The 51,298-nt window shown below is 69.8% G+C and carries 48 protein-coding genes; 18 read left to right on the forward strand and 30 right to left on the reverse strand.

Annotated features, from left to right (window positions below; translation table 11 throughout):
* Window positions 1-16: 16 nt before the first annotated feature.
* A complete protein-coding gene (locus MJ797_RS07295; RefSeq protein ID WP_239333056.1) occupies window positions 17-1,594 on the reverse strand; it encodes an ATP-binding protein in 1,578 nt (525 codons plus the stop codon).
* Between the two features lie 406 nt (window positions 1,595-2,000).
* Here MJ797_RS07295 and MJ797_RS07300 point away from each other — a divergent pair, with 406 nt between their 5' ends.
* Window positions 2,001-3,449 (forward strand): hypothetical protein, encoded by a 1,449-nt coding sequence (locus MJ797_RS07300; protein ID WP_239333058.1) that lies wholly within the window; start codon window positions 2,001-2,003, stop codon window positions 3,447-3,449.
* Between the two features lie 78 nt (window positions 3,450-3,527).
* Here the strand turns inward: MJ797_RS07300 and MJ797_RS07305 are convergent, their stop codons facing one another.
* A complete protein-coding gene (locus MJ797_RS07305; RefSeq protein ID WP_239333060.1) occupies window positions 3,528-5,144 on the reverse strand; it encodes a glycosyltransferase 87 family protein in 1,617 nt (538 codons plus the stop codon).
* Between the two features lie 112 nt (window positions 5,145-5,256).
* Here MJ797_RS07305 and MJ797_RS07310 point away from each other — a divergent pair, with 112 nt between their 5' ends.
* A complete protein-coding gene (locus MJ797_RS07310) occupies window positions 5,257-6,468 on the forward strand; it encodes a molybdopterin-dependent oxidoreductase (RefSeq protein WP_239333190.1) in 1,212 nt (403 codons plus the stop codon).
* Entirely contained in the window at window positions 6,465-6,992 is a 528-nt protein-coding gene (locus MJ797_RS07315) for a hypothetical protein (RefSeq protein WP_239333062.1), read from the forward strand. Before MJ797_RS07310 ends, MJ797_RS07315 begins: the two co-directional genes overlap by 4 nt.
* Window positions 6,993-7,094: 102 nt before the next feature.
* On the opposite strand, the gene MJ797_RS07320 is transcribed toward MJ797_RS07315, so the two are convergent.
* The 3 genes from MJ797_RS07320 to MJ797_RS07330 are packed head-to-tail and all read right to left on the reverse strand — an operon-like array spanning window position 7,095 to window position 9,099.
* Complete coding sequence (locus MJ797_RS07320) at window positions 7,095-7,721, reverse strand: methyltransferase domain-containing protein (protein WP_239333064.1); 627 nt, start codon at window positions 7,719-7,721, stop codon at window positions 7,095-7,097.
* Window positions 7,722-7,765: 44 nt separating this feature from the next.
* Window positions 7,766-8,407, reverse strand: a complete 642-nt coding sequence (locus tag MJ797_RS07325; protein WP_239333192.1) for a DUF2064 domain-containing protein — start codon at window positions 8,405-8,407, stop codon at window positions 7,766-7,768.
* 11 nt (window positions 8,408-8,418) lie between these two features.
* The gene (locus MJ797_RS07330) at window positions 8,419-9,099 is read right to left on the reverse strand and encodes a glycosyltransferase family 2 protein (RefSeq protein ID WP_374581658.1); all 681 of its coding nucleotides are present in this window, start codon (window positions 9,097-9,099) and stop codon (window positions 8,419-8,421) included.
* Between the two features lie 154 nt (window positions 9,100-9,253).
* Between MJ797_RS07330 and MJ797_RS07335 the strand changes: the two genes are divergently transcribed.
* The 3 genes from MJ797_RS07335 (at window position 9,254) to MJ797_RS07345 (ending at window position 12,241) form a co-directional block, all read left to right on the forward strand.
* Window positions 9,254-9,964 (forward strand): response regulator transcription factor, encoded by a 711-nt coding sequence (locus MJ797_RS07335; protein WP_239310237.1) that lies wholly within the window; start codon window positions 9,254-9,256, stop codon window positions 9,962-9,964.
* The gene (locus MJ797_RS07340) at window positions 9,961-11,100 is read left to right on the forward strand and encodes a sensor histidine kinase KdpD (RefSeq protein WP_239333068.1); all 1,140 of its coding nucleotides are present in this window, start codon (window positions 9,961-9,963) and stop codon (window positions 11,098-11,100) included. Before MJ797_RS07335 ends, MJ797_RS07340 begins: the two co-directional genes overlap by 4 nt.
* Before the next feature lie 97 nt (window positions 11,101-11,197).
* Window positions 11,198-12,241, forward strand: coding sequence for an NAD-dependent epimerase/dehydratase family protein (locus MJ797_RS07345; protein WP_239333070.1), 1,044 nt, complete (start codon window positions 11,198-11,200; stop codon window positions 12,239-12,241).
* A gap of 19 nt (window positions 12,242-12,260) precedes the next feature.
* On the opposite strand, the gene MJ797_RS07350 is transcribed toward MJ797_RS07345, so the two are convergent.
* The 6 genes from MJ797_RS07350 to MJ797_RS07375 all read right to left on the reverse strand — a co-directional run bounded on the left by MJ797_RS07350 (window position 12,261) and on the right by MJ797_RS07375 (window position 16,924).
* Window positions 12,261-12,422: a hypothetical protein gene (locus MJ797_RS07350; protein WP_239333072.1), complete on the reverse strand. Its 162-nt coding sequence runs from the start codon at window positions 12,420-12,422 to the stop codon at window positions 12,261-12,263.
* 131 nt (window positions 12,423-12,553) lie between these two features.
* Window positions 12,554-13,351 carry an enoyl-CoA hydratase/isomerase family protein gene (locus tag MJ797_RS07355; protein WP_239333074.1) on the reverse strand — a complete coding sequence of 266 codons (798 nt, stop codon included), beginning with the start codon at window positions 13,349-13,351 and terminating at the stop codon, window positions 12,554-12,556.
* Window positions 13,348-14,523, reverse strand: a complete 1,176-nt coding sequence (locus MJ797_RS07360) for an acyl-CoA dehydrogenase family protein (protein ID WP_239333076.1) — start codon at window positions 14,521-14,523, stop codon at window positions 13,348-13,350. The genes MJ797_RS07355 and MJ797_RS07360 overlap by 4 nt, the downstream gene beginning before the upstream one ends.
* A gap of 78 nt (window positions 14,524-14,601) precedes the next feature.
* The gene (locus MJ797_RS07365) at window positions 14,602-15,309 is read right to left on the reverse strand and encodes a TetR/AcrR family transcriptional regulator (protein ID WP_239333078.1); all 708 of its coding nucleotides are present in this window, start codon (window positions 15,307-15,309) and stop codon (window positions 14,602-14,604) included.
* Between the two features lie 3 nt (window positions 15,310-15,312).
* On the reverse strand, window positions 15,313-15,873 hold the full coding sequence (locus tag MJ797_RS07370; RefSeq protein WP_239333080.1) for a pyridoxamine 5'-phosphate oxidase family protein: 561 nt from the start codon (window positions 15,871-15,873) through the stop codon (window positions 15,313-15,315).
* 16 nt (window positions 15,874-15,889) lie between these two features.
* The gene (locus tag MJ797_RS07375) at window positions 15,890-16,924 is read right to left on the reverse strand and encodes an acyl-CoA dehydrogenase family protein (protein WP_239333082.1); all 1,035 of its coding nucleotides are present in this window, start codon (window positions 16,922-16,924) and stop codon (window positions 15,890-15,892) included.
* A gap of 135 nt (window positions 16,925-17,059) precedes the next feature.
* Between MJ797_RS07375 and MJ797_RS07380 the strand changes: the two genes are divergently transcribed.
* The 5 genes from MJ797_RS07380 (at window position 17,060) to MJ797_RS07400 (ending at window position 23,019) form a co-directional block, all read left to right on the forward strand.
* Window positions 17,060-18,532: a class I adenylate-forming enzyme family protein gene (locus MJ797_RS07380; protein ID WP_239333084.1), complete on the forward strand. Its 1,473-nt coding sequence runs from the start codon at window positions 17,060-17,062 to the stop codon at window positions 18,530-18,532.
* 70 nt (window positions 18,533-18,602) lie between these two features.
* Entirely contained in the window at window positions 18,603-19,736 is a 1,134-nt protein-coding gene (locus tag MJ797_RS07385; RefSeq protein ID WP_239333086.1) for an acyl-CoA dehydrogenase family protein, read from the forward strand.
* An 8-nt stretch (window positions 19,737-19,744) separates the two neighbouring features.
* Window positions 19,745-22,126, forward strand: coding sequence for a CaiB/BaiF CoA-transferase family protein (locus MJ797_RS07390; protein WP_239333088.1), 2,382 nt, complete (start codon window positions 19,745-19,747; stop codon window positions 22,124-22,126).
* A 336-nt stretch (window positions 22,127-22,462) separates the two neighbouring features.
* On the forward strand, window positions 22,463-22,747 hold the full coding sequence (locus tag MJ797_RS07395) for a type II toxin-antitoxin system Phd/YefM family antitoxin (protein ID WP_239333090.1): 285 nt from the start codon (window positions 22,463-22,465) through the stop codon (window positions 22,745-22,747).
* The gene (locus MJ797_RS07400) at window positions 22,744-23,019 is read left to right on the forward strand and encodes a type II toxin-antitoxin system RelE/ParE family toxin (RefSeq protein WP_239333092.1); all 276 of its coding nucleotides are present in this window, start codon (window positions 22,744-22,746) and stop codon (window positions 23,017-23,019) included. The genes MJ797_RS07395 and MJ797_RS07400 overlap by 4 nt, the downstream gene beginning before the upstream one ends.
* Before the next feature lie 157 nt (window positions 23,020-23,176).
* Here MJ797_RS07400 and MJ797_RS07405 read toward each other — a convergent pair whose 3' ends face one another.
* Complete coding sequence (locus MJ797_RS07405) at window positions 23,177-23,992, reverse strand: class I SAM-dependent methyltransferase (RefSeq protein WP_239333094.1); 816 nt, start codon at window positions 23,990-23,992, stop codon at window positions 23,177-23,179.
* A gap of 429 nt (window positions 23,993-24,421) precedes the next feature.
* Between MJ797_RS07405 and MJ797_RS07410 the strand changes: the two genes are divergently transcribed.
* The 3 genes from MJ797_RS07410 to MJ797_RS07420 all read left to right on the forward strand — a co-directional run bounded on the left by MJ797_RS07410 (window position 24,422) and on the right by MJ797_RS07420 (window position 26,007).
* Window positions 24,422-25,243 (forward strand): alpha/beta fold hydrolase, encoded by an 822-nt coding sequence (locus MJ797_RS07410; RefSeq protein ID WP_239333096.1) that lies wholly within the window; start codon window positions 24,422-24,424, stop codon window positions 25,241-25,243.
* 270 nt (window positions 25,244-25,513) lie between these two features.
* Window positions 25,514-25,753 carry a hypothetical protein gene (locus MJ797_RS07415; protein WP_239333098.1) on the forward strand — a complete coding sequence of 80 codons (240 nt, stop codon included), beginning with the start codon at window positions 25,514-25,516 and terminating at the stop codon, window positions 25,751-25,753.
* The gene (locus MJ797_RS07420; protein WP_239333100.1) at window positions 25,750-26,007 is read left to right on the forward strand and encodes a hypothetical protein; all 258 of its coding nucleotides are present in this window, start codon (window positions 25,750-25,752) and stop codon (window positions 26,005-26,007) included. Before MJ797_RS07415 ends, MJ797_RS07420 begins: the two co-directional genes overlap by 4 nt.
* Before the next feature lie 27 nt (window positions 26,008-26,034).
* Here MJ797_RS07420 and MJ797_RS07425 read toward each other — a convergent pair whose 3' ends face one another.
* From MJ797_RS07425 to MJ797_RS07440, 4 genes are all read right to left on the reverse strand, one after another.
* A complete protein-coding gene (locus MJ797_RS07425; protein WP_239333102.1) occupies window positions 26,035-26,262 on the reverse strand; it encodes a hypothetical protein in 228 nt (75 codons plus the stop codon).
* A gap of 51 nt (window positions 26,263-26,313) precedes the next feature.
* Complete coding sequence (locus MJ797_RS07430; protein WP_239333104.1) at window positions 26,314-26,673, reverse strand: type II toxin-antitoxin system PemK/MazF family toxin; 360 nt, start codon at window positions 26,671-26,673, stop codon at window positions 26,314-26,316.
* The gene (locus MJ797_RS07435) at window positions 26,670-26,939 is read right to left on the reverse strand and encodes a hypothetical protein (RefSeq protein WP_239333106.1); all 270 of its coding nucleotides are present in this window, start codon (window positions 26,937-26,939) and stop codon (window positions 26,670-26,672) included. Before MJ797_RS07435 ends, MJ797_RS07430 begins: the two co-directional genes overlap by 4 nt.
* A 426-nt stretch (window positions 26,940-27,365) precedes the next feature.
* Window positions 27,366-27,821: a hypothetical protein gene (locus tag MJ797_RS07440; protein ID WP_239333108.1), complete on the reverse strand. Its 456-nt coding sequence runs from the start codon at window positions 27,819-27,821 to the stop codon at window positions 27,366-27,368.
* A gap of 859 nt (window positions 27,822-28,680) precedes the next feature.
* On the opposite strand from MJ797_RS07440, the gene MJ797_RS07445 reads away from it, so the two are divergent.
* From MJ797_RS07445 to MJ797_RS07460, 4 genes are all read left to right on the forward strand, one after another.
* Window positions 28,681-29,673 (forward strand): tyrosine-type recombinase/integrase, encoded by a 993-nt coding sequence (locus MJ797_RS07445; RefSeq protein ID WP_239333110.1) that lies wholly within the window; start codon window positions 28,681-28,683, stop codon window positions 29,671-29,673.
* Between the two features lie 236 nt (window positions 29,674-29,909).
* Complete coding sequence (locus MJ797_RS26965) at window positions 29,910-30,704, forward strand: NlpC/P60 family protein (RefSeq protein WP_255738515.1); 795 nt, start codon at window positions 29,910-29,912, stop codon at window positions 30,702-30,704.
* Between the two features lie 586 nt (window positions 30,705-31,290).
* Window positions 31,291-31,659: a WhiB family transcriptional regulator gene (locus MJ797_RS07455; RefSeq protein ID WP_239333112.1), complete on the forward strand. Its 369-nt coding sequence runs from the start codon at window positions 31,291-31,293 to the stop codon at window positions 31,657-31,659.
* 281 nt (window positions 31,660-31,940) lie between these two features.
* Window positions 31,941-32,468, forward strand: a complete 528-nt coding sequence (locus MJ797_RS07460; protein WP_239333113.1) for a histidine phosphatase family protein — start codon at window positions 31,941-31,943, stop codon at window positions 32,466-32,468.
* 117 nt (window positions 32,469-32,585) lie between these two features.
* Here the strand turns inward: MJ797_RS07460 and MJ797_RS07465 are convergent, their stop codons facing one another.
* The 14 genes from MJ797_RS07465 to acnA all read right to left on the reverse strand — a co-directional run bounded on the left by MJ797_RS07465 (window position 32,586) and on the right by acnA (window position 51,095).
* On the reverse strand, window positions 32,586-32,780 hold the full coding sequence (locus MJ797_RS07465) for a solute carrier family 23 protein (protein WP_239333114.1): 195 nt from the start codon (window positions 32,778-32,780) through the stop codon (window positions 32,586-32,588).
* Between the two features lie 98 nt (window positions 32,781-32,878).
* Window positions 32,879-34,384: a trehalose-6-phosphate synthase gene (locus MJ797_RS07470; RefSeq protein WP_239333194.1), complete on the reverse strand. Its 1,506-nt coding sequence runs from the start codon at window positions 34,382-34,384 to the stop codon at window positions 32,879-32,881.
* 504 nt (window positions 34,385-34,888) lie between these two features.
* Window positions 34,889-35,152, reverse strand: a complete 264-nt coding sequence (locus MJ797_RS07475; RefSeq protein ID WP_239309475.1) for a hypothetical protein — start codon at window positions 35,150-35,152, stop codon at window positions 34,889-34,891.
* Window positions 35,153-35,210: 58 nt separating this feature from the next.
* Window positions 35,211-36,251, reverse strand: coding sequence for a hypothetical protein (locus MJ797_RS07480; protein WP_239333116.1), 1,041 nt, complete (start codon window positions 36,249-36,251; stop codon window positions 35,211-35,213).
* Window positions 36,248-39,370 (reverse strand): FtsK/SpoIIIE domain-containing protein, encoded by a 3,123-nt coding sequence (locus MJ797_RS07485; RefSeq protein WP_239333118.1) that lies wholly within the window; start codon window positions 39,368-39,370, stop codon window positions 36,248-36,250. The genes MJ797_RS07480 and MJ797_RS07485 overlap by 4 nt, the downstream gene beginning before the upstream one ends.
* Before the next feature lie 266 nt (window positions 39,371-39,636).
* Complete coding sequence (locus MJ797_RS07490; RefSeq protein WP_239333120.1) at window positions 39,637-40,203, reverse strand: MerR family transcriptional regulator; 567 nt, start codon at window positions 40,201-40,203, stop codon at window positions 39,637-39,639.
* 319 nt (window positions 40,204-40,522) lie between these two features.
* Window positions 40,523-41,008, reverse strand: coding sequence for a bifunctional nuclease family protein (locus MJ797_RS07495; RefSeq protein ID WP_239309468.1), 486 nt, complete (start codon window positions 41,006-41,008; stop codon window positions 40,523-40,525).
* A gap of 220 nt (window positions 41,009-41,228) precedes the next feature.
* Window positions 41,229-41,996: a MerR family transcriptional regulator gene (locus tag MJ797_RS07500; RefSeq protein WP_239333122.1), complete on the reverse strand. Its 768-nt coding sequence runs from the start codon at window positions 41,994-41,996 to the stop codon at window positions 41,229-41,231.
* Between the two features lie 16 nt (window positions 41,997-42,012).
* Window positions 42,013-42,564, reverse strand: coding sequence for an FHA domain-containing protein (locus tag MJ797_RS07505; protein WP_305039691.1), 552 nt, complete (start codon window positions 42,562-42,564; stop codon window positions 42,013-42,015).
* A gap of 302 nt (window positions 42,565-42,866) precedes the next feature.
* On the reverse strand, window positions 42,867-43,247 hold the full coding sequence (gene gcvH / locus MJ797_RS07510; protein WP_239309463.1) for a glycine cleavage system protein GcvH: 381 nt from the start codon (window positions 43,245-43,247) through the stop codon (window positions 42,867-42,869).
* A 180-nt stretch (window positions 43,248-43,427) separates the two neighbouring features.
* Complete coding sequence (locus MJ797_RS07515; protein WP_239333198.1) at window positions 43,428-45,962, reverse strand: mannose-1-phosphate guanyltransferase; 2,535 nt, start codon at window positions 45,960-45,962, stop codon at window positions 43,428-43,430.
* An 11-nt stretch (window positions 45,963-45,973) separates the two neighbouring features.
* Window positions 45,974-46,627: a CDP-alcohol phosphatidyltransferase family protein gene (locus MJ797_RS07520; protein WP_239333124.1), complete on the reverse strand. Its 654-nt coding sequence runs from the start codon at window positions 46,625-46,627 to the stop codon at window positions 45,974-45,976.
* 145 nt (window positions 46,628-46,772) lie between these two features.
* Window positions 46,773-47,897, reverse strand: a complete 1,125-nt coding sequence (locus tag MJ797_RS07525; protein WP_239333200.1) for a C40 family peptidase — start codon at window positions 47,895-47,897, stop codon at window positions 46,773-46,775.
* Between the two features lie 507 nt (window positions 47,898-48,404).
* Window positions 48,405-51,095, reverse strand: a complete 2,691-nt coding sequence (gene acnA, locus MJ797_RS07530; protein ID WP_239333126.1) for an aconitate hydratase AcnA — start codon at window positions 51,093-51,095, stop codon at window positions 48,405-48,407.
* Window positions 51,096-51,298 lie beyond the last annotated feature (203 nt).

A 51,298-nucleotide genomic window follows, 5' to 3' on the forward strand; every position in this document is an offset into this window, starting at 1 on the left:
GTCCCGCGCGTGTTTCTCAGCCGGTGAGGAGGGTGATGGTGCGGCCGGTAGGGCTGGTAGCGGTGGTAAGGGCGGTGCGTTTGTCGATGTCAGGGGCGTCGGGGCGCTGGTCAAAGATGAGCAGGGTGCCGCTGCCCAGGCCGAGGCGGTCGAGATAGCGGTCGAGTTGTTTCAGGCCCTGGTTGAGCGGGTTGGGCCTGCCCTCGCGCCAGACCTTGAGTTCGGCGGCCTCGCGCTGCACGTGGCGGGTGCCGCCGGGGGTGGTGTGGGGCCAGCGGATGTTCAGGTCGATACGGCCGGAGCCGACGGCGTATTCACGTTCCACGTAGCCGCCACCGTTCACGACGCGCTGCAGGTAGCCCATGAAGATCAGCTGTGGGGATGCTTCGTCGTAGTAGCCGCGGCGGGTGAGGAACTCGCCGTGTTCGATCCACCAGTCGGCGAACTCGGTGAGCATCTTCGGGAGGTCGAAGGTGCCGTCCGGGCGGACGAAGGATCGCGGATCGGCGGTGACGCTTTCCTGGATCCGGCTGGCCAGGACTCGGACGATCACCTCGCGGTAGATCGGGTTCGCGATGCGGACTGGCGCGTCCGGCGCGATGAGGCCGAGGTCCCGGACGTAGCTGACGTCGTCGTCATAGGGTTCCAGGTCGAGGATGTCGCCCGCCAGCACCGGGCCGAGGACCTTCTGGACGCGCGGCTCGGCGAGTTTGGCCGCGAGCGAGTCCAGGTGGGTCGCCCGGGTGAGGATGAGCCGTTCCTTGGCCGTCTCCAGGTGCTCGACCGTGATCGGCTGTGTCACGGGAACGGCGAGTTTTTCGATGACCTCGCGGGCGAGGGCGTTGACGAGCCATGGTTGGCCAGCGGTCAGCTCGTAGGCGTGGTCGACGGCTCCGGGGGCGAAAAGCTGGCCGGTGTCGGCGGTGTGCTGGCTGTACAGCTCGGCGACCTCGACCGGGGTGAAGTCGCCGAGCCGCAGCGACTCAATCTTGATGGTGAACGGGCTGGATGTTCCCAGCCGGGACGGGTCGCCCCCGGCGGCGGTCTGGTAGTCGCGGACGTCGCGTAGGCCGCAGAGCGCAACTGACCACGGGAACGGTGCGGGGCGGCTGTTGTAGCCGTCGCGGAGCTGGCTCAGGACGCTGAGGAGTGACTGGCCGCGCAGCGCGTCGATCTCGTCGAAGAACAGCACCAGCGGCCGAGGGCACGCGTGCGCCCACGCACGCAACGCGTCGACGATCAGTGTGCCGTCCGGCACCTCCGGCCAGGGTGGTGGATGCACCGGGGCTGGCAGCGAGTCCTGCGCGCCTGCCCGGATCCGGCTGAGGATGGTGCGGGACGCGGAGCCGTAGTCGTCGTCGGCTGCCCGGGCCGCCTCACAGGAGAAGTGCAGCGCGGCGTAGCGGCCCTGAGCGGTCAGCTCACGCGCGAGCGCGTGTAGTGCCGTCGTTTTGCCCGTCTGGCGCGGCGCGTGCACGACGAAGTAAGCTTTCAGATCGACCAGGCCGGGGGCCTCCGGCAGCCGGGACAGCGCTGGGATCATGTAATGTTCGGCCGGCAGGCACGGGCCGGCCGTGTTGAACCGACGCACCATCGGCTCTCCCTCTTTATAGCGTGTCTGGTCGCTGCCTGCTCCGCGTACCACCCTATGCGTGATCGATGACCAGCCGGACCCGGCTCTGGGCGAGTTCAAACGGTCGCAGCGACACTCCGATAGGATGATCGCTCCCGACGTGGTTTTCGCCGTTCTGCTGGCATCTCTCCCTCAAGGCCCTCAGCGGCACGTGACCGAGCGGGCTCGGGTACCGCTCGCATAACCCGATCAGCGCGCGACGGCGCACCCGTACCACCACCGCACACCATGACCGGATACCGGGCGGGAATTGATCGACAACCTGACCGGCAACCCGGCACCGGGCACCGGGCACCCGGGAGGCGCCCCGCCTGAGAACCGGATTCCACCGGACGCATGCGGGCCCCGGCCGGAATACGTTCCCCGCGTGTCCCCGACCGCGCCCCGAATACCTGTGATCGTCGGCGCCGCGGACCTCCGCGGCGACGGCAGCGAGCCCTGCGAGCTCATCGCTCAGGCTGCCCACAATGCCGTCCCCGCCGCACTGTTGAGCGCGCTGGACGCGATCCTCATCGTCGGTGTCCTGTCGTGGAGCTATGACGACCTGCCCGCCGAGGTCGCGCGGCTCGTCGGTGCGGCGCCTGGCCATACCCTGCACAGCGAAGTCGGCGGCAACCAGCCGCTCGCCCTCATCGAGACCGCGGCCCGCCTCATCGCCGCGGGACAGATCGACGCCGCGCTCGTCGGCGGTGCCGAATCAGCCGCGTCCCTGGCGCGGGCCAACAAGTCCGGCAATCCGCCGGCGTGGTCCGACCGACCAGGCGGGCCCGTACGGCTGCCCAGCTCCGTCCGCGGCACCGCGGAGATGCTCCGCTACGGCATCGACAGACCACTGCGTAACTACCCGCTCTTCGAGAACGCTCTACGTGCCGAACTCGGGCAGAGCTTCGAGGAGGCCCAGCGCTGGTCGGGGGAGATCCTCGCCGCGATGAGCGAGGTCGCCGTCCGCAATCCCGCGGCCTGGAAGCCACGTCGCCTCGCCCCTGCGGAGGTCTACGAGGCCACCGACGGCAACCGGATGACCTGTTGGCCCTACACCGTGTGGATGACCGCCAACCCCAAGGTCGACCAGGGTGCCGCCGTCGTGCTCTGCGACCTCACGACGGCTCGCGAGCACGGCATCCCCGACGAGCGGATCTCCCACATCTGGGCCTCGGCCGGTGCCGCCGACTCGACCGACCTCCTGCGGCGCGCCACCTTCGCTCGTTCCCCCGGCCTGTCCGCCACCCTCGACGCCTGCCTGGACCAGGCGCGGTGCACGGCACAGGACCTTGAGCACATCGACCTGTACTCGTGCTTCCCGATCGTCCCCAAGCTGGCGGCGCTGCACCTGGGGCTCGGCGAGGAACGCCCGCTCACGGTCACGGGCGGCCTGGCATCCTTCGGCGGACCGGCGAACGACTACTCCCTGCACGCGATCGTCGCCGCGCATCGCCTGCGTGGCCGGGCGCTGGTCTACGCCAACGGTGAGTACCTCACCAAACACCATGCGATGGTCATCGCACCGACGATGCCGCCGCGGCCCTGGGCTGAGCCGGCACACGTCCCGTCGGAGGCCGCGCCGGTCCCCGGGTACGTCTCGGCCGTCACCGGCCGCGGGCGGATCGAGACCTTCACCGTCGAACACGACCGGGACGGCACACCCGCCCGCGGCTGGATCATCGGCCGTGACGACGGCGCGCGGCGGTTCGCATCCGTCGTCACCGACCCGCGGAGCCTGCACGCGCTGGCCGACCCGGACCGCCAGCCCATCGGGGCGATATGCGACGTGACAGGCGCCGACGGGCTCAACACCAGCACGGTCCCCACGACGTAGGAATCCAGATGACGATCGACCACGATGCCTGCTGGATCGGCGCCGACGGCCCGAGCTCTGGAACGCCTCGTTCAGCGCCTACCTCACCTGGGACAGCGTCACCTCCGTCACCGACGCCGTCGAGCAGGGCCGCCGGCATGCTCCCGGGTGACGCGATCGCGTTCTTCCCCGTCGCCGGAGGACGGCCGCGGTGACCACGACGAGCCCGGCGACCGCGTAGGAGGACACCTGCAGCGTCCGGGCGTCGCCCGGTGGACCGGTGAAAAGGGAGACGTACACGGGGTGAACGGCGGCGGCGACGGCCAGCCATTCCAGCCGTCCCGCGACCACGGCGAGGGTCGCCAGCAGGATGCCGTACCAGGGCTGAACGGGGGTGGCGACCAGGAAAGCCGCCCCGACAAGCCACAACCCCGCCCGTTCCACGGGGATCCGGCGCGGATCGGAGCGCAGCACCACCACGGCGACCACGGCCAGCAGCGACACCGCAACGGCTTTGGCCGCGGCACCGTGAATACCGAACATCGACAGGAGCAGGAACCGGCCCCCCTGGGCATATCCCTCGACCTTCAGGTACTGCGGCAGGAAACCGAGGGCTCCAGTTCCGACGGCGAGGACGTGAGGCAGGTAGGAGAGTCCCATGACCGTGACGGCGGTACCGACCAGAGCGATCGGGCGGCGCCGGGCGGCCGCCGGGAGGAGCAGCGCCGGGTACAGCTTGACCGCCACCGCCGCGCCGAGCAGCGCTCCGGCGAGCGACGCACGGCGGCGGGTGGGTTCCGTGGCCACACCGGATTCTCCGGCCACACCTGTTCGTCCGGCCGCGGCGGATCCGGCGTGCCGCCGCGATCTGAGAGCCGCGATGCCGCTGAGCGCGAGCAGCGCGGCCAGGACGTCGACGTGCGCGTCGGAGCCGGTTTCGAGCCCGGCGAGCGGCGAGAGCGCGTAGAAAGCGGCGTAGCGGGGGTCCCGGCCCTGCGCCGCCAGCACCCTCATCATCAGAACGACCAGCCCGAGCGACGCGAGGGACGCGTAGAGCTGCATCCGGTGTTCGCGCGGCGGGCCGGGCAGGACATGCACGGCGGTGAAGTACGCCTGCGCCACCGGTGGGTAGATGGTGTGCGCGTCGGGGTAGTTCAGCCGGATACAGTGCGGGCCCCGGTGGATGGCGGCGCACCCGGCCGGGTCCGGGAACAACCAGTCGTCGCGCAGGTGGGCGAGTTCGGGGGCGAGAGGACCGTAGCGGTAGGGATCGATGCCGGCGGCCTGCACGCGACCGTCCCAGATGTAGCGGTAGAGATCGTCGGACAGCTGGGGGCCGTGGGTGAGCGCCACGGTGTGGATCGCGACGGTGCCGGCGAGCAGCAGGCCGACGGCGAGCCGGCGGGGAGCGGCCCGGATCAGCCACGCCGCGCAGGCTGTCCCGATCACCCACCAGAGCATGGTCAGGTAGAGCACGGTCATCCGGCCGGGCAGGTAGCCGGGTTGGAGCAGGATCGCCGCCTGCGTGGCGAGGATGCCGCTCAGCCCGACGACCGCTGCGACCAGGGCCCACCGGCCGCCATCCCCAGGCGTCGGGAGGCTCCGCCCGTCACGCCGACGACGTCGGGCGATGGCCGCCACGGCCCGCGCACGGCGGATCCCGTACGCATGGACGGTCCCGGCGAGCGGTTCGGCGACAGGGACGGGGGCGGGCATGGGGCGAGCCTGACAGACATGCCGGCCGGCCCCGGCGTACCGCGGTGGAGCTTCTCCGTTCCGTAAGGCTTCACCAGCGGCGGAGGCGGTGACGGCGACCTACCGTGCGTACATGCGACCGTTCATCCGGCTGTTCACCGGACGGCTTCGGGAACCGCCGACGGTCCTGCGCCGCGGGCCGTTGCGCACGGACGCGTTTTCCAGTCGCCTGCACGACCCCCGGGTGGCCTCGTTGCTGGGGATGTGGCTCGGGGTCGCTTTCGGGGTGTGTTTCCTGACCGGCCTGGTGTCACACGCCATGCAGCATCCGCCGTCGTGGCTGGTCTGGCCGTCCCGCCCGGTGTCGCTGTATCGGTTGACGCAGGGCCTGCACGTGACGACCGGGCTGGCATGCGTCCCGCTGCTGCTGGCGAAACTGTGGACGGTGTACCCGCGGCTGTGGGAGTGGCCGCCGGTCCGTTCGGTCGCGCATGCACTGGAGCGGCTCTCGATCGTGCCGCTGGTCGCCGGGGCCGTGTTCCAGCTGGCCACCGGAATCGCGAACATCGCGCAGTGGTACCGGTTCCGGTTCTTCTTCACGGTGACCCACTACTGGGTCGCCTGGATCACAATCGGCGCGCTGGGAGTGCACATCGCCGCGAAACTCGCGGTCGTGCGGGCGAACGTCGGCCGCCGCAGAGGCGAACGGTCGCGGCTGACCGACCGGGTGAGCGCTCCCGAACAGCCGGGCGGCGGCCTGTCCCGCCGTGGCCTCGCCGTCGCCGTCGCCAGCGCCGCCGGGCTGATCGTGACGACAACCGTCGGCCAGTGGGTGCCTGGCCTGTCCGGGCTCGACCTGCTCGCGCCGCGCCGGCCAGACATCGGCCCGCAGCGGCTGCCGGTCAACAGAACCGCGGCCGCCGCCCGGGTGACCGCGGCCGCCCGGGCGGCGGGCTACCGGTTGGAGGTGGTCGGCCCGCGCCCGTTCGCCCTCACCCTCGCCGGGCTGCGGGGGTTCCCCCAGCACACGTCGAGACTGCCGATCACCTGTGTGGAGGGCTGGGCCGCGGACGCCACCTGGCACGGCCCACGGCTGCGGGACCTGCTGGACGCCGCCGGCATCCCCGCGGAGGCGACGGTGCGTGTGGAGTCCCTGGAGACGGGCGGCACCTACCGGACCAGCGAGGTGAACCCGGCGCACGCCCGGGACCCGCTGACCCTGCTGGCCACCGGCCTGAACGGGGCCGACCTGGACATCGACCACGGATACCCGGCCCGGCTCATCGCACCGAACCGGCCGGGCGTGCTGCAGACCAAATGGGTACACCGGGTGGTGATGCTGTGAACGGGCAGGCACAGGCTGATCAGGCTGACCGGCGGGATCACAACGGCCGCCGCCGCGCGGACGGCGCGGCGGCGGCCGTCCTGCGTGGCGGTCTGGCCGCGGCCGGTCTGGCCGCGATCGGCTACGGCATCCACGGGCTGGTCGGGATGCGGTCGGCTACGAACCCGCCGAACGCGGCGCAGTGGCTGGTCGGTGGGATCGTGGTCCACGACCTGCTGGTCGTCCCGGTGACGATGGCGGTGGGTCTTGTGCTCACCCGGCTGGTCCCGGCGCCTTTCCGGGCGGTGCTGCAGGGTGCGTTGCTGATCAGCGGGGCGGTGGCACTGGCGTCGTTGCCACTGTGGCGTGGCTACGGCGGCCCGGCGGACAACCCGTCGGTGAACCCGCTGCCGTACGGACGGAACCTCGCGATCGTCCTCGGCCTGCTGTGGGCCTGCGCCACAGCTGTCATCGTGGTCCGCGCGGTCCGCGTCCGGCGGGCGCGGCGCAGTCACGCAAGCGCATGCGGTCCACCGGCCGGATGACAACGTCCATCAGCTCCGACTGCGACCCGCGCTTCGCCCCTCGCCTCGACCCGCGGTCAGCTCGCCGGGCAGGCGCGGTACGCAGTGGTTCTACAGACAGGTTCACCGACATCTGCCCAGGGCAGCGAAGTGCCGCCCCGGGTCGTACCACATTTCCGTAATGTGCAGGCCGGCGGTCGCGGCGAGGCCGGCGATCCCCTCGGTACCCACCAGCGACCAGGGAAACGGCCTCGACATCCGCCCGTCCGGCCCTTCCAGGCGGATCAGCGAGGGGCCGGTGGGCGTCCCGGGCGGCCCGAGCTCGATGAGCACCCGGCCGGCTGGGGCGAGCAGCCCTGCGACGCGGGCCAGCAGCCGGACCGGGTCGCCGCCGATCCCGATGTTGCCATCGGCGAGGAGCAGCGCGGACCACCGTCCCTCACCGGGTACCCTGCCGAAGACGTCGCGGCACAGCGCCGCCGCACCGGCACGACGGGCGAGGCGCACCGCGAACGGGGCCACATCGATGCCAAGCACGGGAACCCCGCGGGTGGTGAGCGCCACGGTGAGCCGACCAGGGCCGCAACCGACGTCGAGGGCCGGCCCGTCGCAACGGCGAAGCAGGGACGCGTCGCCCGGAATGAGCCCACCACGCCACTGGTCCACCGGAACCGGTTCACGACGTCCGTCCGGATGGCGTACCCACAGCGGTCCGTCGACGGACCGCAGCGCCGCCTCGTAGACGGCCATGGGGCACCAGCGGTGGATGGCTGCCGTCGTCGACCGACCGCCGGTCACCGGACCGCCGTCGGACTACTCCGGGGTGTCACGGTCTGCCGTACCACTGCGGCGAACCGTCCGTCCGGTGCGAGCCGCGCGACCGCTTGGGCGTCGGCCGCGGTGTCGACGTCCCGCAGCACCGGCAGGGTGGTGACCCGAAGGCCGGCCCGGGACAGGCGGGCACGCTGCCGCGCACCGGTGTCCGGGCGTGACGTCGGGATGCCACGCAGCAACGTGCCGTCGGGACGTCGTAGGCCGAGCGCCCACCAGCCGCCGTCGGCGGCGGGGCCAAACACCGCGTCGGCGTGGCGCAGCGCGTGGCACGCGTCGGCCAGCAGGGCCGGTGTCACCTGCGGGGTGTCCATCCCGATCAGCAGTGTCGGGCCCGCGCTGTCGTCGAAGGCCGCCGCGAGCCGGGCGTCGAACGGTCCGGACACCTGCGGCACCACCGCGATCGATGTCCGCAGCCACGGGCCGACGGTGCCCTCGAGGACGAGGACGGGCCGCAGCCAGCCGAAGCCGGGACTGCGGCTCAGCGCGCCGACCGCGGCCAGCGTGTCCGCGATCGCGGCCTCGGCCACGGCCGCCGCCTGTGCCGGGCGCAACGGTGGCGTCAGCCGGGTCTTGACCCGACCGGGCACGGGCTCCTTCGCCACCACGAGCAGTCTCACCGCAGGCTCGCGAGCAGTGCGGACATGTCGCGTACGGCGCGGACGGTGCCGAGCGGCGAACCGGTGACCTTGGATCTGCCGATCCGGGGGTGGTAGTCGACATCGGTCTCGATGATCCGCCAGTCGGCCTGTGCGGCCCGGAGCAGGAGCTCCAGCGGGTAGCCGAACCGGCGGTCGGCGATGGGCAGGCGGAGCAGATCAGCGCGGCGGGCGGCTCGCATCGGACCCAGGTCACGGACCGGGATGCCGCGTCGGCGCAGCCGCCCGGCGACGACCGCATTGCCGAGGCGGGCATGTGGCGGCCACGCCCGCGCCGAGGTGGGACGCCGCCGGCCGAGTACCAGTTCGGCCCGCCCGGCCAGCAGTTCGGTAACGAGGCGGGGCAGGTGCGCCGGGTCGAGCGAGGCGTCGGCGTCACATACGCAGACCACCTCGGCGTCCGCGGCCCGCAGCCCGGCGTGCACCGCCGCGCCGTAGCCCCGTTCCGGCACCACGACGACGACCGCACCGTGGTCCCGCGCGATCCGGGGTGATCCGTCGTGGGAGCCGTTGTCCGCGACGATCGCCCGGTATCCGGGTGGCATCCGCTCCAGGACCCAGGGCAGCGCGCGGGCCTCGTTCAGGCAGGGCAGGACCACGTCCACCGAGGCCCCACCACTGTCACATTGCGTAAGCATGATCGGGACTGTAATCGGGCGGGGATGTGATCGACCCTTATCGACCCTTACGGAACGAGGAAGAGCGCGGCGGTTCGACGCCGGAAGATTACGGAACGGGGAAATCCGTCGCCCGGGCGGGTCCGGTTGGCTGGCCGGCTCTTATCGTTACCGGGTGGCCCGTGTTCTCGTGGTCGACGACGACGCCACCGTGGCGGAGGTCGTCGACCGGTACCTGCGTAACGCCGGTTTCGACGTCGACCGCGCCGCGGACGGGCCCGCGGCGTTGCGGGTGGCCGGGACCGCCATCCCGGACCTTGTCGTGCTCGACCTCATGCTTCCCGGCCTCGACGGCATCGAGGTCTGTCGCCAGCTGCGAGAAAGTCGACCGGTTCCAGTGATCATGCTGACGGCGCTGGGTGAGGAGGCGGACCGTATCGCCGGCCTCGAATGCGGCGCCGACGACTATGTCACCAAGCCGTTCTCGCCACGCGAGCTGACGCTGCGGGTGCAGTCCGTGCTGCGGCGGGCAAACGAACTGTCGCCACCGGAGTCCGGCATGCTGCGCGCCGGCACCCTCGTCGTGGACGCGGCCGCCCGCACCGCCACCCGGTACGGGGTGATCCTCGGCCTCACGGTGCGTGAGTTCGATCTGCTGGTGTTCCTGCTGCGCCATCCCGGCCGTGCCTTCACCCGCGTCGAGCTGATGGAACAGGTGTGGGGGTGGAGCTACGGGGACCCCTCGACCGTCACCGTCCACATCCGCCGGCTGCGAGAGAAGATCGAGGATAATCCGACCGCCCCCCGGATGCTCGTCACCGTGTGGGGCGTCGGCTACCGCTACGATCCGACGCCACCGGTGCCGGCGGACGAGACGCCGTCGTGAGCGCCGAACTGCAGGTCGCCGGGATCGCGCTCGCCTGCTCGGCTGCGGCTGCGTTGACGGGGGTGCCACTGCTGCGCCTGTTACGGGGGCGGCCGCTGTGGGCCACGACGGCGGCGCTGTCGGTCGTACCGGTGGTCGCGGTGGCGGTGGGCGTTGCCGGCACCGCACGGGCCATGTTCCTGTCCGACCACGATCTGCGGGTCGTGCTGATCGTGGTCGCGGTCTCGGCAGTGGTCGCCACCGCCGCTGCGGTATGGCTGGGGCGGCCGGTTGTCGCCGCCACCGGAACACTCACCCGAGCAGCCGCCACCCTCGGTGAGCTGGAATATCATGATGCGGGCCGGGTCCCAACGGCCGAGCTCGCCGCATTGGCCCGCACCCTGGACGCCACGCATGTGCGCCTCGTGGCGGCGCGGGACCGCGAGCGCGCGTTGGAAGCCAGCCGGCGTGAGCTGGTGGCCTGGATCAGCCATGACCTGCGTACCCCGCTGGCGGGAATCCGGGCGACGGCGGAGGCCCTGCAGGACGGCCTTGTGACGGACGCCGAGACGACGGCCCGTTACCACCGGCTGATGCTCGCCGACGCCGAGCGGCTGACCGGCATGGTCGATGACCTGTTCGAACTGGCCCGGCTGCAGGCCGGCGCGTTCCAGCTGACGCTGGAGAAGGTGTGTCTCGCCGACGTCGTGTCGGACGCGATCGCCGCCACCGACCCGATGGCACGCGCCAGAGGGGTGACCGTCACCGGCAGCGCCGACCACGCCGTATACGTCGACGCCGACGTGACCGAGGTGGGGCGGATGCTCACCAACCTCCTCGTCAACGCCATCCGGCACACCCCCGACGACGGGACGGTGGAGGTCACCGCCGGAGCGGACGCCGACCGGGCGGTACTCGCGGTCGCCGACCGGTGCGGCGGGATCCCCGCCGCCGACCTGCCCCGCCTGTTCGACTTCGGCTTCCGTGGGGAGACCGCGCGTACCCCCGGCGGTGGCGACCACCCCCACCAGCCTCGGGTACGGTCCGGCATCGGGCTGGCGATCGTCCGGGGCATTGTCGAAGCCCACGGCGGCGACGTCACCGTCCACAACCGCCAGGGCGGCTGCCGCTTCGTCGTCGCGCTTCCCGCCGCCTGAACAGGTTCCCTGAGCGGGCCTGGATAGTCCTTGTGCCCGGAAGCTGTTCCTCGGCTCGTAAGATCCGGGTCGCTCCGGAACCGTTAACGTCACGGACATGCGAGTCCTGGTCACCGGCGGCGCCGGCTTCATCGGTTCCCACATAGTCGACGCGCTGGTCGGAGCGGGTGATGAGGTCACGGTGCTGGACGCCGTGCTGCCCGCGGTGCATCGCACGAAACCCGAGGTGAACGACGGTGCCGAGCTGATCGTCGCGGACGTGACCGACCCGGTCCGGGTCGAGGCGGCGCTCGACGGGGTGGACGCGGTGTGCCACCAGGCGGCCATGGTCGGCCTGGGGGTCAACCTCGACGACCTGCCCGCCTACGCCACCAACAATGACCTCGGTACCGCGGTACTGCTGTCCGCCATGGCCCGCCGGGGGGTGCGGCGTCTGGTGCTGGCCAGCTCGATGGTGGTCTACGGGGAGGGCTGCTACCGCTGCCCGGCCGACGGGCTGGTGCGCCCCGGCCCACGGCGGCCGGCCGATCTCGACGCCGGCCGGTTCGAAGCACCGTGCCCGTGCTGCGGCAACCCGCTTCAGCCGATGCCCGTCACCGAGGACGCCCCCCTGAACCCCAGGAATGTCTACGCGGCCACAAAGGCCGCCCAGGAGCATCTCGCCGCCGTGTGGGCAATCGCGACCGGCGGCAGCGTCCTGGCGCTGCGCTACCACAACGTCTACGGCCCGCGGATGCCCCGCGACACCCCGTATGCCGGCGTCGCCTCGATCTTCCGCAGCGCGCTGGAGCGGGGGGATGCGCCACGGGTCTTCGAGGACGGCGGCCAGCTCCGCGACTTCGTCCACGTCCACGACGTCGCCCGGGCCAACCTGCAGGCGCTGCGGCACACGGCCCCAGCCGGCCGGCTCCTCCCGCTCAACATCGGCTCCGGCGATCCGCACACCGTCGGCGACATGGCGCACGCGCTGGCCCGGGCCTTCGGCGGGCCCGGGCCCGTCATCACCGGCGCCTGTCGGGCCGGCGACGTCCGGCACATCGCCGCCTCGTCCGCCCGCGCCCGCGATCTCCTCGGATACCGGCCGCAGATCGCCTTCAGTGACGGGATGGCCGGGTTCGCCCGTGACCCGCTGCGCGGATGAACCGGACCGGTCCCGGCGGTCAGCTCACGGCCAGGCCGGCAACGGTCTGCGGAACACCCTCGAAGGCGCCGACCGGGGTGAGCCGGCCGTCGGACTCCACAACCTCGTTCCTGGCGGCATCGTTGGTCTGGGCGTACACGGCGGCGCCCTTCACCCTCTGACCGTTCATACGTTCAGTCATCGCTCTTCCTTTCCGCCGAGCCCACACCTACCCACGCCTGGTGAGACGACAAACCCGCAGACCGGCACGCCCCCTCGAACCTGCACCTCCGCGGAGAATCATCTGGTGGCCGAGGGCGCATCAGCGTCCGGTCAGCGTCCCGTGAACTCGGGCCTGCGGCGCTGACCGAAGGCGGCGATGCCCTCCTTGAAGTCGCTGCTGCGCACCGTGAGCTCGACGGCCACCAGCTCGCACTCGAGGGCGGCGGCAAGGCCGGTGGACAGGCCGCGGCGCAGCAGTCCCTTGGTGGCTGACAGCGCGAGCGTCGGCCCCGCCGCCAGGTCGGCCGCGATCCGGACCGCCTGCGCCGCGAGATCGGCATCGGCGACCACCTCGTCGACAACACCCAGCTCGTGGCCGCGCCGCGCGTCCAGGGGCTTGCCCCGCAGGAGCACCTGAGTGGCCGGGCCGATCCCCACCCGCCGGGTCAGCAGCCAGGTGCCGCCGCTGTCCACGGCGAAGCCCAGCCCCGCGAACGGCTCCACGAACGAGGCGCCCTCCGCGGCCACGATCACATCGGCGGTGAGCGCGAGATGCGCGCCCAGGCCCATCGCCCGGCCCTGCAGCGCGACGACGACGGGCAGCGGGCAGTCCCACAACGTCTGGATCATGCGGTTCGCACCGGCACGGACCGCCCGGATCAGTCCACCGGTGACGGGACGCTCGGCACCGGGCGCATTCACCGAAACGATGTCCGCGCCCGCGCTGAAGTGCGGCCCGACCGATCGGATGAGGATCGCCCGGGTGGCTCCGCCGTCGACCGCGTCGGTGACGGCGGCGGTGATCCGGTGCATGTCGACGGCGCGCAGCGCGTTGCGGGCCGGCGCCCGGTCCAGGACGATCCTGAGCAGGCCGCCGTCGGCGCCGACGACAACTCCGTCGGTGCTCATGCGGCCGGCTCTCGCGGGAGGCCGAGCACCTGTTCGGCGATGGTGTTGCGCTGGATCTCCGCGGTCCCCGCCCCGATCGTGCTGGCGCGGGTGGCGAGCAGGCCCGCCGACCACCGCCCACCCTCGACCGGATGGGCCCGGCCCGGCGCGAGCACCGCCGCCCGTCCGGTGATCTCGACCGCGAGAGCGTGCAGCCGCTGCTCGAACTCCGTGAAGACGAGGCGTCCCAACGACGCCGCCGGACCGGGCTCACGTCCCCGCAGGAGCTCGCCGAGGACCCGCAGCCCGCCGAGACGCACGACCTGCAGGTCGGTCTCCGCCCTGGCCAGCGCTTGGCGGACAACCGGGTCACCGGCGCGGTCGAGGCGCACGGCCAGCCCGACGAGCTCGTCGAGGACGCGGCGGTACTTCGATGCCTGAGCGATGAAGGCCGTCGAGCGTTCGTGACCGAGGCTCGTGCGGGCGATCCGCCAGCCCCCGCCCTCCTCGCCGACGCGATCGGAGATCGGCACGCGGACCTCGTCGAGCGTGACCTCGCAGAACGACGTGTTGCCCGTCATGTCCGCCAGGGGAACGACGGTGACACCCGGAGCATGCATGTCGATCAGGAGGTAGCTGATGCCGGCCTGGCGCTGCTCCTGCGTACCCGTGCGCACCAGGGCGAACATGCGATCGGCGGCACGGGCGTTGGTAATCCAGATCTTGCGCCCGGTGACGACGTACTGATCGCCGTCGCGGCGGGCGCGGGTGCGCAGGCTCGGGAGGTCCGAGCCGGCGTCCGGCTCGGAAAACCCCTGGCACCAGATCTCGTCCCCGCGCAGCGCCGGCCGCAGGTAACGCTCACGCTGCTCGGGCGTACCGTGCACGATCAACGTCGGGCCGACGACGAAGGTGCCCCCGCTCGGGTGCGGCGGCAGCCGGCGCCGGGAGAGCTCCTCGGTGTAGGCGACCTGATGCGCGAGGGAGAGGTCCATGCCGCCCCACGCGCGGGGCCAGCCCGGGGCCGCGAAGCCCGCCTCGACGAGCATGGCGGCCCAGGACCGCTGCCACGCCAGGCGCTCACCGGCGTGCCTGGGCGCGGGTCCAGGGTCGTGGGTGTCGAGGAACTCGGCGAACCGGGCGCGCAACTGCGCGGGCGTCTCAGCGGGCGTCTCAGCGGGCGTCTCATCCATGGCGTCTCCAGCCAACTGCGCGCCGCGCCGGCCGGGCAAGGGCCTACGCGGGAAAGCGGCTTCTCAGCCGTCCTCGAGTCAGCCGCCTTCCGGCCGCCACGCATGACGGCTGGCCGGGGGAAGCGTGACGCCGAGGATGCGGTCCACCAGGGGCAGGATCTGAGCCTCGGTCGTCGCGCGGTCAGGCGACCCACCGCGGGAGATGACGTCGGCGGCGGGGCCGGACACGATGTGGAACAGCCCCAGGGCATCGGACTCGGCGTCGACGCGGGGGTCGGCCGCGCCGGAGGAGACCAGCTCTGCCAGGGCGCGGACCAGCGGGGCGGTCAGGGCCGCGCGGCAGGCCTCGACCTGCTCCGGGAAGATGCCGAGCAGGTGACGCCAGTGCGTCGCGAAGAGCGCGGTCGGCTTCGCCACCCGAGGCACGTACGCCATGTCCAGCACGCCGTCGAACCACGCCCGGACCCGCACCAACGGCTCCGGGTCGGCGCAGACCCGCTCGAGGCGCCTGCCCGCTCGCGCGACATCCTCTTCCAGCAGATGGAGCAGCAGGTGGTCCTTGGTCTCGAAATGACGATAGAAGCAGCGCGTCGACAGGCCGGCGGTACGCAGCACACTCTCGATCTTGAAGCCCCACCAGCCGCCACGCGCCAGCGCGGCTCGAGCCGCCGCGGTGAGCCGGGCCACCTCGTCCCCTGGGCTCGCCACTGGATCGGTCGCATGCGCCCGGGGGCTGGCTAACCCTGCCTCGTTCACGGCATCGACGGTAATCGCGAGCGTGAGCACTGTCTATCGACCGGTTGCGAGACGGATGCGGCTGTTATCCCAGGTCACCGGCGGGCCGACCGGTCTGAGCCGGAGGGTGGCCAGGCCCGGCCCGTAGCGCGCGGCCGTCGCCGCGGGCAGCCCCTCGGTGGGCAACGAGAAGCCCGCGTACTTCGCGGCGCTGAGCTCCGCGACGCGGACCACCTGTTCCCGGTCGAGCTGGTGGTCCAGGATTGTTGCCCGGCACGACAGCTGAACCGCGGTGAGCTCCACCCAGGCCTTCCCCGATTCGACCAGGAACGAGGCGCGGGGGTCACGGCTGATACGCAGCACCTTCTTGCTCCTCGCCGGGGTGCGCAGGTAGATGTCTGGACCGTCGACCACGAACCAGCTCGGCAGGGCGACCGGCCAGCCGTCGGCCTTCAGCGTCGTCACGATCGCGGTGTGGGCGGCGCGGATGCGCTCCCACGCCTCCCGCTCGCTCAGTCTGATACCCAGTGTCCCTGGTTCGCTCCCTCGCTCGCGCCCTCCGCGGCCGGGCTCCTCCGTCGCCCGGCCACTCCGCTTGCTCGCTCCTCCGCTCACAGCACCTCCGGTTCGCTCAGCGGGCCGCGAGCGCGTCGAGCGCCGCGGCATGGAGTGGGTCGCGGGGACCGTTGAGGCGCCGGGCCGCCTCCGCCCGGCGCACCGTGAAGTGGATGCCGGTCTCCCAGGCGTAGCCCATGCCGCCGTGCAGATGCAGGCAGCGCTCGCCGGTGAAGGCGACAGCGTCGACCGCGGCCAGGCTGGCCGCCGCGGCCAGCGCATCCGCGTCGCGGTCCCACGAGTCCCACGCGGCGGCCGCGGCCCGCGCGCAGGCGCGGGCGGCCTGAAGCCTGGACCAGGCGGCCGCGAGCTGGTGCTGGACCGCTTGGAATGCCCCGACCGGCCGGCCGAACTGCTCGCGCTCGCGCAGGTAGACCGTGGTCATGGCGATCGCGGCATCGCCCGTCCCGACCAGCTCCGCTGCCCGCAGTATCCGGCCGAGCGCCGACGCCCGGCCGAGGAGGACCGGACCGGCGATCTCGATCTCGTCGACCACCGGGAGATCGCGAAGCCGACGACTCACCCGCGGACGGGTGGGGTCCATGTCGTCGACGTCCGCCGGATCACCGAGGACAGCGTGGACCCGCAGCGAGCGCCGGTCCGGGGCCGGTGCCAGCAGAAGGTCCGGCGGCAGCGGCTCGGCCACGACCGCGAGGTCCGACGGAGCGGGGTCGAATGCCGCGACCACGTCACCGGCGAGGATGCGCTCCGCCAGGGCCGTGCCGGCGTTCCCCGCGGCGCCGGGCGTGTCGTCGGCGAGCAGGGCCGCGGTCAGGGCAACCGCCTCCAGCACCGGCTCGGCCAGCAGGACACGCCCCACCTCCTCGGCGACGAGGGTCGCGTCGACACAGGACAGGCCGAGCCCGTGGGGATCGGGGGCGAGAACCGCGGGAATACCCAGCTCCGCCAGCTTCACCATGCGTTCACGCCGAGCGCCCGTGACGCTTACGCCCGCCTCGCGGCGCACCGTCGCCGCGAGGCCCTCGCGCTCGAGAACGTCACGTGTCGCTCGCGCAAGAGCCCAACCGTCGGTACTGGGAAGAAGGTTCATAAGAAGCTCCGGCAGTAGGGCGTTCGATCAGTACGAGTCGACTCGCCCACGGCGACGGACGCAAGCATCCAGTCGAGAACGGTGGTTTCGGGCAGGCCTGGGTACCGGCGCCATATATGCCCGGAGACTGTCCCTGTGAGCACTCCATCCTGGCGGGCGCCCCTGCGCGAACTGCTCGTGAGCACCGCCGCGCGCCACCCGCTGTCGCTCGCCGTCAGGACACCGACGGGGACCTCGGCGACGTTCGGCCAGCTCGCCACGGCAAGTGAGGAGCTCAGCCGCCGGCTTGAGCCAGGTACCCGGACCGGCGTCCGGCTGGGCAACGACCTCGCGTCCCTCGTCGCCGTTCATGCCGTGTGGCGGGCCGGCGGGAGCGTCGTCTCACTCAGCCGCCTGCTGCCCGACGCCGCGGTGACACACCGGGCGCGTGACGCCGGCTGCGCCACAATCGTCGAGCCGGACCCCGACGGCCTCGGCGCACGTCTTGTCCACGCGGACGCCGCGGCAGCAGCCCGTAACCCGCTTCCCGACGAGGCCCTCATCATCTTCACCTCGGGGACGACCGGCCGGCCCAAGGGCGCCGCGATCGCCTTCTCGGCCCTCGAAGCGAGCATCCGCGGCATTGCCGCCGGCAGCGGACTGCCGCCGCAGGGCCGGCCGGTGCGGACACCGGCCCGCGAGCCGCAGCCGGTGTTCGTCCCCGTCGCGCACATGGGTGGGTTCCTGACCTCGCTCACGTCCTGGTGGCTGGGCAAGCCGGTGTTGCTGTGCCACAAGTTCTCCGTTGAGCTGGTCGCGCGGATCGCGGCCGAATACAGGATCGGAGTGCTGCGCCTGACCCCGTCGATGGTCTACGAGCTGGTCCATGCGGATACGTCGGTCACGCTCCCCGAGGTCAGCAGCGTGACCGTCGGCACCGCGCCGCTGCCCGAGGCCACCCGCGTCGCCTTCGAGGCCCGCTACGGCGTGCCCGTGCTGCGCAACTACGGCCAGACGGAGTTCGCCGGCGCCATCGCCTTCGAGCGGCCCGACGATGTCGCGGCCGGACGGCGGCCCGCCGGCAGCGTCGGGCGCGCCGCTCCGGGCGTGGCGGTGCGGATCGTCGACACCGACGGGGCGGAGCTGCCGCGGGGGCGCATCGGGGAGATCCAGGCCCGCGCCTCCTCGGCGATGTCCGGCTACCTCGACGACGACGGCCGGGTGCGGGGCTCCACGACGGGCGGCTGGATCGCGACCGGTGACCTCGGCACCGTCGACGCCGACGGGTTCGTCAGCGTCGTCGGCCGGGTCAGGGATCTGATCCTCTGCGGGGGTTTCAACGTCTACCCCACCCAGGTCGAGAACGCGCTCAACCGGATCGACGGCGTGCGCGACAGCGCGGTGGCCGCAGTCGCCGACGACCGCCTCGGGGAAGTCCCGTCCGCCGTCGTCGTCGGCGCACCGGCGCTCACCGAGGAGGCCCTCCGCCGGGCCCTGCGAGCCGAGCTGGCACCCTACGAGCTTCCCCGCAGGATCCGGTTCGTCGGCTCCATCCCCCGCCTGGACACCGGCAAGGTCGACCGGGCAGCCGTCGTCGCGCTGCTGACGACTGAGGAGGCCGCCTCGTGACCCATCGCCCCGGCCCCGTCCGCCGCTCCGCTCCTCGCTTCGCTGCGATGCTCGCTTTGGACGCTGCCTCGTGACCACGGTCACCCCGACCGCGATCGAGGGCGACAGCCTCAGCTCCTTCCGCGCCGAGCTCCGGCGCTTCCTCCGCGACCACACTCCCCCGGCACCGCACGCCGGCTCGGCGATCGCCGCCGACCTCACCCCCGCGGACGTCGCGCGCCAACGGGCCTGGCAACGTCAGCTGCACGACGGTGGCTGGGCGGGCGTGGCATGGCCGAAGAGCCACGGTGGCCGTGGCGCGGGTGCCAGCCAGCAGCTCGCGTTCCACGAGGAGATCGCGCTCGCCGGTGGGGACACGATGGCGGGCCTGTTCCTCGTCGCCCTCTCCCACGCGGGGCCGACTGTCATCGCGCGGGGCACTCCCGAGCAGCAGCGGCGGTGGCTGCCCGGCATCCTGCGCGGCGAGATCATCGCGGCCCAGTGCTTCTCCGAGCCTGGCGCCGGGTCAGACCTCGCCGCGATCGCCACCAGGGCCGTCGTCGACGGGGACGCCCTGGTGGTCACCGGCGAGAAGCGATGGAGCACCTTCGCGCAGCACGCCGACATCGCGGAGCTGCTCGTGCGCACGGATCCGTCCAGCCGGCATGGTGGCCTGACCTACGCCATCGTCGACCTGGACTCTCCCGGCATCACCATCCGGCCGCTGCGTACGATCGGCGGGCCGAGCGAGTTCTGCGAGGTCCGCTTCGACGAGGTGCGCGTCCCGCTCGCCAACGTGATCGGAGCGGTGGGCGAGGGCTGGCAGGTGGCGACGACGACCCTGCTCTTCGAGCGCAGCACCATCACCGCCCCCATGGTGCTCGGCGCCCTGCACGCGCTGCGCCGGCTCAGCCCGCTCGTGGCCGACGATCCCCTCGCGGCCGCGGAGGTCGCCGAACTCACCGTCCGCGCCCTCGCCGTGCGCGCCCTGCTCGAGCAGTCCGTCGCCGAGCAGGAGGCCGGCATCGAAGGAGCCGGGCCGTCGGCGTTGAAGCTCCTCGCGACCGAGCTGAACTACGAGGTCCGGCACCTGCACGCCCGCCACGACCAGTCCGCGTCGCAGCCGTGGTTCACGTCCTTCGGCCTGCGCATCGGCGGCGGCACGTCGGAGATCCAACAGACGATCATCGCCGAACGCGTGCTCGGCCTGCCCAGGCATCGATAGGAGAACCCGTGCCCGCACCCCTGGACGGCTTCCGTGTCCTCGACCTCTCGATCGGCGTCGCCGGCGGCTACGCCACCAAGCTGCTCGCCGACGCCGGAGCTGAGGTCGTCATGTGCGAGGACGCCGTCGGCGGCCCCCTGCGCCGCTGGTCAGCGAGTGGCGCGGCCATCGCCGCGGACGACGACAGCGCCCTGTTCAAGGTTCTCGCCGCGTCCAAGCAGTCCGTCGTGCCCACCCTCGAGGAGGCAGCGGAGCTCGTCCGCTGGGCGGACGCGGTCATCTGGTCACCCGGGTCCGCACTCGCCGCCGGCATGCGCCCGGCCAGGCTGCGGGAGCTCAACCCGGCCGCCCTGGTGTTGTCGATCACGCCTTTCGGCCTGGCGGGCCCGTGGGCCGACCGGCCGGCCACCGAATTCACGCTCCAGGCCATCTCGGGCGGGGTGTTCGGGCGAGGCACCCCGAGCCGGCCACCGGTCTGCGTCGGCGGGCGGACCGGTGAGTGGCTGTCGGGCATGATCGGCGCGGTCGGCCTCCTCGCGTCCTACCGCCGACGCCTACGCACCGCCCAGGGTGAGCTCCTCGACCTGTCGATGCTCGAGTCGATCGTGCTGACCCACACCATGTACGAGGTCAACTACCGCAGCGTCGCCGGTGTCCCGCCGTACACCCGCCGCATGCTCAACTTCCCTGGCATCGAGCGCACCAAGGACGGCTGGGTGGCGTTCATGGTCGTGACCGGCCAGCAGTGGCTCGACTTCTGCGTGCTGGTCGAGCGGGCGGACTGGCTGGACGACGAGAGCCTCATCCGCCTCGAACAGCGGATCAGCCGGCGGGAGACGCTGGCGCCCGTGATCGCCGACTGGATGACGGCGCACACCACCGACGAGATCATCGAGATCGCCGAGGCGCTGCGCGTGCCAGTCGCCCCTGTCGGCAACGGTGCGCTCACCCCGGCGTTCGACCACGTGGCGGCGGGCGGGCTGATGACGACGAACCCCCGCGGCGGCTTCGTCCAGCCCGACCATCCCTACCGCTTCCCGCGCAGCAGCCTCGCGCTGCGCGACTTCGCGCCCGCGCCCACGCTCGGCGAGCACACCGCAAAGCTCCTGGCCACCTGCACCCCGCGAGAGCCGGCCACCGGGACCGAACCGGCGGCGCTCCCCTTTGCGGACCTGCGGGTCTGCGACCTCACCGCGTTCTGGGCAGGACCCATCGTCGGCTACGTGCTCGCCCTGCTCGGCGCCGACGTCATCAAGGTCGAGTCCGTGTCCCGGCCGGACGGCATGAGGATGCGCGGCGCCCGGTCGTTCCACGAGGACCTCTGGTGGGAGACAGGCCCGAGCTACCACGGCGGCAACGCGGGCAAGCGGGGCATCACCCTCGACCTGGGCAGCAAGGAGGGCAGGGAGCTGCTCCTCGAGCTCGTCTCCCGCTCGGACATCCTCGTGGAGAACTTCACGCCCCGCGTCATGGCCTCGTGGGGGCTGACCTACGACATCCTGAGGGCCGCGCGGCCCGACCTCATCTACGCGCGGCTGCCGGCGTTCGGTTCCGACGGCCCGTGGCGGGACCGGTCCGGCTATGCACAGACCATTGAGGCGGTCTCCGGCATCGCCTGGATGACGGGCTACCCCGACGCGCCGCCGCAGTTCGCCAATTCCGTCGGCGATCCACTCGCAGGTTCACACGCGACGATCGCGATCTCCCTGGCCCTCGAGCACCGCCGGCGCACCGGCGAGGGCTCACTCATCGAGGCTCCGATGCTCGGCGGAGCGCTGAACATCTGCGCCGAGCAGTACGCCGAGTTCAGCGCCTACGGGGCGCTCCTGGAGCGGGACGGCAACCGGGGCCCCACGGCGGCACCGCAGGGGCTGTACCGCTGCGCGGACTCCGGCGGTGACACCTGGGCCGCGGTCTCGGTCGAGACCGAGCCGCAGTGGCACGGGCTGCGCGAGGCTCTCGGCGAGCCGTCGGGATGGGATCGCCTGAACAGCCGTGACCAGCGCCGGGCCCGGCACGACGCCATCGACGAGACCATCAACGCCTGGACGTCCGAACGCCGGGCGGCCGAGGCCGAGGCCATCCTTGTCGGCCACGGAGTGCCAGCCGCGGTCGTCGGCAACGGCGCTCTGCTGGATGCCAACCCCCAGCTGCGGGCCCGCGGCTTCTTCGAGGAGCTCGCCGGCCACAGGGTCATCGGTTCGGCGACCCACTCCGGGTACCCCATCCTGTTCTCCGGCGGGCCTCACCCGCCCGTGCACCGGCGGACCCCTCCGCTGCTGGGCGAGCACAACCACGAGGTCCTCGGCGGCCTGCTCGGGCACTCCGATGCCCAACTCGCCGCCTGGGAGGCCGCGGGCGTGATCGGAACGAGGCCGAAGCCCGGCTGAGCCACCCGCCATCGACGGTGATGTCCCCACACCAGCGCGTGTCGGGTGCCTGGGCGGTGAAGTCGCGGCCGAACAGGTCGGGTGCCGGCACGGGCCGGTCGCCGCCGATCGTGGTGCGCCTCCACGCCTTCGGATGACGTTCCTCTCGTCCCGTGCTTTCTTCAACCACTTTCCCAACGTCATCTCGTGGCCGCCGACGTTCCGGGCGACCTCGGCGGCCGAGTAGCCGCCATCGATGACCGATGCCTGCCTGGTAGCGATCCGAGGCTTGCCGGTAGGTCCGCCCGGCCAGCGGTGACCCCGCCGGAACGGCCAGTCTTGGCTATAGTTGTGGCTATGTCGATCGTTGAGCAGATGCCGCTGGCGGATGTGAAAAACCGCCTTTCGGAGGTTGTGGACAGCGTCGAACGAGAGCACGGCCGCGTCGTGATCACACGGCACGGCAGACCAGCAGCGATCGTCATCAGTGTCGACGACCTGGAGTCACTTGAGGAGACCCTTGCCGTCATGGGCAGCACTCAGCTCATGGCCGACGTCCGGGAGGCGCTCGACGACCTCGACGAGGCGGGGACGACCGTCCTGACCAAGGACGAAGCGCTGCGTCTCGCCACCGGCCGATGACCGACGCCTACGAGATCGCCTTCACCGCGCCCGCTCGACGCGCCCTTCGCCGACTGCCCGAGAAGGTCGCCACCGCCGTCGTCGAGTTCCTTTACGGATCTCTCGCGGCCAGCCCCCACCGCGTCGGCAAGCCACTCCAGCTCCAACTCGCCGGACTCCACAGCGCGCGACGAGGCGACTACCGCGTCATTTACCGCGTTGACACCGACAACCACCGAGTCGACGTCGTCGCGATCGAGCACCGCGCGGACGTCTACCGACCCCGTGGGTAGAAGCGGGTAGAAGTCGAGCACGGTGACCTCCTGGGCGGCCAGGCACCGTTCGACGCGGGCGAGCCGGCGCGGCGGCACCGACAGCACGAGCCATCCGCCGTCCGCCAGCGACCGCTAGGGTGCGGCCGCGACCCGCGCATCGACGGTCGTGTACGCGTCAGCGGCGCGGTTCACGGGCGACGATCACTGCCATCGACGGTGCCCACCAGTAGTGACAGTCCGGTGGCGGCCGCAGGCCGTCGACGATCCGCACGGAGAAGGACCGGAAGTGTTCCAGCAATGCCCGCTGATGACGCCGGGACATCGAGTCGATCTCATTGGAGTAGTAGGTGAACGCACCGCCCTCAGCAAGGTGCGCGGCGGCGTGCGGGAAAAAATGCTCGGCGAATGTCGCGTCGCGCATGACGTACTCGTCGAACTCGCCTTCGTCCAACGGGTAGGTGTCGAACAGGATCCCGTCGAACCGGCCGAGGGCCGGCAGCACGTCCTGCCACCTGCCATGGACCAGTTCCGCACTGGGCCGCCCCTGCGCGCCTGCCCACTCGGCCCCACGACGGGCGACCTCCGGGTTCGCCTCGATGATCGTGTGGTGGGCGGGCCCGATCTCCTGCACGAAACCGGCGGAGATCGCAAGCCCGAAGCCGACCTCCAGAACCGAGCCGCCAGGCGTTGTCACGGCCTGGGCCAGCGCCCGCATGAGCGGCCGCTCCCAGGACTGCATCACCTGCTGGCCTGAAACAATCAACTCGCTGTCGGTTACCGCCGTCCCGGCGGCGTCGATCGATTCGTCGATCTTCGGCCTGGGTGCGCCCGTCACCATGGTCGCCGCGACGCCGTCCAGAACGGCGACATCCTGAACGAACTCGTCCAGCGCCCGGTTGAGAAGGAATTCCCTGGGTTCGGCGGCGAGCGGGGCCAGCAGGTCGTCCAGAATGGTTAACGTGACGCCGAATTTTTCCGTCCGCCGGTGCACGCACCCTCCCAATGGTCCTTCGTCAGATTATCGGACATGTCGCGTCCCGCACAGTTCCGCCGCATGTGCGATCTGTCTATACGATCTCATTTTCCGCGTTCGTGGCGCACGTAAACGACACGATCAGGTTCGGTCAGAACCTGGGCGGACGTGGTGGCCGGTGACCGCGGCGGGCGGAGCTCCTCAAACATGCACTGATCATGGATAGTGCGCCGGCCGTGGCTGGTGGCCCGCCCGTTGGCGGGCCACCCCATCGGACAATGGGTCAGGGCGGTAACACGTCGGCGAACCGGGGGAGCCAGCGGCCGGTTGGATCGTTCGGGTTGAGGGACGTCGCCTCGGGTATGCCGGATCGGTGATCTCCTGATCGCGTCACGTGCCCACGCGGGGTAACTGTGGCAACGATCTCACCGGGAAGGAAAGCCGACAATGCCCACCATCTCGACCACGGACGGCACGCAGATCTTTTACAAGGACTGGGGCACTGGTCGGCCAGTCGTGTTCAGTCACGGCTGGCCGCTGACCGCGGACGCCTGGGACAACCAACTGGAGCTCGTAGCCTCCTACGGCTACCGGGCCATCGCGCATGACCGCCGAGGCCACGGACGCTCGGGTCAGACCTGGGACGGCAACGACCTGAACACGTACGCCGACGATCTTGCCGAATTGATGGACGCCCTCGACCTGAGGCAGGTGACGCTGGTCGGTCATTCTACCGGGGGCGGAGAAGTCACCCGCTATATGGGCCGCCATGGCACGTCGCGAGTCGCGACCGCCGTGCTGCGTGGGGCGATACCTCCGCTGATGCTCAAAACGGCCGCCAATCCCGACGGGACACCGATCGACGCCTTCGACGCCATGCGGGTGAACCTGCGCGCTGACCGGTCACAGTTCTACCGGGATCTGAGCGTCCCCTTCTACGGCGTCAACAGGGATGGCGCGGACGTCTCCCAGGGGATCCGCGACGCATTCTGGCTCATGAGCATGACTGTGGGGCTGAAGCCCGCGTATGACTGCATCAAGGCATTCTCGGAAACGGACCTCACCGAAGACCTCCAGAAGATCGACGTCCCGGTTCTGATTTCGCACGGTGACGACGATCAGATCGTTCCGATTCAGGCCGCGGCGCTGAAATCAGCAGCGCTGGTGAAAGACGCGACGTTGAAAGTCGTACCCGGCGCACCCCACGGGCTGGTCGGCCGTTTCGAGCAGGATTTCAACGACGACCTGCTCTCCTTCCTCAAGAGCTGAAACGACGGCGTTGCGGACGTGCGGCCGATGGGCTCCGTCCAGCGCAGGGGCCGGCCTGGATCTTCTGGAGGCCTCGGTGCTGTGCCGCGCGGCGTCGTCACTGGCGCACCGTCGCGTGTTGCGTGTGGATATGGGCGATGTCCGACGGACGGTATATCCATCATTGGGATATTCGTCATATGTGTTGCTGGTCGGGCAGGTGGTGACGGGGCCGGCGGCGGCTGGGAGGCCGTACTCGACAATCGGCATCCCAGCCGTCACCGTGACATCGTGGCCATGTTCAGGGGTGACCGACGCGGCCGGGGCGCGGGGCGGTCCGGTAAACGGGCCGGCGCCGATTTCCGCCCACCGCACGACGCGGCCGCTCAGGGCATGCTGACCTGTGAGGACTGCGGTGGCGCTGGTTATCAGACCAGGCCCATTCTCGAATCGGACGAGGAATCCAGCTTCGACGGCCAGGAGGACAAACCGTGCCGTCGCTGCGGAGGAACCGGCACGGTGCGGACGTGACGGCTGCCGCGGCGGCACGGCCGCCTGAGCCCGAGCCCGAGCCGAACCCGGGAGTCATCCTGCTGCGGCTGCGTTGCCCCGAGCACCGTCGTAACCGGCGTGGCGGCAAGGGCGGATGGCGGCCGGGCACAGCGCTGTACTGCGAGAAGTGCCGCACTCTCTGGGCGGCGGGTCATGGGCCTGAGATCGATCGGCGGGAGCCTCCAGGGGATCATGGGCCGGCCGAGCCATGGGACGCCAGCCCCCCGATCTGACCGATGGTCGCGGTGGGCCACCGATGATCAATGGTTCTTGCGCCAGGGGGCTTCGGTGCTGTCGAGGGTGAGCTGGTACCCGGTGAGGGCCGCGTTATCCCGGACCAGAACCGAGTGGACCGCGGCACCTCCTGCCCATTCCAGCGCCATGGCTGACGCGTGTCGCGCCCCGAGCGTGTCGGCAGCGATCGAGTCGACGGGCACGTCGACAAGGTGCCCGGATTCGATTGCGGCGTTCAGCGCCCGGCAGCTCATCGGTTCGACGGTGACGACGCGGATCCCGTAGCCGAGGCCGTGCTCGGCAGGTCAGCGGAAGGCGACCATCTCGTGTAGCCACTCGTCCAGCTTGGCGACTTCGGCGGCCGACGCGATGCCCAGCGGTGCGGACCGGGTGAACCGCTGGGTGGATACCGCCGTGATCTCCTCGGTGCGTGCCCAGCTCGGCCGGTGCAGGCCGGACTCGGGCGAGTCGATGCGCACGTGATGGTCCAGGCCCCGGTCCCGCGCGGTCAGGGGCACCACGAGGGCCATGTCGATCGGAAACCGGCAGTGTGTCGCCGAGCCGACAACCACGGCCGGACGCAGGCCACCCTGTTCGCCCCCGATCGGCTGGCCGAAGTCCACCAGCCACACCTGCCAGGGCGCGAGCCTCAGCGCCCGGCTCACCGGTTGTACTCCGGGTACTCGTCGCGCGTATCCGGCAGGCCGTCGCCGGCCGCATCGTCGGTCAGCCGCGCCTCGGCCTGGTAGCTGGCCCATTCCTCGGCGTCGGCGCGCAGCTCCTCATACCGCCGCATGATGCGGTTAATCTTGTATTCCTTGACCAGGCGCCGGACCGCCTCGCCGAGCGGCACGCCATGGAAGTCCCGCTCGGCGATCTCCGCCAGTTCGTCGCGTAGCCCGCTGTCAAGCTGCATAGATGTCGAAGCCATAGCATCAAGTATGGCATCTGCTATAGATCGAATTGTGGCAGTGTCGACAGTGGATCACGCACAGCGCCCTTGACCGGCAATCGATCGGCAGGGATCGCGAGCCTGCCACAAGCCGTACGCACGCCCCCTGTCCGGGGTGTCGGTAAGGGATGTCGGTAAGAGATGTCGGTAAGAAACGTGCCGCCAGAGCCAAACGGATATGATCAAGAGTTCTTGTGTCAGGAGGCTTCGGGGCCGGCGAGGGTGATGCCGCCACTCACGGCTGGAGTCCGAGCCATCTGGATGGCCCTCGCCGGCCAGCCCTGGCTGGCCGTTCCCCGAGGCCGCCGTTCTCGCCGCCTGAAGCAACATCAATATCAAACGGGACTGCTGGACCAGCATCCGTGTATAGACGCCCCGCGGCGGGAACGGCTCGGCCGTCGGTGACTACCAACGCCAATAGACAGGCGTTTCCGGCTCCTCATAATCGGAGTACTGATCCGCCACCGTCACGTGATAGTTGACGGATATCTGGAAGTTGACAGGCGGAGTGGCCTCGGGAATGGAGATTGTCCCAGCGAAGTTGATCTCATGCTGGCCTGGCGGCAATGGCCGCAGCAACACCCAGACACCGTCGGAGACCGACCGTCCTGTTCCGCCGTCAGGGTAAATGGGGTTGTCCGGCACGAAGCAGATCCGGAAAAACGGAGACTGGAACCGGAACCGGCTGCCGGCGGGCCCGAGGTCGATCGGGGTTCCGTCAACGCTTGCATGCAGGGATGTCGCGTGGTTGATGTAGTTCGCCGCACAGGCACGCAACTCCGCCTCAGTCGTGCCGTTTTTCTCCACGCTGGAGCATTCGGCGGTGATGACTGGAAACAGGATTGCCTTGCCGGCAGGCACAGTGCAGCTCGGGCTGCTAGTCCCAGGGGTGCCGGCGAGAAACCACACCGGTCCGCTCTGGTTGACGGCGCAGTTATCCCCTGTTGGATCGTTGAGGGGGCTGTCGGGATCCGGGGCACTGACCGCCCACTGCCACCAGGCTGCCGACCACTGTCCGTACGTTTTGCCGGCATATCTCTGGTGAGGCTGCACGACGCTGAATGTGCTGCTGGCCGACGCCGGCGTTGCGATCAGGCCGGTGACAGCGCCAGCCGCAAGTACGGCAAGCGCGAGACGGCGCATCATTTCTGGATACCTCTTTCGGCAGGTGGTCCAGATTCCTGGAAAAACGGACCGGTGACAATGAGACGGGGGGAGGCTAGCACGGCGGGAACATCAGCACGGCAATCCGTTCCGTGGCCGCCGGCCGGCCGTTCGTCGTGGATGCCGTGGATGCCGTGGAGCGGTCCACCGAAAAACAACCGAAAAACAGATGTCGGTTCGGAAAAGCCACCATTCAGCCCGGCGACACATTCATGATTCGGGGTATGCGCGCCGAACCTGAATGAGCGGACACGCTGGCCGTCGAAGGCATACGGGCGTCGGCCCGCGGTTACCTCGCCGCGGCACGCCCCCATGGCGGGGCCGCGCTGAGCATGGCGAGCCGACCCATGCTGTCCACCTCGTCGCAGGAAGGCCCGGCCGAAGGTTCAGCCGGCGTCCGGCGACGCCTTGCGCCATATCGTTTAACGTTTCGTTTTGAAACGTTGTTTAGTTACGTATCTATACGATAATTCGATACGGAACAGTTCTCGTGCTGACGCCCGATAAGCTTTACTTCTCGGGCGTCAGCCGGGCGCCGAAGGGGTGGGTTACGAACATGAGCGAAGGCGGCTCAGAAGTTGCTGTCCGTAGATTCGATAGCGCCGATGCGCTCTCGCCGGACCTGGTCGAGCGGGTGGCCGACTATGCCCGGGCCGCACGGGCCCCCTCGACCTGGCGCGCCTACGAGACCGACCTTCGCCACTTCGGTGCGTGGTGTGCCGACCAGTCGCCGCAGCTGGCGGTGCTGCCCGCGTCCCCAGAAACCGTGGCCGGTTATCTGGCGGCGCTCGCCGACGCCGGATACAAGCCGACCACCATCCGCCGGCGGCTAGCCGCGATCTCCGTGGCACACCAGCTGGGCCGCCACCCCAATCCGGCGTCATCCCCTGAGGCTGCGACCGTCTGGGACGGCATCCGCCGCACCCACGGCGCCGCGCCGAACCGCAAGAACGCATTGGAGACCCGCCTGCTCACCCAGGTGCTCGCCGAGCTGGACGACTCCCGGCTCGCCGACATCCGCGACCGGGCGCTGCTACTCGTCGGCTTCGCCGGCTGCCTACGCCGCAGCGAGCTCGTCGCGCTCGACCTGGCAGACATCACCGAGACGCCGGACGGTCTGGTCCTCACCATCCGCAGATCCAAGACCGATCAGGACGCAAGCGGCGCGCTGGTCGGCCTGACCTTCGGTTCCTACCGGCCGACCTGCCCGGTCCGGTCGTGGATCGCCTGGCGGGAGACTGCCGGCATTACGCACGGGCCGGCGTTCCGCGCGATCAACCGGCACGGTGGAGTGAGCTCGGGCCGGCTCTATCCGGGCTCGGTCGCCCGGATAGTCCAGCGCCGGGTGGCCGCGGCGGGCCTGTCCCCCACCGACTTCGCCGGCCATTCACTACGGTCCGGGTTCGCCACGGCCGCCGCCCGCGCCGGCGTGCCCGACCGGGCGATCATGCGGCAAGGACGGTGGCGCTCGTCCACCTCACTGGACAGCTACGTGCGGGCGGGCCGTTTGTTCGACCGGGACAACCCCTCCGGCAAGGTCGGCCTGTAGCGGCCGGCCGGCGCTGCCGCGCCTGTTGCCTGTTGATCGGACGGCAAGCCGACGCTGTTACTCTTGGTAACTAGTATCGCTGAAAGTTCTTCGGTCGTCTCTTAGCGTGAGGGTGCTCACTATCACTGTGAGTAACGGGGATGACCGCCGAGGCCCGTCCGCATCCCCGTGTCCGCGAGACGCACGCGGACGGGGCCCGGGTTCGCTGCCCGGACGGCGGCGGAGGGGCGATGGTAATGTCCATCTCAAGCCGTGCAGTCTCACCAACGGTAACTGCGTTCTCCTGTGCTGTTGCCGTCGCGGTGGCGCTTGCGCCTCGTCCGGCCACCGCAAGTGAGCAAGCTCCACGCAATAGGTATACGGAAAATACCGCACCTTCTTCCACTGACGCGGTCTGGTACACATCGTCCTCCTCAGCGTCCAGTACCGTGCGGCTCGCGGCGCTGGAGTATCCCGGTCGACTGCTGGGCCGAGGGAGCCGGGGAGAGCCAGTCGCGGAGGTCCAGCGCCGGTTGGGGATCACGGCCGACCAGGATTTTGGCCCGGTGACGGAGAGTGCTGTCCGGAGTTTCCAGGCTGGCGCAGGCCTGGTGGCTGACGGAATTGTCGGGCCATTGACGTGGAGTGCGCTTTTTGGGACGGCGACAGCGCAGCCGCCGGGCCCGAGCGCAGGGTCGAACTCGCTCGGCGCGGCGGCAGTCGCGGTCGCCCAGCAGCAGATCGGCAAGCCCTATCGCTATGGTGGCGCTGGACCGAACGACTTCGACTGCTCAGGTCTCATCCAGTATGTCTACGCGCAGGTGGGCGTCTCAGTACCCCGTACGACCTATGAGCAGTTCGACGCGCTACGCCCAGTCAGCCGGGCCGATGTTCGCCTAGGTGACGTGATCTTCTTTTTGGACGATCAAGGGCGGGCGTACCACAACGGCCTGTACGCCGGCGGCGGGCAAATGATTGTTTCTCGGCGCCCGGGTACATATGTACAATATCAACTTATCTGGACCGACAACTACCGCATCGGGCGCGTGTAAAGGCCACTCCGTCGGCCGTGCGGGCCAACGATCATTATTGTGATCCTGCTCACGCTTGCAATCGTGCCAATCAGCGTCTTTGACACAGCTTGACTACTGGATGCCCGAAATGCCCGGTTCGTTACGTAAAAGACGAGCCGGGCATTTACAATTAGTATCCACTAAATAACTTTGAGTGATTAATTTGCGATGACATAACGATCACAGAGGTCGTGGTGCGACGTGTGACACAGACCGCGGACGTGACCGTTCCGGAACCCTTGCTATCCGGTCGAGAGCCGTCTACGTTCCTCGGTTAACGAGACGAGACAGGTTCGTTTCCGGTGTACTTGGCGCCAGCGGTGCGGTGCACTCCACGCCGGAGAACCTCGTCGTCTCTCCGCACCTGTTGTAGTCCCACCCGAGCAGAGTAGATGTGCGTTAAAACACATCTATGTGGTGCTCGTCCCTGTTATGTCCGCCACAAGCGATGTCCAGCAGGAGACGGTATGCCCAGTCAGTCGCGTTCGCTGCCCCCGGGCAGCGCTGCCGTTCCCGACACCCTATCTCTGTTGCGTACGGATTCGATCATGATCGGCAGAATGCCATGAGCGCCGGCGTACCTGTCCTGCCCGGCCGGGACCTCCCACCACAGCCCTACGGCCCTGGCTGGCCGGCATACTGGCGGCAGAACGCGGCCTGTCGGGACGGGGATCCCGATGCGTTCTTCCCACCGGACGGCCGCAACACCAAGGCTCGCGCCGCAGCCGAAACCCGGGCCCGCAAGATCTGTGCAAGTTGTCCGGTACGACGGGCCTGTCTGGCCACGGCGCTGTTCCGTCAAGAAGAGCATGGAGTCTGGGGTGGGCTTACGTCGGATGAGCGCAACTCAATCGTGCCACGCGGTCGTCTGAGCGCGGACGACGCGCTGGCTTACGCCGATCGCCTCCTACTGTCTGTCTGCGCTACGAACTGATCTTACCACCTCCTCCTGCGACATCCGTGTCGCCCGCGGTGTGGCGTCTGTCGGCTACCGGTCAGCACCACACCACGGGCGACCAGCCATACGATCACACAGTCTCCTGGGCATCCCGGATCTGACCAGCTGGCCTTGACCGAGCAGAAAAGAACCATTGACGCCCCGGTCCGAGATGGGCAGGCTGCGTGTCGTTGCCGTCCGAGGAGGAGTTTCGTGTCGGGGTGTCCCGCGCTTGGTCGCGGTGTTCGGTCGTCCACCGCATCCGTACAGGTCACGCGGTGAGGCCTCCGCGTCGTCTCCTGCTGTTGCGTCATGGCAAGTCGGACTGGGCCGACGGCTCCACACCGGACGCTGACCGGCCCCTGTCACCTCGCGGCCGGGCAGCGTGCGGTCTGATCGCGGAGCATCTGTGCGCCGACCGCCTCATCCCCGACCTGGTGCTGTGCTCATCCGCGCGCCGCACCCGCCAGACCGTCGAACACATTGCCGGGGCACTTCCGCCCGATGTCCCGGTGCTGGCTGAGGACCGGCTCTATCTGGCTGATGCCGCCGATCTCCTCGACCGTCTCCGGGAACTGGACGACGGCGTGCCCACCGTCTTGCTGGTGGGCCACAACCCCGGTATCCAGGCGCTGGCGGCTGGCCTGCTGCCAGCCGGCGAGCGTTCCCGTATTCCCGCCTTTCCCACGGCCGCGCTGGCGGTAGAGGATCTGGCGGTGAGCCGCTGGACGGAGCTCGGGCCGAGCACGACACGTCTGGTGTCCTTCGTCACCCCGCGCTCGCTGGCAGCTTCAGCCAGCCACTGACCTTGGGCCAGCCACGGGCACAGGCGCTTGCCGCGAGTTACCGTCAGCCGAGGACGGACAGGCGGCCTGTGCGGGCGGGCTCACCTCAGCCCGGGGCTGAGGTGAGCCCGCCCCCGGTCAGTAGGCCTGCTCCATGATGCGAGAGGCAGCTGCCGCGATCAGGCCGATGACCAGCGACGCACCGGTCACGATCCACAGCGGGACAGAGTGGAGGACAAGAGCAAAGACACCGACTGAAAAAGCCACAATGATCAGAAAAACCGCGGCCCACGAACCCGTGTTCGCCTTGTGGTGACCGCCGGAACTCGCCACGTCCGCTCCCCATGCATCGTCCACCGAAGTCCGTCGCAGCTGAGACTACCCCGCGAGCCATGGCGGAATCCTGTCGAGATGGGTGACTTCAGCGGGGTTCAGGCATAGCCCGCGAGCCGTGCGAGGTCGTCTAGCTGCTCGCCGAGCCAGCGGCCCACGTCATGGGTGCGCACCTGCTCGGCGGCCGCGGCCAGCCGCTGCTGCCGCTCCTCCATCGGCATGGTCAGAGCCTCGTGCAGGGCGTCGGCCATCTGCTGCACGTCAAAAGGATGCAGGGTCACCGAGTACTCGCCGAGCTCCTCGTGGGCTCCGGCGTTCTCCGACAGCGCCAGCACGCCGCCGCTGCGGTTGACCACAGCGACTTCCTTGACCACGAGGTTCATCCCGTCCGCGATGGCATTGGCCATAATCACATCGCAGATCGAGTAGGCGGCTACCGCGAGCGGGAAGTCCTCGGCCATCCGCAGGTCGATCGGTTGCTGTCCTTCCTTGGTATGCCGAGCGTTGATCTCGGCGACAACCGCGCCGATCAGCGCGATATAGTCGGCGTACTCGGATACGTCCGTGCGGCTTGGCTGGAGCAGGGCGAGGAAGCTGACCTTTCCCACGAGCTCCGGATGCTGGTCGAGCAGCGTCCCGAAGGCGAGGAAACCACGCACGACGTTCTTGCTCGGGTCGGTGCGGTCCACCCGGAGGATGAGCTGCCGGTCTCCGTCGAGGAAGGCGTGGCGCAGCATGGTGACATGCGTGGTGACCTCCTCGGTATCCATGAGCGCGTCCAGTGCGGCCGTATCCACGGAGATCGGGTAATAGCGGGCTCGTACCGTCCGATCGCCGACGACCACCGATAGTTTGTCGAGATCAACATCCAGGCCGAGCAGCTCCTGCGCGCACAGGACGAAGTTGCGGGCATAGCGCCGGGTGTGAAAACCGACGACGTCACTACCCAGCAGGCCGCTCAGCAGCCGCTTGCGGATGCCCGCGGGCAGCACGCGCCACTCGTCCGGGCCTGGCCATGGCACGTGTACGAAGTGGGTGAGCAGGACATCCGGGCACAGTTCCCGGACCCGTTCGGCCACCAGGTAGAAGTGGTAGTCCTGCAGCAGGACGAGCGCTTTGCCGCCGCGGGCGCGGACTTCGTCGGCGACGGCGTCCGCATAGACTCGGTTGACCGCGGCGTAACCATTTTCGAACGCATCGTGTTCGGCCTGCGTGATGATGGGCGAGAGCACCCGGCCGTACAGCCCGTGCTGGACGAACCACAGGATCGGGTTTGACCAGACGCTGTAGAAGTCCGCGTAGGCCACCGGGTCGGTGACCACCAGACGTACCCGGATGGTGGGACCGTTCGGCTCGCCTTCGACCACATGCGGAGACGGCGCGGTCTGTACGACGATCGAACCTCCCCGCGCCTCGCCCGCGACCACGGTGTCCTCCGGAGTGGACGCTCCGCAGACCCAGACGGCGTCGTCGAGGTGCTCGGCGAGACCCGACAGGGCTGACACAAGGCCCCCCGCCCCTCGGGTGACCGTCCGCCCTGAAGTGTCACGGTCGAAGCTCACCGGGCCGCGGTTGGACAACAGGACAAGCGGCAGGTCGAGCATGCTGGTTAGCGGCACGATGGTGCGGCCTCCTCAGTCGCGTGGCAGCGGCGCCGATCGGATGCCGGACCCGTGAACTTCCACGCGTTGTATTCCCCTGGGCCGCCGGCGGCATGGCAGGAGTCATGATCGCACCACCGGCAACTTTCCTCGCCTTTCTCGATCTTCCGGCGACACGGAAGAAACTGTGATCACGCCACTGGCGGCCAGCTGGACAACTCGGACTTTAGTAAGGCCCGCTAAGGGATGCACCGCGTCGCGGGCAACCTGCGGAATTGTTACCCAGATCTTCATCCACGACACATTGACAACCGGCTGTGACAGTTTATCGTACTTAATTATATTAATTTCCGCAAAATAATTCGAAGCACCCGACAACAGGTGTGTGGATCACGAAGCGGGGTGGTGCGTGGGCACCGCAAGGCAGCGCGGGGAGCCACCAGGCAGCGATGCTGCGGGTATGTGCGCCCCAGCCTCGCGACGCCGCGTCCCCTGTTGCCGGGCGCGCTAAAGGCCATCGCTGTAGTCGCGGACCTCCTGGACGGCGGAGCCCAGGGCCGCCAGCGACTCCTGAATGCGCTCGCGCGTCTCCATCAGAGCGCTCGTCAGCTGCTCCACGGCCCGGTGGGCGCTGCCGTCGGTCGCGGCCAGGACAATCGCCTGCGCTTCTTCAATCATGGTCAACGCGCCGTCCAGTTGGCCGGTGACCTCATCGGTGCGCCTGAATGCCTCGCCAAGCTGGGACTTGACGTCGGCGATGGTGCTTGTCACGGAAATCCTGCCCTTCTTCTGTCACCGCCGCGGGGATCGGATCCGGACAACCGCCGGTTCACTGACGCCGCGGATCTCGCGGTGCTCCGACGCCGAGCCCAAAACGGACGGCAAGCGCAAGCACCACCAAAGAAACGATCACCTCGGGTGGGTCCAGCGGCGTGACCCGAGCGGTCGCCAGCACCGCGGCGCCGGCCGTACCCGCTCCAAGCAGCGCGGCTCGGGCTGTCTCGACGCGGCCCGTGTCGGTGAGGGCTGCCACGCAGACGCCCGCGACCAGTGCGGCAACGGCGAGGGTCGCAAGCAGGGCCGCAAGCGCCGCGACACCGAAGACCACCCGCACCGCGGTCACCCCGGCGGCTATCAGCAGGCAGGCCAGGCCGATAACGATTGCCGCGGACGCGGTCGAGCCGGCCCGCGTGATCGCCCGTAGCTCGGCCGCGTGCCCCATCGCGGTGAGACACAGTTCGTGCGCACGGGCCGGAGCTCCGGCCGGGTCGAACGCGACAGGATCGCCGGCTCCCGCGGCGGGCCGTCCCGAGCGGGTGATGCGTTCAAGCGCTGTGCCGGTGGGACGACCGCGGCCCCCGTCACCGGCACGACGGTGCTGTGCCCGCATGGATGACCGGCCGGTGTGCTCAGGCAGCGCCACACCGGACGCGGCACGCTCGTCGGCATCCGGCACCGGGGACGGGCGGAGCTGGTCGAGGTCGCTGATGCCATGCTGCGCGAGTGGCTCCGCCATCGTCCGCCACGCGTCTTCGACTTTGGCCCGGATCGCCTGCGCGGAGTCCCGGTGCGCCCGTGCGAGCGCGGCGCGCCGTTCCTGGCCCGCAAGTACCTGGTCCGCCACCTTGGTCCGGGCCTGATCGAGCTCACCCAGCAGCGCGCGATAGTGCGCGGCCGCGGTCCTCGGATCGTCGAGATCGGGGTCACGGGCGTTGCCGCTGCCATGGCCGGGCCCCTCGGCTGGCACAGCGAGCGACGCACCCGGTTGCTCGACCAGATCAATCAACGCTCGGTGATCGTGAGTCATGCCGGAGGCCGGGGGTGAGTTCCGCTGGCCGTTGTGGCCAACACCCACGACCGGCCCGGTCATGCCGCGTCCACAGGTTGCCGCAACGGCGCGAAGGGGATGATCGTGCGTGCTTCCGCCTGGTTGTTCCGGTCGAACAGGACCGCCCGGTTGACGCTCGCCGCAGCCGTGACCGACCGGTTGCCGGCGAGGCTGAACAGGTCATTGCCGGGAACCCCGACCGCGACCCATGCCCCGATATCATCGCGATGCGTAGGGCCAAGATCATCAAGTAGCCGGCCGGGGCCACGCCACCAGCCGAGCAGGTGCACCCGTTGGCCCGGGCCCCGGCGGGTCACGAAGCGCAGATCGTCCAGGCCGGAGCGGCGGGTGGCCGGGTTCTTGGCCTCCAGGACCGCACGCCCGGCATCGGCGGCAAACAGGACGAGCAGCCGCGCGGGCCGGAAGCGGCGCACCGCCGGTTCCTCCCGCGTCCCCGCGGCGGTCCACGGCTGGAGCGGCCCGGAGTGCGGCCCTGGCAGGTCCGTCCCGAGAGCCAGCGCGGATTCCTCCCGGGCACGCACCGCCTCGCTGATCTCCTGCAGCACGCGGCGCAGCGAAGCCGGGGGGTGCAGCTCGGCCTCCTGGCCGAGAGCACGGACCCGGGCCGCGAGGATGCCGGCCGCCGGGAGCATCTCGCCGGTGACGGCGACGATGTCAGCCCGCACGCCGCCCGGCCCGGCCTGGGCCGCGAGACTCGTGACAGCCGCATGCAGCACGCCGACGGCCTCACGCCGCAGCGGCCCCAGGACCGCGAGGTTACGTCCTGGCAGTGGGGACAGCCGTACGCCCACGGCGGCGGGATGCAGGTCGAGGGGAACTCCGACAAGCGCCAACGGCTCGGCCGTCTCCCCCGCGTCCCGACGGGCGGAACCGTGCTGGTCACCAGAACCGTGCTGGTCACCGGGAAGCAGCGCGCCGCGGTCAGCCTCGCCGGAGTCGGGGTCGGGGCCGGCGCGGTCGACCGGAACGGGCGTGCCCGCGAGCGAACGGAAGAGCGGGTTGTCATCCAGCAGAGCCGGGGCATGGCCCACGAAGACCTTCGGTGGCCGGTTGCCCGCGCCGCCGGCCGCGGTTGCCCGGGACAGGTTCGCGCGCAGTGCCGCGAGCATCGCCGGCTCCGGATAGGCGACCCGGACGAGCTCGTTGCCGGCCGGATGACCATTACGCCGGTTGACGATGGCCTCACCCACACCGGCCAGCGCTCCGGCCGCCTCGTTGGTGGTCGACAGCAGCACCCGTGACTCCGAGATCGAGGTACGCAGCGCGATACGCAGCGCGAACTGGCCGAATATCGATCCCCGCTTGCCGGCCGTGGCGTCCAGGGCGTCGATGCCCGACAGAGTCTGGCTGGCGAGCAGCAGGTGGATCCCATAGGCACGCCCCTGCCGGGCCAGCACCTCCAGATGCGAGACAGCCTCCCGCGACACCGCGTCCAGCGGCGTCAGCATCACTTGGAACTCGTCGATCACTATCATGATCCGCGGCCAGCCGGCGCCGCTCCGCGCGATCCGCAGGCCGCGCAGGTCCCGGGCGCCGGCAGCCCGCATCGCGAGAGCGCGATGCTGCATCTGGGCGCGGACATGGCGTAGCACAGCGACCCCGAACTCCCGGTCGCTGTCCATCCCGATCGTGTCCGCGTGGGGCAACACGAACGGATCATCATCGCGGGGGGCGAACTGGGCGAACTCCAGGCCCTCCTTGAAGTCGAGCAGGTGGAACCGCAGCTGCTCGGGCGCGTAGCGAGCGGCCAGGCCGTACACCACATCAAGCAGCAAGGTCGACTTGCCCGCTCCGGCCTGTCCCCCGACCAGCGCGTGGACCGTGTCGTCGTCGAACCGCAACGTCACCGGGCCGTCCGGGCCGAACGCCACCGGAACGGCCAGACCGCCGGCGGCATCGAAGCTCCACAGCGTCTCGGGCAGCAGAGCGCGTGCGTTCAGCGGCCGTACAGCCTCGTCGGTCGCGGCAGTGGCCACGGCCTCGGCCACCGCGGCCACCAGGCTGGGGGGAGGCGGCTCATCCAGGTCGCATGGAAACGTGCCCGACAGTGAGCAGCGCCAACTCAGCTGGTCGCGGCCAGGCTGGCGGGGGCCAGCGGCGGCAGGGCTCCCGGTGCCGTGGGTCAGCCACAGGCTCTCGGCGTTCGCCAGGGTGTCCTGCCCCCGCCGGACGGCGGTTGCCGCGGCGCCCTCCTCCACCAGCGCGATGACGTGCACACCGCACGCGGGCCCCTGGGCGGCGACCGCGGCCAACGACCGGGCCGCGTCATCGGCCAGGGACGGCCAGGCCAGCAACACCAGCAGCCGCCAGGGCTCGGCCCGGGGCAGACCGGCGGCTTCCCGTTCCCGCAGCGAGGCGAAGCGGCCACCGAGCCGGTCGACCGTGATGCGTCCCACCTCCGTGGAGAGCTCGGCGAGCGCGCCTTCCAGGCGGGTCCGGGTGGTGATGGTGGGGCTGACGACCCCGGCGGCCCGCAGCGCGGCGAACCCCGCAAGCCCCGCGCCCAGCTCATACGGGTCGTAGACGACGACCCGTACCGACCCTGCCGGCGCCGCCGCGAGAACACGGGTGAGCAGGCCGCGCACGACACCGAGCCCCTCGCCACGGTGGTCGCGGTCCACCACGATGCGCAGGTTGGCACCGTCAAGCAAGCTGACAGCGAGCGGGACCTCGGCGGCGGCCCCACCGGGTAGCAACGGTGGGACGATCACCCTGCCGACCCGCCACAGGCCAGGCCGGTAGGGCTCGTCCACGCTCGCGCGCGCGGACCCGGGCTGACCGGGCTTGCCGGGCGCACCCGGCGCCGGGTGCCCGGCGGTCCCGGCCGGGCGGATCGGTGCCCACACCGGCGCCGACCAGTCCGCGCCAGCCAGCGCGGACGCCTGCCCACGGGCAATCACGGCCGCGGTACTGATCGCGATCGGCACCCGCTCAGCCGGCGCGGACACGGCCTGCCAGGCGCCATCGGACTGGCGGGCCCGGTCGAGAGCGGATGTATCCGCCGCCGTAGCATGCGTGTCCGGTTGGACCGACTCGACCTCGTCCGCCAGCGCCTCCAGCCGGTCGGCGAGGCTCAGGGCTTCGCCGAAGCATGCCTGGATGCCGGTGACCAGCGTCCGCACTCGCCGAGTGCCCGGCACCGCGACCTCCCCGCGATCAAGCTGATGGCACGCCGATGGTGGTGCGACGTCTTTGCCGACCAGTGACCTACCGGTAGAACCAACCTAGCGACGAGATCCGACGGAGGCGGGGTTTTCCCCTGACTGGACGGGCTTGCGCCGATGTGACGCTACCGGACGAGGTCATCGCCTCATGCTCCCCGTCCTCGCGGGCCCGGTCCAGGAACATCGCTCCCGCCCGCGGGTGCGTCGCTCCCGGCCGCCGTCGGTTCAGCCGGGCCGCCGGCTCAGGCCGAGCTCCGCCGGCCGCGCCGGTCGGCCAGCTCGTCCCCGGGATGACCGACCCCGGCGTGTGCCGGGGGCCCGGCCGGTTCCGGGCGCTCGGGACGCTCGGTCGGCAGCTGGGACAGCTGCCCGCGCATGTCCCGCAGGGCCCGGCCGACCGCGATCGCGAAGACCCCCTGCCCGCCCTGGACCAGGTCGATGACCTGATCGTCGGAGATGCATTCGTACACCGTCGACCCATCGCTGACCAGGGTGACCTCGGCAAGATCCTCGATCCCGCGGACACGCAGGCAGTCGACGGCGGCGCGGATGTTCTGCAGGGAGACCCCCGCCTCAAGCAGTTTGCGCACGACCCGCAGCACCAGGACATCCCGGAAGGAATACAGCCGCTGGCTCCCCGAGCCCGTGGCGCCGCGCACGCTCGGCAGGACAAGCCCGGTACGGGCCCAGTAGTCGAGCTGGCGATAGGTGATCCCCGCGGCGGCACACGCGGTGGGCCCCCGGTAGCCGACATCATCGCCAGGAGGTTGGGGAAGATCGTCCGGGAAGAGCTGACCTTGCTCGATCATCGCCGTCCGATCATCGCTGTCGCCATCCGTCCAACCGGCTCCTAGACCCACCGGGCACCCCGCTCCACGACCGCCGCTCACGCTCTCGCCGAGGGCGTGCCCGTAACCTCGACTCGACGGTAAGAGCCCGCGACGGCCGCATCAATGATCAGGATTGACGTGTCCCGCGGCGGTACGAAAGCGCGTCGATCCCAACCCTGTGAGGATAGAATCGCACACGTGCCGCAACGGCCCGCGAAGCCGTCGCCACAAGCGTCTGGCTCGCGATCCATCCGCCCGGGCGCCGCTTCCTGATCGAACGCCCTGTCCTCGGGCGCTCTTAGGAACCCGGTGTGTTGAAGTCCTCCGGTGAGATCGTGTCCAGGAACTCCCGGAACTTCTCCAGTTCGCTCTCCTGCTCCTGTTCCTGATCCTCGGGCACGGTGATGCCAGCTTCCGCAAGCACCGACTCCTCGCCGTAGACAGGCGCACCCATGCGCATGGCCAGCGCGATGGCGTCCGACGGCCGGGCTGAGACCTCGATACCGTTCCCGAACACGAGCGTCGCGAAGAACACGCCGTCCTGAAGATCGTTGATCGTCACCCTCGTGAGTTCCGTCTGCAGGGCCTGCAGCACATCACGCATAAGGTCATGGGTCATCGGACGAGCGGTCGTGATGCCTTCCTGCGCGAACGCGATGGCGGTCGCTTCCACCGCGCCAATCCAGATGGGCAGGTAACGCTCACCTTCGACTTCCTTCAACAGGACGATCGGCTGCTTCGACGGAAGCTCGACACGAACGCCGACGATGTCCAGCCGATGCACCGATCTACCTCCTCGCACGGGTGAGCAGGACAGGATGATCTGAGTGGAAACTGTAGATGCCCACCGGGTGACACTATCCCCGTCGCTGGAGTTCGTCAGCGTGCCTGGTGCTTCCGGAAAGATCGGTCACTGTGGACGTCTTCCGCCCCAGTTCCCACGATAGGTGCCCGCCCGCGCGTCGGCCCCCGTGAGCCTGCCCGAAGGACACGCCAGGCCAGCCTCATCCGCCCGGCCCGGCCCGCAGACGCGAGCGCAGCAGCGCGGCGTGCAGCCGGACCAGCAGGCCCGCGAGCTCGTCCACGGTGTCCTGCGCGTGTCCACAGAGCCGGTCACGCTGGCCTCGCAGGGGTGCCGCCACCTGTTCGATCAGGCCGGCTTCCCGGTCGGCCGCGACCCGTGAGGAGCGCAGATGACGTGCCTGGATCCCGAAGGCGCTCAGCGCGGCGAACGTGCGCGCGACCGCCAGCGCGTCCCCGTCGAAGTAGCTGCCGCCCGGGCGGGGGGCGAGCAGCCCGTACTGCTCGAGTTCGACGAGCTGGTCGTCGGTGACGCCGGTGGCGGCGAGCAGCTCTCGCCGCGACATCCGCACCGTCTCGCCGGCCTCGACGATCATGTCCAGGACGCGGGGCGGGGGTGGTGGCACCACACGGGGGCCAGGCCGTTCACATAGCTGTTCACCCCGGTCGAGGGACTCCAGCTCTTCTTTGATCACTCGCAGCGGCAGGAAGCGTTCCCGCTGCGCGCCGAGTACATAGCGTAGCCGGACAACGTCATCAGGTGAGTACTTGCGATAGTTCGCAGTGGTACGAGCTGGCACGACAAGACCTTCCGCCTCCAGATATCGAATCTTGGACAGCGTCACGTCGGGATAATCCAGCCGCAGCCGGTCGAGCACCTCGCCGATGTTGAGCGTTTTCGCGGTGGAACCACCCGCCGGCCCCCGAGCGGGCATCGGCATGGGCGATGTCGCGGCCTGACCGGCGTTCATCGATGGGACCCCCGGTTCACTGGCGCCCCCCGCCACCCGTCGCCATGATCGATCCGGTCAGGAACACCAGCCGGAACTTGCCGATCTGAACCTCGTCACCGCTGGACAGCTCGGCCGAGTCGATCCGCTCCCGGTTGAGGTAGGTGCCGTTGAGGCTGCCGACGTCACGCACGGCGAAGCCCTTCGTGTACGGAGACCGATGGAACTCGGCGTGCCGGCGGGACACGGTCACATCATCGAGGAAGATGTCACTTTCCGGATGCCGGCCCGCCGTTGTCAGATCGGCGTCCAACAGGAAGCGGCTGCCCGCGTTGGGACCCCGCTTGACCACGAGCAAACCGGAACCCGGCGGCAGCGCGTCAACGGCGGCGACGGCGTCCCGTTCGGTCGACTCATCGACGTGGTCACCCTCGATACCCGACAAGGCCGCGGCAAGGTTGAGCGTGGAAGTCTGCTCGGCAGGTCGTTCCGGCGCGACGGGTTCACCTGGACGTACCAGTGGCGACCCGCACCGCGCGCAGTACAGCGCATCGGTCGGGTTCTGCTGTCCGCACCTCGTGCAGAACACGGTCGCGTCTGCTTCCTGCCGGACCACCGCGGGCGCGGTTGGGTCGGCCGCTCGGGCCACCTTCCTGGGGTGGCGAAAGATTTGTTTCCTCCTCGGAGACACCCACCACGCGGACGTCCCCGAAGCCGGAGGGGATGGCACGGACCGTGACATCCCGGCCTCGCACCGCCCTCCCGGCGCACAATGAGGCTAGTGCATCGGGTCCACTACCGCGAAAAGAGAGGGGGCTGGCTACGCCCGCATAACGTTGATCTGACCGGTAGGCTACACGGGCAGATCCTTTCTGTTGCTGCCGGGCGCTCTCAGGTTCCCTGCACATGCTGGGCGTAGGCGACGGCGTCGAGCAGGGCCGCGGTCGCCCCGGCATCGTCGACCGCCACCTCGACGAGCCATCCTTCACCATAAGGATCGGAGTTGACCAGCTCGGGAGTGCTGTCGAGCACTTCGTTACGAGCGATCACCTCGCCGGAGACCGGAGCGTAGACGTCAGAGACGCTCTTGGTGGACTCCACTTCGCCGAACGGCTCACCCGCCCGCACCCGGTCGCCCACCGCCGGCAGTGTCACGAACACGATGTCCCCGAGCGCATCCTGCGCGAACGAGGTGATACCCACCCGCGCGATGTCGCTGCTCACCCGGATCCATTCGTGCTCCGTGGTGTATTTCAGGTCCTCCGGGTACACCGGGTATCGCCTCCCAGTTGTCGGTCCCACTGTCGGTCCAGAGCGTCGGACGCGGCTTGCGGCAGCCCTGGGAAGGTCATCGCGGCGCGCTGGAGCCGTGGCCATTGTTCCACTCTTCCGCTGTCCCGCTCTTCTTCCACCCGGCGGAGCAGCGGACCGGCCGGGCGAGCGCCGGCCGCGTCAGCCCTCGGCACCGGCCTCCCGCTGTGAACGATCATCGTCGATGAAATCGCCGGCCGCGAACAGGGCGCTCCAGTAGTCCAGGAGCTGTTCCGCCGTGGTGGCGTCGGGGCCCTCGGCCCACAGATGGGTGACAGCTTCAGCCGGGTCGGGGAGCACCAGTACCCACGAGCCATCCGCCAGGATCACCCGGACGCCGTCGGTGGTGTCGATCGTGCATCCGCTGTCGGAGTCGACCGCCTCCACCACTCGCCGCATCACCATGCCCTTGGCCGCCCACGGCGTCGGCACGGATCTGCGCAGTACCGACACCGCCGGTATGCGCGCGTCGATGGCGCTCAGGGTCAGCCGGGTCCGGGCGACCAGAGCGGCCAGCCTGACGAACGCGGCCAAGCCGTCGATCGCGGGCGTGAACTCGGGCACCACGAATCCCCCACGGCCGTCCGCGGCGAACACGACGTTCGCGGCGGAGGCGGCCCGGGTGAGGTCGGCCGCTGACAGCGACGTACGCCGCACCGTCAGCCCATGGAAGCGGGTCACCTGATCCGCGACCCGAGTGGCGGTGACGGGCAGCGCCACCTCGGCTCCCCGGTTCTCCGCCGCGACAAGATCAAGAAATACCAGCAGCGCCCGCTCGTCGTCGATCAGGTCGCCGCGTTCGTCCACGATCGTGATGCGGTCACCGGCGTTGTCGAAACGGACGCCGAAGGCAGCCCGCGAGCTGGCGACGAGCGCGCCGAGACGGTCCAGCGCGCGGCGGCGGTCGGCCGGCGTCTGGGCCGGGACGGTCTCGTCCAGCCGGCCGTTGACGGTGAGGACATCCACCCCGAGGCGTCCCAACAGGGTGGGCAGCACCAACGAGGTCGCTCCCCCCGCAGGGTCGATCACGATTTTCAGGTTGCCTTCGGCCAGACCCGAGATGTCCACCTGGTCCAGCAGGTCACGGGTGTAGATGTCGGCGGTCCGGGCGGGGAAGCGCAGCTCCCCGATCTCGCTGGGAAAGGCCCGCCGGAACTCCTGGCGGCTGACGACCCGGTCGAGTGTGCGCTGTGCGCCGAGCGAGAGATCAGCGCCCTCGGCATCCATAAAGCTGATGTCGACCCGTTCGGCGTCCCCCGGCGTCGTGCGTACCATGACGCCGCCGGCCGCGTCGGAGGTGCGGACGTCGAAGCGGGCCACCGGCATCGGCGCGACCTCCAGGTCCCGTACGTCCATCGCGCTCGCGGTAAGCGCGCTGATCACCGCTCGCTTGAGCGCCCTGGCCGCCCGGGAGCTGTCCCGGACCGTGGTGACTGTTGATCCTTTACGCAGGGTCGTGGCATAGGCGCTGGCGAGGCGGACGGCCAGTTCGGGTGTGATCTCGACATTGATCAGCCCCGATACCCCCCGGGGGCCGAACAGCGAGCGCTGCCCGCGGGACTCCCAGATGACGCTGGTGTTAACCACAGCGCCAGCCTCGATGGTCTTGAACGGGTACACCATGACGTCGTTGGAGACGAACGCCTCCTCTTCGATCACGCACTCGTCGCCGATCACAGCGCCCTCTTCGACCCGCGCGGCCCGCAGCACGTCGGTGCTCTTGCCGATCACACAGCCCCGCAGGTTGGCCTGCGGCCCGATCAGGGCGTTGTCCTGGACGACCGCCCGGTGCAGGAAGGCGCCCTGTTTGACCACCACGTTGCTGCCGATGACGGTGAACTCACGCAGCTCGGCACCGGCCTCGACCTTCGTGTAGTCGCCGATCACCAGCGGGCCCGACAGAACCGCCTCCGGGTGGACGTCGGCGTCCCGGCCGACCCACACCCCCGGCGAGACCTCGAAGCCGCCGATCTCCACGTCCACCTGGCCGTTGAGCACATCAGCCTGGACCCGCAGGAAGCTGGGAATGGTACCGACGTCCTCCCAGTAGCCGTCGAGCGCGTAGCCGAACAGGGGCGCGCCAGCGGTGAGGAGCTTCGGGAAGACATCTCCCGACCAGTCCACCGGCTCCCCGGGCGGGACGTGGTCGAGAACCTCTGGTTCCATCACGTAGATGCCGGTGTTGACCGTGTCGGAGAAGACCTGTCCCCAGGTGGGCTTCTCCAGGAACCGGACGATCCGCCCGTCGTCGTCGGTGATGACGATCCCGAACTCCAGGGGATTGGGAACGGACTTGAGCGCGACCGTGACCAGCGCGCCCTGCTTGCGGTGGTAGGCAACCAGCGCGGTCAGGTCGATGTCGGTGAGCGCATCTCCGCTGATCACCAGAAACCGGTCGTCGCGCAGGGCGTCCTGCGCGTTGCGGACGCTCCCGGCGGTCCCCAACGGCGTGGTCTCGGTCGCGTAGGACAGGTGCATCCCCAGCTCGTCGCCGTCGCCGAAGTACGTCCGGACGTGCGCCGCGAGGAACTGCACCGTCACCACGGTTTCATCGAAACCGTGGTGCTTGAGCAACCGCAGCGCATGTTCCATGATCGGGCGGTTGACGACGGGGAGGAGCGGTTTGGGCTGGTTGGCGGTCATCGGGCGTAGGCGCCTCCCCTCACCGCCCGCCATCACGACGGCTCTCACCGACCCACCTCCGCATCCGCCCGGCCGGCCTCGCCGCGGTGCCTCCCGGGCGGCGCCGACGGCTCGCTGTCGTTCCCCGCCCGCGCGAGCTGGCGGACCTGCACCCAGTAGAGGATTCCGGACCACCAGTACAGAGCGGCGCCCCAGCCAGCGAACGCCCACCCGAGCGGACGCGCAACAGTGGCAAGCCAGGTGTCACCCGCTGACAGCAACAACAGCGGGAAGGCATAGAGCAGGTTGAACGTCGCGGCCTTACCCAGATAGTGCACGGGCAGCGTGGGGCCGTAGCCGAGCCGCCGCAGCACCGGCACGACCCCCATGATCATAACGTCCCTGCCGACGAGCAGCGCCGCGAACCACCAGGGAACGATGTCGCGCAGCGTCAGCGCAATGATCGTCGCCAGGATGTAGAGACGGTCCGCCAGCGGGTCGAGCACAATCCCGAGCCGACTGGTCTGCGAGAGCGCTCGGGCAAGCTTGCCGTCGAGGTAGTCGCTCACGCCGGCGAAGGCGAGCACGGCCAGCGCCGCACCGTCAGCCTTGGGGCCCAACGCCAGCCACAGAAAGACACCGACCCCAGCCAGCCGCAGCGCGGAGAGCAGGTTCGGGATGGTCAGCACCCGGTCGGACGGATGGATCGCCGTGGTCACCCTCGACACCCTTTCGCACCCAGCTGCGCCCGCGTGGAGCCTGACGATGCCGCCGCCACGGTGCACAGCCACCGTACGGCATCGTCAGCGGGCCGCCGGGGCCGGCGGCCGGCTCGCGCCCGTCACCCGGACCGCTCGTCAGCCCTCACATCACCCGGCCAACGTAGTACGTCGAGCTCCAGATCGGCACCAGTGAGACGGTCCGTCCGGTCTCCGGGGCGCTCCACACGTACCCGTTACCGGCGTAGATCGCGACATGGGTGATGTTGCTCGGGCTCCCGAAAAAAATCAGGTCGCCGGGCTGCTTGCCGGCCTGCGGCACCCGCAGCGAGGCGGCGAACTGCTGCTGGGCGGTCCGTGGCAGAGAGCGTCCGAGCTGCTTGAACACGTACTGCACCAGGCCGGAGCAGTCAAACGCGTAGGGCCCCTCCGCCCCGTACACGTACGGCTTGCCCCGTTGCAACGACGCGAGGTAGACCGCTTTCTCCCCGATGGAGCTGCCCGGGACGGCCGTGGCCACCCCCCCGGCCGCCACGCCTCCCGCGGAGGCGCCGGCCGGGCCGGTGGGGCTGCGCACGGTCACCGTGGTCGCACCGGCCAGGGAGGGACGCAGGACGTTCGTACCGTCGAAGACCGCGGTGAGGGTCGTGGTCGACAGCAGGCGCGTACTGATCGTCGCGGTTCCGGTGCTGTCGGTCCGCAACTGGGCGGTGGTGGTCCACTGCGGGCCGTTTGCCACCGCGATACGGACCCGTTGGTCGGTGACGGGACGCCCCGTCCCGACCTCCACGGCGCGGACGGTGAAGACGACGGGAGCATTCGGCGCGACCGTTGTCTGATCGGCGACGATCGACACCGAGGTGAAGGTCGGATCCGGATTTCCGATCTTGCCGGCCAGGCCGGTGGTGGATGCGGTGAGGGTGGCCCCGTGCGCGCCGCCACCGACCATCGCGGCGCTGTCGACGGTGGCCGCTGCCGCAGTCACCGGCTCAAGCGCCACGCTGGCGCCCGTGCCGGGCATCGTCGCGGCGAAGCCGGCCGTCGATGCGGCCAGGGTTCCGGTCGTCACCGCGGCGATCGTGGCGACTCGCCGGGTCTGTGGGCTGAGGCGGACACGCCAAGGGGTGAGCTCGTCGCCGTCCGCACTCATGGGCGCCTGGTCACGGTGGCGACCGCGACCGGCCTGCTCGCCGTCCGCGGGGAGCCGGATCACGCCACGTGGAAGCAACGCGCGTCCTTCCCGAACGCCCGCGAGGCAGAACGTCGACATGCCGCGGACCGGTGCCGCTGGCACGCCTCAAGGCACCGACCAAGGAGGAGAGCCCGGTCGGCGACCATCAGGGCTGCGAGATCTCGCTCCTGCCCCTGGCTGCTCGGAGGGGACATCGGGCCGGGGCAGGACTGGGCGTTTCGGTCCGACGCGTGTGTTCGAGAGAAAATACTGATCTTTATTGAGGAAACGAAGGTGTCAGCTCCAAAAGATATCGGGTGGCTCATACGGGCAGGCAATGCCCCCAAACCCAACAGTTGGCAATATTCAGCCGGTGGCCTGGTGCAGCCATTGGGTTGCGGTCACGTACCGGCCGGCGGCCGGTACGTGACCTTCTGTTTCCCCGCGACATACCCAGGTGGGTACATAATTCCGGTGGCACCCGCCCCTGTCGCCGAGCGCTCGTGTGGCATGACGGCGGCGGAGAACGGGGATCTTCCGGGTTGCGCGCTGAAAACGCCCATGGCGGCCGCGTGCGCGTGATCCTTGCCGTTTGCTCCGGAAGTATCAGGACAGCAGGGAACGCAGCACGTACGGCAGGATGCCGCCGTTGCGGTAGTACTCCGCCTCCCCAGGCGTGTCGATGCGGACGATCGCGTCGAACCGCTTGTCGCCGGCCTGCACGACCAGGGCCGGGGTCCGCTCGTCGACCTGGGCGAGCCCGCGGATGGTGAAGATCTCCTCTCCGGTCAGGCCGAGCGACGCTGCGGACTCCCCGGGCGGGAACTGCAACGGCAGGACGCCCATCCCGATGAGGTTGGACCGGTGGATGCGTTCGTAGGACTCGGCGATCACCGCGCGGACGCCGAGCAGCGAGGTGCCCTTGGCCGCCCAGTCACGTGACGAGCCCGAGCCGTACTCCTTGCCCGCGAGCACCACCAGCGGCACCCCGTCAGCCGCGTACCGCCGCGCCGCGTCGTAGATCGCCAGCTGCTCGCCGTCGGGCAGGTGGCGGGTGACGCCGCCCTCGGTGCCGGGGGCGAGCCTGTTACGCAGCCGGATGTTGGCGAACGTCCCACGGATCATCACCTCGTGGTTGCCGCGTCGGGAGCCGTAGGAGTTGAAGTCCTTCGGGTCCACCCCGTGCTCGACGAGGTAACGGCCCGCCGGCGAGTCGGGCTTGATGGATCCGGCGGGCGAGATGTGGTCGGTGGTCACCGAGTCGCCGAGCAGGGCCAGCACCCGGGCGTCGACGATGTCCGGGCGCGGCGTCGGCTTCGCCGGCATCCCCTCGAAATACGGAGGATGGCGGACGTAGGTCGAGTCAGGTGCCCAGCTGAAGGTCTGGGACACCGTGCCGCCGTCACCGGTCGGCAGGGACTGCCACCGTTCGTCACCGCTGAGATCGCCGTAGTCCTCGGTGAACATCTCCGAGCGGATCGCGTCGCCCACCACGGTGGCCACCTCGGCCTCGCTCGGCCAGATGTCACGCAGATAGACCGGGCTGCCCGCGGTGTCGGTGCCCAGCGGGTCGTTGAGCAGGTCGATGTCCATCGTGCCGGCAAGGGCGTAGGCGACGACGAGCGGCGGGGACGCCAGGTAGTTCATCTTGACGTCCGGGTTGATCCGGCCCTCGAAGTTGCGGTTACCGGACAGCACGCTGACCACCGCCAGGTCACCGGCGGCCACCCCCTGGCTGATCTCCTCCGGTAGCGGCCCGGAGTTGCCGATGCAGGTGGTGCACCCGTAGCCGACCAGGTTGAAGCCGAGCTTGTCCAGGTAGGACGTGAGCCCGGCGCGCTCGTAGTAGTCCATGACGACCTTGGAGCCCGGTGCCAGGGTGGTCTTCACCCAGGGCTTGCGGGTCAGGCCACGGTCGACGGCGTTGCGGGCGAGGATCGCCGCCCCCACCATCACCTGTGGGTTGGACGTGTTGGTGCAGGAGGTGATGGCGGCGATGGCGACCGCGCCGTGGTCGAGGGAGAAGCTGGTGCCGTCCGCGAGAGTCACCGGGGTCGGGTTGGACGGGCGTGCGTCGAGATCACTGGAAGTACCCGCAGCTGCCTTGACCGGGCCGGCGTAGTCGGCGAGCGCGGTGCGGAACGCGGCCTTGGCGGTGCGCAGCGGCACTCGGTCCTGCGGGCGCTTGGGGCCGGCCAGCGAAGGCTCGATCGTGGACAGGTCGAGGGTGAGGGTGGTCGTGTAGGTCGGCTCATGGCTCGGGTCATGCCACAGGCCCTGCTCCTTGGTGTATGCCTCGACGAGGTCGACCTGCTCCGCGGGCCGGCCGGTCAGCCGCAGGTATGCCAGGGTCTCCGCGTCCACCGGGAAAATCGCGCAGGTCGAGCCGTACTCGGGGCTCATGTTGCCGATCGTGGCCCGGTTGGCCAGCGGGACGTTGCCCACGCCCTCGCCGTAGAACTCGACGAAACGGCCCACCACCCCATGCGCGCGCAGCATCTCGGTGATCGTGAGGACGAGGTCGGTAGCAGTGGTCCCGGCTGTCAGTTCTCCGGTGAGCTTGAACCCGACCACCGTCGGGATAAGCATGCTGACCGGCTGGCCGAGCATGGCGGCTTCCGCCTCGATGCCGCCGACGCCCCAGCCGAGCACCCCCAGGCCATTGATCATGGTGGTGTGGCTGTCCGTGCCGACCAGCGTGTCGGGGTAGGCGAGCGTCCCGTCGGCGGTGTCCTTGGTGAAGACAACGCGGGCGAGGTGCTCCAGGTTGACCTGGTGGACGATCCCGGTGTTCGGGGGGACGACCGTGAAGTTGTCGAAGGCGGCCTGGCCCCACCGGAGGAACTGGTAGCGCTCACGGTTACGGCTGAACTCCAGCTCGGTGTTGCGCGCGAAGGCGTCCGGCTGGCCAAAGACGTCGGCGATAATCGAATGATCGATCACCAGTTCCGCCGGCGCAAGCGGGTTGATCTTTGTCGGGTCACCGCCGAGCGCCGCCATGGCCTCGCGCATCGCGGCGAGGTCGACCACACACGGGACACCGGTGAAATCCTGCATGATCACGCGGGCCGGAGTGAACTGGATCTCCCGGCTCGGCGCGGCGGCCGGGTCCCAGGACGCGAGCGCGCGGACGTGGTCGGCGGTGATGTTGGCGCCGTCCTCGGTGCGCAGCAGGTTCTCCAGCAGGACGCGCAGGCTGTAGGGCAACCGATCGGCTCCGGGGACCGCGTCCAGCCGACGGATCGTGTACCTGCGGCCGCCTACCTTGAGCTGACCCGTGCTGCCGAAACTGTCCATAATCTCCTCCTCGCCGCGTTTCCTCGCGGACCATCCTGGCGTTCACTCCAGGAGCTACCCGGCTCGCTGGGCCCGGGACCAGTAATATCCTATTTACTTAGTATTGCTAAGGATATACCAGAAGATCAGCCGTCGCGTGCGAGGCTCCTGAAGTGTGGCGGCGCACCGGATAGGTCATCTAACTGATAGTAATAAAAGCGGCC

Origin of the sequence: Protofrankia sp. CiP3, from assembly GCF_917627345.1 — a bacterium.
GTDB lineage: Bacteria > Actinomycetota > Actinomycetes > Frankiales > Frankiaceae > Protofrankia.

Bases quoted from the DNA above. Each gene is read 5' to 3' on its own strand.
- MJ797_RS07295 (WP_239333056.1), bottom strand. From the start codon at position 1,594: ATGGTGCGTCGGTTCAACACGGCCGGCCCGTGCCTGCCGGCCGAACAT.
- MJ797_RS07305 (WP_239333060.1), bottom strand. From the start codon at position 5,144: ATGCCCGCCCCCGTCCCTGTCGCCGAACCGCTCGCCGGGACCGTCCAT.
- MJ797_RS07310 (WP_239333190.1), top strand. From the start codon at position 5,257: ATGCGACCGTTCATCCGGCTGTTCACCGGACGGCTTCGGGAACCGCCG.
- MJ797_RS07320 (WP_239333064.1), bottom strand. From the start codon at position 7,721: ATGGCCGTCTACGAGGCGGCGCTGCGGTCCGTCGACGGACCGCTGTGG.
- MJ797_RS07330 (WP_374581658.1), bottom strand. From the start codon at position 9,099: ATGCTTACGCAATGTGACAGTGGTGGGGCCTCGGTGGACGTGGTCCTG.
- MJ797_RS07345 (WP_239333070.1), top strand. From the start codon at position 11,198: ATGCGAGTCCTGGTCACCGGCGGCGCCGGCTTCATCGGTTCCCACATA.
- MJ797_RS07350 (WP_239333072.1), bottom strand. From the start codon at position 12,422: ATGACTGAACGTATGAACGGTCAGAGGGTGAAGGGCGCCGCCGTGTAC.
- MJ797_RS07355 (WP_239333074.1), bottom strand. From the start codon at position 13,351: ATGAGCACCGACGGAGTTGTCGTCGGCGCCGACGGCGGCCTGCTCAGG.
- MJ797_RS07360 (WP_239333076.1), bottom strand. From the start codon at position 14,523: ATGGATGAGACGCCCGCTGAGACGCCCGCTGAGACGCCCGCGCAGTTG.
- MJ797_RS07375 (WP_239333082.1), bottom strand. From the start codon at position 16,924: ATGAACCTTCTTCCCAGTACCGACGGTTGGGCTCTTGCGCGAGCGACA.
- MJ797_RS07395 (WP_239333090.1), top strand. From the start codon at position 22,463: ATGTCGATCGTTGAGCAGATGCCGCTGGCGGATGTGAAAAACCGCCTT.
- MJ797_RS07400 (WP_239333092.1), top strand. From the start codon at position 22,744: ATGACCGACGCCTACGAGATCGCCTTCACCGCGCCCGCTCGACGCGCC.
- MJ797_RS07410 (WP_239333096.1), top strand. From the start codon at position 24,422: ATGCCCACCATCTCGACCACGGACGGCACGCAGATCTTTTACAAGGAC.
- MJ797_RS07425 (WP_239333102.1), bottom strand. From the start codon at position 26,262: ATGAGCTGCCGGGCGCTGAACGCCGCAATCGAATCCGGGCACCTTGTC.
- MJ797_RS07435 (WP_239333106.1), bottom strand. From the start codon at position 26,939: ATGGCTTCGACATCTATGCAGCTTGACAGCGGGCTACGCGACGAACTG.
- MJ797_RS07445 (WP_239333110.1), top strand. From the start codon at position 28,681: ATGAGCGAAGGCGGCTCAGAAGTTGCTGTCCGTAGATTCGATAGCGCC.
- MJ797_RS26965 (WP_255738515.1), top strand. From the start codon at position 29,910: ATGTCCATCTCAAGCCGTGCAGTCTCACCAACGGTAACTGCGTTCTCC.
- MJ797_RS07455 (WP_239333112.1), top strand. From the start codon at position 31,291: ATGAGCGCCGGCGTACCTGTCCTGCCCGGCCGGGACCTCCCACCACAG.
- MJ797_RS07470 (WP_239333194.1), bottom strand. From the start codon at position 34,384: ATGCTCGACCTGCCGCTTGTCCTGTTGTCCAACCGCGGCCCGGTGAGC.
- MJ797_RS07480 (WP_239333116.1), bottom strand. From the start codon at position 36,251: ATGACCGGGCCGGTCGTGGGTGTTGGCCACAACGGCCAGCGGAACTCA.
- MJ797_RS07490 (WP_239333120.1), bottom strand. From the start codon at position 40,203: ATGATCGAGCAAGGTCAGCTCTTCCCGGACGATCTTCCCCAACCTCCT.
- MJ797_RS07500 (WP_239333122.1), bottom strand. From the start codon at position 41,996: ATGAACGCCGGTCAGGCCGCGACATCGCCCATGCCGATGCCCGCTCGG.
- MJ797_RS07515 (WP_239333198.1), bottom strand. From the start codon at position 45,962: ATGGCGGGCGGTGAGGGGAGGCGCCTACGCCCGATGACCGCCAACCAG.
- MJ797_RS07525 (WP_239333200.1), bottom strand. From the start codon at position 47,897: ATGTCGACGTTCTGCCTCGCGGGCGTTCGGGAAGGACGCGCGTTGCTT.
- acnA (WP_239333126.1), bottom strand. From the start codon at position 51,095: ATGGACAGTTTCGGCAGCACGGGTCAGCTCAAGGTAGGCGGCCGCAGG.